59 protein-coding genes, 3 tRNA genes and 2 rRNA genes (2 of these 64 only partly in view) are annotated in these 55,025 nt (G+C 47.8%); 37 read left to right on the plus strand and 27 right to left on the minus strand.

What is annotated here, in order from left to right:
- Both ACV3PA_RS03930 and rrf read left to right on the plus strand, forming a co-directional pair.
- Nucleotides 1–2,699: ribosomal RNA gene (locus ACV3PA_RS03930) — 23S ribosomal RNA — on the plus strand; it begins 207 nt to the left of the window's first position.
- Nucleotides 2,700–2,745: 46 nt separating this feature from the next.
- Nucleotides 2,746–2,861 (plus strand): 5S ribosomal RNA (gene rrf, locus ACV3PA_RS03935).
- Between the two features lie 102 nt (nt 2,862–2,963).
- Here rrf and ACV3PA_RS03940 read toward each other — a convergent pair.
- The gene (locus ACV3PA_RS03940) at nt 2,964–3,425 is read right to left on the minus strand and encodes an NUDIX hydrolase (protein ID WP_456125665.1); all 462 of its coding nucleotides are present in this window, start codon (nt 3,423–3,425) and stop codon (nt 2,964–2,966) included.
- 129 nt (nt 3,426–3,554) lie between these two features.
- Here ACV3PA_RS03940 and ACV3PA_RS03945 point away from each other — a divergent pair.
- From ACV3PA_RS03945 to ACV3PA_RS03975, 7 genes are all read left to right on the plus strand, one after another.
- Nucleotides 3,555–3,631: transfer RNA gene (locus tag ACV3PA_RS03945), tRNA-Met, on the plus strand.
- 34 nt (nt 3,632–3,665) lie between these two features.
- A tRNA-Met gene (locus tag ACV3PA_RS03950) sits at nt 3,666–3,742 on the plus strand.
- A gap of 119 nt (nt 3,743–3,861) precedes the next feature.
- On the plus strand, nt 3,862–4,311 hold the full coding sequence (gene tsaE, locus ACV3PA_RS03955) for a tRNA (adenosine(37)-N6)-threonylcarbamoyltransferase complex ATPase subunit type 1 TsaE (RefSeq protein WP_053454485.1): 450 nt from the start codon (nt 3,862–3,864) through the stop codon (nt 4,309–4,311).
- On the plus strand, nt 4,308–4,961 hold the full coding sequence (gene tsaB / locus ACV3PA_RS03960) for a tRNA (adenosine(37)-N6)-threonylcarbamoyltransferase complex dimerization subunit type 1 TsaB (protein WP_456125666.1): 654 nt from the start codon (nt 4,308–4,310) through the stop codon (nt 4,959–4,961). The genes tsaE and tsaB overlap by 4 nt, the downstream gene beginning before the upstream one ends.
- Entirely contained in the window at nt 4,954–5,409 is a 456-nt protein-coding gene (gene rimI / locus ACV3PA_RS03965) for a ribosomal protein S18-alanine N-acetyltransferase (protein WP_456125667.1), read from the plus strand. Before tsaB ends, rimI begins: the two co-directional genes overlap by 8 nt.
- Complete coding sequence (tsaD, locus tag ACV3PA_RS03970; RefSeq protein WP_456125668.1) at nt 5,406–6,413, plus strand: tRNA (adenosine(37)-N6)-threonylcarbamoyltransferase complex transferase subunit TsaD; 1,008 nt, start codon at nt 5,406–5,408, stop codon at nt 6,411–6,413. Before rimI ends, tsaD begins: the two co-directional genes overlap by 4 nt.
- A gap of 28 nt (nt 6,414–6,441) precedes the next feature.
- Nucleotides 6,442–7,011, plus strand: a complete 570-nt coding sequence (locus ACV3PA_RS03975) for a hypothetical protein (RefSeq protein ID WP_238238078.1) — start codon at nt 6,442–6,444, stop codon at nt 7,009–7,011.
- Between the two features lie 46 nt (nt 7,012–7,057).
- On the opposite strand, the gene ACV3PA_RS03980 is transcribed toward ACV3PA_RS03975, so the two are convergent.
- From ACV3PA_RS03980 to ACV3PA_RS03990, 3 genes are all read right to left on the minus strand, one after another.
- Nucleotides 7,058–7,717, minus strand: coding sequence for a haloacid dehalogenase type II (locus ACV3PA_RS03980; protein ID WP_053454480.1), 660 nt, complete (start codon nt 7,715–7,717; stop codon nt 7,058–7,060).
- Nucleotides 7,718–7,785: 68 nt separating this feature from the next.
- Entirely contained in the window at nt 7,786–8,241 is a 456-nt protein-coding gene (locus tag ACV3PA_RS03985) for a flavodoxin (RefSeq protein WP_053454479.1), read from the minus strand.
- Nucleotides 8,242–8,346: 105 nt separating this feature from the next.
- Nucleotides 8,347–8,667, minus strand: coding sequence for a winged helix-turn-helix transcriptional regulator (locus ACV3PA_RS03990; RefSeq protein WP_023469609.1), 321 nt, complete (start codon nt 8,665–8,667; stop codon nt 8,347–8,349).
- Between the two features lie 183 nt (nt 8,668–8,850).
- Between ACV3PA_RS03990 and ACV3PA_RS03995 the strand changes: the two genes are divergently transcribed.
- Nucleotides 8,851–9,249, plus strand: coding sequence for a DoxX family protein (locus ACV3PA_RS03995; RefSeq protein WP_456125669.1), 399 nt, complete (start codon nt 8,851–8,853; stop codon nt 9,247–9,249).
- A gap of 20 nt (nt 9,250–9,269) precedes the next feature.
- The gene (locus ACV3PA_RS04000) at nt 9,270–9,863 is read left to right on the plus strand and encodes a flavin reductase family protein (protein WP_023469607.1); all 594 of its coding nucleotides are present in this window, start codon (nt 9,270–9,272) and stop codon (nt 9,861–9,863) included.
- A 146-nt stretch (nt 9,864–10,009) separates the two neighbouring features.
- Here ACV3PA_RS04000 and ACV3PA_RS04005 read toward each other — a convergent pair whose 3' ends face one another.
- Both ACV3PA_RS04005 and ACV3PA_RS04010 read right to left on the minus strand, forming a co-directional pair.
- Nucleotides 10,010–10,432 (minus strand): hypothetical protein, encoded by a 423-nt coding sequence (locus ACV3PA_RS04005; RefSeq protein ID WP_053454477.1) that lies wholly within the window; start codon nt 10,430–10,432, stop codon nt 10,010–10,012.
- Entirely contained in the window at nt 10,432–12,333 is a 1,902-nt protein-coding gene (locus tag ACV3PA_RS04010; protein ID WP_456125670.1) for an ATP-binding cassette domain-containing protein, read from the minus strand. Before ACV3PA_RS04010 ends, ACV3PA_RS04005 begins: the two co-directional genes overlap by 1 nt.
- Before the next feature lie 167 nt (nt 12,334–12,500).
- Between ACV3PA_RS04010 and ACV3PA_RS04015 the strand changes: the two genes are divergently transcribed.
- The 9 genes from ACV3PA_RS04015 to ACV3PA_RS04055 all read left to right on the plus strand — a co-directional run bounded on the left by ACV3PA_RS04015 (nt 12,501) and on the right by ACV3PA_RS04055 (nt 20,111).
- Nucleotides 12,501–13,160, plus strand: a complete 660-nt coding sequence (locus ACV3PA_RS04015; protein WP_023469604.1) for a redox-sensing transcriptional repressor Rex — start codon at nt 12,501–12,503, stop codon at nt 13,158–13,160.
- Nucleotides 13,160–13,357: a twin-arginine translocase TatA/TatE family subunit gene (locus ACV3PA_RS04020; RefSeq protein ID WP_029342825.1), complete on the plus strand. Its 198-nt coding sequence runs from the start codon at nt 13,160–13,162 to the stop codon at nt 13,355–13,357. Before ACV3PA_RS04015 ends, ACV3PA_RS04020 begins: the two co-directional genes overlap by 1 nt.
- A gap of 7 nt (nt 13,358–13,364) precedes the next feature.
- Nucleotides 13,365–14,144 (plus strand): twin-arginine translocase subunit TatC, encoded by a 780-nt coding sequence (gene tatC, locus ACV3PA_RS04025; protein WP_029342824.1) that lies wholly within the window; start codon nt 13,365–13,367, stop codon nt 14,142–14,144.
- Between the two features lie 103 nt (nt 14,145–14,247).
- Nucleotides 14,248–14,323 (plus strand) — tRNA-Ala (locus tag ACV3PA_RS04030).
- Nucleotides 14,324–14,544: 221 nt separating this feature from the next.
- Entirely contained in the window at nt 14,545–18,291 is a 3,747-nt protein-coding gene (locus ACV3PA_RS04035; protein WP_456125671.1) for a S8 family serine peptidase, read from the plus strand.
- Nucleotides 18,292–18,419: 128 nt separating this feature from the next.
- The gene (locus tag ACV3PA_RS04040) at nt 18,420–18,578 is read left to right on the plus strand and encodes a hypothetical protein (protein WP_200904908.1); all 159 of its coding nucleotides are present in this window, start codon (nt 18,420–18,422) and stop codon (nt 18,576–18,578) included.
- 120 nt (nt 18,579–18,698) lie between these two features.
- Complete coding sequence (locus tag ACV3PA_RS04045; RefSeq protein ID WP_456125672.1) at nt 18,699–19,151, plus strand: hypothetical protein; 453 nt, start codon at nt 18,699–18,701, stop codon at nt 19,149–19,151.
- Between the two features lie 13 nt (nt 19,152–19,164).
- Entirely contained in the window at nt 19,165–19,677 is a 513-nt protein-coding gene (locus ACV3PA_RS04050; RefSeq protein WP_456125673.1) for a hypothetical protein, read from the plus strand.
- Nucleotides 19,644–20,111: a hypothetical protein gene (locus ACV3PA_RS04055; RefSeq protein WP_456125674.1), complete on the plus strand. Its 468-nt coding sequence runs from the start codon at nt 19,644–19,646 to the stop codon at nt 20,109–20,111. Before ACV3PA_RS04050 ends, ACV3PA_RS04055 begins: the two co-directional genes overlap by 34 nt.
- Nucleotides 20,112–20,164: 53 nt before the next feature.
- Here ACV3PA_RS04055 and ACV3PA_RS04060 read toward each other — a convergent pair whose 3' ends face one another.
- The 4 genes from ACV3PA_RS04060 to ACV3PA_RS04075 form a co-directional block, all read right to left on the minus strand.
- Entirely contained in the window at nt 20,165–21,169 is a 1,005-nt protein-coding gene (locus ACV3PA_RS04060) for a FecCD family ABC transporter permease (protein WP_456125948.1), read from the minus strand.
- A complete protein-coding gene (locus ACV3PA_RS04065) occupies nt 21,169–22,170 on the minus strand; it encodes a FecCD family ABC transporter permease (protein ID WP_456125675.1) in 1,002 nt (333 codons plus the stop codon). The genes ACV3PA_RS04060 and ACV3PA_RS04065 overlap by 1 nt, the downstream gene beginning before the upstream one ends.
- Nucleotides 22,171–22,248: 78 nt before the next feature.
- A complete protein-coding gene (locus ACV3PA_RS04070; protein WP_456125676.1) occupies nt 22,249–23,160 on the minus strand; it encodes an iron-hydroxamate ABC transporter substrate-binding protein in 912 nt (303 codons plus the stop codon).
- A 3-nt stretch (nt 23,161–23,163) separates the two neighbouring features.
- Nucleotides 23,164–23,955, minus strand: a complete 792-nt coding sequence (locus ACV3PA_RS04075; protein WP_023469594.1) for an ABC transporter ATP-binding protein — start codon at nt 23,953–23,955, stop codon at nt 23,164–23,166.
- A gap of 183 nt (nt 23,956–24,138) precedes the next feature.
- Here ACV3PA_RS04075 and ACV3PA_RS04080 point away from each other — a divergent pair, with 183 nt between their 5' ends.
- The 4 genes from ACV3PA_RS04080 (at nt 24,139) to ACV3PA_RS04095 (ending at nt 27,458) form a co-directional block, all read left to right on the plus strand.
- Nucleotides 24,139–25,191, plus strand: coding sequence for an NAD(P)/FAD-dependent oxidoreductase (locus ACV3PA_RS04080; protein ID WP_053454469.1), 1,053 nt, complete (start codon nt 24,139–24,141; stop codon nt 25,189–25,191).
- Between the two features lie 185 nt (nt 25,192–25,376).
- Nucleotides 25,377–26,672: a cation:dicarboxylate symporter family transporter gene (locus tag ACV3PA_RS04085; protein ID WP_456125677.1), complete on the plus strand. Its 1,296-nt coding sequence runs from the start codon at nt 25,377–25,379 to the stop codon at nt 26,670–26,672.
- Between the two features lie 181 nt (nt 26,673–26,853).
- Entirely contained in the window at nt 26,854–27,141 is a 288-nt protein-coding gene (locus tag ACV3PA_RS04090) for a hypothetical protein (RefSeq protein ID WP_456125678.1), read from the plus strand.
- Nucleotides 27,142–27,161: 20 nt separating this feature from the next.
- Nucleotides 27,162–27,458: a DUF2089 family protein gene (locus tag ACV3PA_RS04095; protein WP_053454466.1), complete on the plus strand. Its 297-nt coding sequence runs from the start codon at nt 27,162–27,164 to the stop codon at nt 27,456–27,458.
- 41 nt (nt 27,459–27,499) lie between these two features.
- On the opposite strand, the gene ACV3PA_RS04100 is transcribed toward ACV3PA_RS04095, so the two are convergent.
- Both ACV3PA_RS04100 and ACV3PA_RS04105 read right to left on the minus strand, forming a co-directional pair.
- Nucleotides 27,500–27,733, minus strand: a complete 234-nt coding sequence (locus ACV3PA_RS04100; protein WP_053454465.1) for a DUF4305 domain-containing protein — start codon at nt 27,731–27,733, stop codon at nt 27,500–27,502.
- 21 nt (nt 27,734–27,754) lie between these two features.
- Nucleotides 27,755–28,447, minus strand: a complete 693-nt coding sequence (locus ACV3PA_RS04105) for a CPBP family intramembrane glutamic endopeptidase (RefSeq protein WP_053454464.1) — start codon at nt 28,445–28,447, stop codon at nt 27,755–27,757.
- Nucleotides 28,448–28,667: 220 nt separating this feature from the next.
- On the opposite strand from ACV3PA_RS04105, the gene groES reads away from it, so the two are divergent.
- From groES to ACV3PA_RS04125, 4 genes are all read left to right on the plus strand, one after another.
- The gene (groES, locus tag ACV3PA_RS04110; RefSeq protein ID WP_023469587.1) at nt 28,668–28,952 is read left to right on the plus strand and encodes a co-chaperone GroES; all 285 of its coding nucleotides are present in this window, start codon (nt 28,668–28,670) and stop codon (nt 28,950–28,952) included.
- Between the two features lie 32 nt (nt 28,953–28,984).
- On the plus strand, nt 28,985–30,625 hold the full coding sequence (gene groL, locus ACV3PA_RS04115; protein ID WP_029342811.1) for a chaperonin GroEL: 1,641 nt from the start codon (nt 28,985–28,987) through the stop codon (nt 30,623–30,625).
- Nucleotides 30,626–30,763: 138 nt separating this feature from the next.
- Nucleotides 30,764–31,384: a LysE/ArgO family amino acid transporter gene (locus tag ACV3PA_RS04120; RefSeq protein WP_456125679.1), complete on the plus strand. Its 621-nt coding sequence runs from the start codon at nt 30,764–30,766 to the stop codon at nt 31,382–31,384.
- A gap of 36 nt (nt 31,385–31,420) precedes the next feature.
- Nucleotides 31,421–32,359, plus strand: coding sequence for a HEAT repeat domain-containing protein (locus ACV3PA_RS04125; protein WP_053454462.1), 939 nt, complete (start codon nt 31,421–31,423; stop codon nt 32,357–32,359).
- Nucleotides 32,360–32,458: 99 nt separating this feature from the next.
- Here the strand turns inward: ACV3PA_RS04125 and ACV3PA_RS04130 are convergent, their stop codons facing one another.
- The gene (locus tag ACV3PA_RS04130) at nt 32,459–34,249 is read right to left on the minus strand and encodes an LTA synthase family protein (RefSeq protein WP_456125680.1); all 1,791 of its coding nucleotides are present in this window, start codon (nt 34,247–34,249) and stop codon (nt 32,459–32,461) included.
- Nucleotides 34,250–34,475: 226 nt separating this feature from the next.
- Between ACV3PA_RS04130 and wrbA the strand changes: the two genes are divergently transcribed.
- Entirely contained in the window at nt 34,476–35,078 is a 603-nt protein-coding gene (gene wrbA / locus ACV3PA_RS04135; RefSeq protein ID WP_456125681.1) for an NAD(P)H:quinone oxidoreductase, read from the plus strand.
- Nucleotides 35,079–35,139: 61 nt separating this feature from the next.
- On the opposite strand, the gene ACV3PA_RS04140 is transcribed toward wrbA, so the two are convergent.
- Both ACV3PA_RS04140 and ACV3PA_RS04145 read right to left on the minus strand, forming a co-directional pair.
- Nucleotides 35,140–37,572 carry a HAMP domain-containing sensor histidine kinase gene (locus ACV3PA_RS04140; RefSeq protein ID WP_456125682.1) on the minus strand — a complete coding sequence of 811 codons (2,433 nt, stop codon included), beginning with the start codon at nt 37,570–37,572 and terminating at the stop codon, nt 35,140–35,142.
- Nucleotides 37,573–37,776: 204 nt separating this feature from the next.
- Complete coding sequence (locus ACV3PA_RS04145; protein ID WP_456125949.1) at nt 37,777–38,790, minus strand: zinc-binding alcohol dehydrogenase family protein; 1,014 nt, start codon at nt 38,788–38,790, stop codon at nt 37,777–37,779.
- Between the two features lie 187 nt (nt 38,791–38,977).
- Between ACV3PA_RS04145 and ACV3PA_RS04150 the strand changes: the two genes are divergently transcribed.
- Nucleotides 38,978–39,418 (plus strand): hypothetical protein, encoded by a 441-nt coding sequence (locus tag ACV3PA_RS04150; protein ID WP_053454458.1) that lies wholly within the window; start codon nt 38,978–38,980, stop codon nt 39,416–39,418.
- A gap of 59 nt (nt 39,419–39,477) precedes the next feature.
- Here ACV3PA_RS04150 and ACV3PA_RS04155 read toward each other — a convergent pair whose 3' ends face one another.
- The 4 genes from ACV3PA_RS04155 to ACV3PA_RS04170 form a co-directional block, all read right to left on the minus strand.
- Nucleotides 39,478–39,984, minus strand: coding sequence for a PCYCGC motif-containing (lipo)protein (locus ACV3PA_RS04155; protein WP_053454457.1), 507 nt, complete (start codon nt 39,982–39,984; stop codon nt 39,478–39,480).
- 113 nt (nt 39,985–40,097) lie between these two features.
- Nucleotides 40,098–41,015: a metal ABC transporter substrate-binding protein gene (locus ACV3PA_RS04160; RefSeq protein WP_456125683.1), complete on the minus strand. Its 918-nt coding sequence runs from the start codon at nt 41,013–41,015 to the stop codon at nt 40,098–40,100.
- The gene (locus ACV3PA_RS04165; RefSeq protein WP_053454455.1) at nt 41,012–41,857 is read right to left on the minus strand and encodes a metal ABC transporter permease; all 846 of its coding nucleotides are present in this window, start codon (nt 41,855–41,857) and stop codon (nt 41,012–41,014) included. Before ACV3PA_RS04165 ends, ACV3PA_RS04160 begins: the two co-directional genes overlap by 4 nt.
- Entirely contained in the window at nt 41,854–42,591 is a 738-nt protein-coding gene (locus ACV3PA_RS04170) for a metal ABC transporter ATP-binding protein (protein WP_456125684.1), read from the minus strand. Before ACV3PA_RS04170 ends, ACV3PA_RS04165 begins: the two co-directional genes overlap by 4 nt.
- 228 nt (nt 42,592–42,819) lie before the next feature.
- On the opposite strand from ACV3PA_RS04170, the gene mgtE reads away from it, so the two are divergent.
- Nucleotides 42,820–44,172, plus strand: coding sequence for a magnesium transporter (gene mgtE, locus ACV3PA_RS04175; protein ID WP_456125685.1), 1,353 nt, complete (start codon nt 42,820–42,822; stop codon nt 44,170–44,172).
- Between the two features lie 55 nt (nt 44,173–44,227).
- On the opposite strand, the gene ACV3PA_RS04180 is transcribed toward mgtE, so the two are convergent.
- From ACV3PA_RS04180 to ACV3PA_RS04195, 4 genes are all read right to left on the minus strand, one after another.
- A complete protein-coding gene (locus ACV3PA_RS04180; protein WP_053454452.1) occupies nt 44,228–44,878 on the minus strand; it encodes a hypothetical protein in 651 nt (216 codons plus the stop codon).
- A 14-nt stretch (nt 44,879–44,892) separates the two neighbouring features.
- On the minus strand, nt 44,893–45,222 hold the full coding sequence (locus ACV3PA_RS04185; protein WP_456125686.1) for a potassium channel family protein: 330 nt from the start codon (nt 45,220–45,222) through the stop codon (nt 44,893–44,895).
- Between the two features lie 12 nt (nt 45,223–45,234).
- Nucleotides 45,235–46,800 carry a GGDEF domain-containing protein gene (locus tag ACV3PA_RS04190; protein WP_456125687.1) on the minus strand — a complete coding sequence of 522 codons (1,566 nt, stop codon included), beginning with the start codon at nt 46,798–46,800 and terminating at the stop codon, nt 45,235–45,237.
- Nucleotides 46,801–46,894: 94 nt separating this feature from the next.
- Entirely contained in the window at nt 46,895–47,728 is an 834-nt protein-coding gene (locus ACV3PA_RS04195) for an SDR family oxidoreductase (protein ID WP_053454449.1), read from the minus strand.
- Between the two features lie 124 nt (nt 47,729–47,852).
- Between ACV3PA_RS04195 and ACV3PA_RS04200 the strand changes: the two genes are divergently transcribed.
- The 4 genes from ACV3PA_RS04200 (at nt 47,853) to ACV3PA_RS04215 (ending at nt 50,520) form a co-directional block, all read left to right on the plus strand.
- The gene (locus ACV3PA_RS04200) at nt 47,853–48,608 is read left to right on the plus strand and encodes a DeoR/GlpR family DNA-binding transcription regulator (protein ID WP_456125688.1); all 756 of its coding nucleotides are present in this window, start codon (nt 47,853–47,855) and stop codon (nt 48,606–48,608) included.
- Nucleotides 48,605–49,654 carry a Gfo/Idh/MocA family oxidoreductase gene (locus ACV3PA_RS04205; RefSeq protein WP_053454447.1) on the plus strand — a complete coding sequence of 350 codons (1,050 nt, stop codon included), beginning with the start codon at nt 48,605–48,607 and terminating at the stop codon, nt 49,652–49,654. Before ACV3PA_RS04200 ends, ACV3PA_RS04205 begins: the two co-directional genes overlap by 4 nt.
- A complete protein-coding gene (locus ACV3PA_RS04210) occupies nt 49,642–50,112 on the plus strand; it encodes a heme-degrading domain-containing protein (protein WP_053454446.1) in 471 nt (156 codons plus the stop codon). Before ACV3PA_RS04205 ends, ACV3PA_RS04210 begins: the two co-directional genes overlap by 13 nt.
- 231 nt (nt 50,113–50,343) lie before the next feature.
- Entirely contained in the window at nt 50,344–50,520 is a 177-nt protein-coding gene (locus ACV3PA_RS04215; RefSeq protein ID WP_200904906.1) for a DUF6440 family protein, read from the plus strand.
- Nucleotides 50,521–50,865: 345 nt separating this feature from the next.
- Here the strand turns inward: ACV3PA_RS04215 and ACV3PA_RS04220 are convergent, their stop codons facing one another.
- The 4 genes from ACV3PA_RS04220 to ACV3PA_RS04235 form a co-directional block, all read right to left on the minus strand.
- Nucleotides 50,866–51,345, minus strand: a complete 480-nt coding sequence (locus ACV3PA_RS04220; RefSeq protein WP_053454445.1) for a DMT family transporter — start codon at nt 51,343–51,345, stop codon at nt 50,866–50,868.
- Between the two features lie 12 nt (nt 51,346–51,357).
- Nucleotides 51,358–51,786, minus strand: coding sequence for a DMT family transporter (locus ACV3PA_RS04225; RefSeq protein ID WP_053454444.1), 429 nt, complete (start codon nt 51,784–51,786; stop codon nt 51,358–51,360).
- 65 nt (nt 51,787–51,851) lie between these two features.
- A complete protein-coding gene (locus tag ACV3PA_RS04230; RefSeq protein ID WP_053454443.1) occupies nt 51,852–52,169 on the minus strand; it encodes an ArsR/SmtB family transcription factor in 318 nt (105 codons plus the stop codon).
- Between the two features lie 45 nt (nt 52,170–52,214).
- A complete protein-coding gene (locus ACV3PA_RS04235; RefSeq protein WP_053454442.1) occupies nt 52,215–52,658 on the minus strand; it encodes a GNAT family N-acetyltransferase in 444 nt (147 codons plus the stop codon).
- A 170-nt stretch (nt 52,659–52,828) separates the two neighbouring features.
- On the opposite strand from ACV3PA_RS04235, the gene rpoE reads away from it, so the two are divergent.
- Both rpoE and ACV3PA_RS04245 read left to right on the plus strand, forming a co-directional pair.
- The gene (gene rpoE, locus ACV3PA_RS04240) at nt 52,829–53,356 is read left to right on the plus strand and encodes a DNA-directed RNA polymerase subunit delta (RefSeq protein WP_053454441.1); all 528 of its coding nucleotides are present in this window, start codon (nt 52,829–52,831) and stop codon (nt 53,354–53,356) included.
- 281 nt (nt 53,357–53,637) lie between these two features.
- Nucleotides 53,638–55,025 carry the 5' portion of a CTP synthase gene (locus ACV3PA_RS04245; RefSeq protein WP_023469561.1) on the plus strand. It continues 208 nt past the right edge of the window, so only the first 1,388 of its 1,596 coding nucleotides appear in the window; the start codon lies at nt 53,638–53,640; the stop codon falls past the right edge of the window.

Here is a 55,025-nt window from a genome sequence, read left to right on the forward strand (position 1 = left end):
AGTACCCGGAGGAAGAGAAAGCAAATGCGATTCCCTGAGTAGCGGCGAGCGAAACGGGAACAGCCCAAACCGAAGAGCATGCTCTTCGGGGTTGTAGGACACTCTATACGGAGTCAAAAAGGAAGACAGTAGGTGAAGGACCTGGAAAGGTCCGCCGAAGAAGGTGACAGCCCTGTAGCTGAAACTGTTTTCCCTCCAGAGTGGATCCTGAGTACGGCGGGACACGTGAAACCCCGTCGGAATCCGGGAGGACCATCTCCCAAGGCTAAATACTCCCTAGTGACCGATAGTGAACCAGTACCGTGAGGGAAAGGTGAAAAGCACCCCGGAAGGGGAGTGAAATAGATCCTGAAACCGTATGCCTACAAGTAGTCAGAGCCCGTTAATGGGTGATGGCGTGCCTTTTGTAGAATGAACCGGCGAGTTACGATAACGCGCGAGGTTAAGCCGATGAGGCGGAGCCGTAGCGAAAGCGAGTCTGAACAGGGCGTTCAGTGCGTTGTCGTAGACCCGAAACCAGGTGATCTACCCATGTCCAGGATGAAGGTCAGGTAACACTGACTGGAGGTCCGAACCCACGCACGTTGAAAAGTGCGGGGATGAGGTGTGGGTAGCGGTGAAATGCCAATCGAACCTGGAGATAGCTGGTTCTCCCCGAAATAGCTTTAGGGCTAGCCTCGAGGTTGAGAGTTCTGGAGGTAGAGCACTGATTGGACTAGGGGCCCCCACAGGGTTACCGAATTCAGTTAAACTCCGAATGCCAGCAACTTATACTCGGGAGTCAGACTGCGAGTGATAAGATCCGTAGTCAAGAGGGAAACAGCCCAGACCGCCAGCTAAGGTCCCAAAGTGTATGTTAAGTGGAAAAGGATGTGGCGCTGCCTAGACAGCTAGGATGTTGGCTTAGAAGCAGCCACCATTCAAAGAGTGCGTAATAGCTCACTAGTCGAGTGGCGCCGCGCCGAAAATGTAACGGGGCTAAACATACCACCGAAGCTGCGGATTCCGTAAGGAATGGTAGGGGAGCGTTCCAAACCGCTGTGAAGCTGTACCGGAAGGAGCAGTGGAGCGTTTGGAAGTGAGAATGCCGGTGTGAGTAGCGAAAAGAGGGGTGAGAATCCCCTCCGTCGAAAGCCCAAGGTTTCCTGAGGAAGGCTCGTCCGCTCAGGGTTAGTCTGGACCTAAGCCGAGGCCGAAAGGCGTAGGCGATGGATAACAGGTTGATATTCCTGTACCGCCGATCCACCGTTTGAACAATGGGGGGACGCAGGAGGATAGTGACGCATGCGGATGGAAGTGCATGTGCAAGTTTCAAGACCGTCTGATTGGCAAATCCGTCAGGCATCAAAGTCAAGGAACGATGCGTAGGGACGTAGGTCACGATTTCACACTGCCAAGAAAAGCCTCTAGTGAGGGGGAAGGCGCCAGTACCGTAAACCGACACAGGTAGGCGAGATGAGAATTCTAAGACGCGCGGGATAACTCTCGTTAAGGAACTCGGCAAAATGGTCCCGTAACTTCGGGAGAAGGGACGCTCTACACATGTAGAGCCGCAGTGAATAGGCCCAAACGACTGTTTAGCAAAAACACAGGTCTCTGCTAAATCGCAAGATGACGTATAGGGGCTGACGCCTGCCCGGTGCTGGAAGGTTAAGGGGATGGGTTAGCGCAAGCGAAGCTTTGAACCGAAGCCCCAGTAAACGGCGGCCGTAACTATAACGGTCCTAAGGTAGCGAAATTCCTTGTCGGGTAAGTTCCGACCCGCACGAAAGGCGTAACGATTTGGGCACTGTCTCAACGAGAGACCCGGTGAAATCATAGTACCTGTGAAGATGCAGGTTACCCGCGACAGGACGGAAAGACCCCATGGAGCTTTACTACAGCCTGATATTGAGGCTTTGTGCATGATGTACAGGATAGGCGGGAGACGTCGAGCCCGGAGCGCCAGCTTCGGAGGAGTCACCCTTGGGATACCGCCCTTCATGCATAGAGTCTCTAACTCGCAGCCGTCATCCGGCTGGAGGACCGTGTCAGGCGGGTAGTTTGACTGGGGCGGTCGCCTCCTAAACAGTAACGGAGGCGCCCAAAGGTTCCCTCAGAATGGTTGGAAATCATTCGTAGAGCGCAAAGGCAGAAGGGAGCTTGACTGCGAGACCTACAAGTCGAGCAGGGACGAAAGTCGGGCTTAGTGATCCGGTGGTTCCGCATGGAAGGGCCATCGCTCAACGGATAAAAGCTACCCTGGGGATAACAGGCTGATCTCCCCCAAGAGTCCACATCGACGGGGAGGTTTGGCACCTCGATGTCGGCTCATCGCATCCTGGGGCTGGAGTAGGTCCCAAGGGTTGGGCTGTTCGCCCATTAAAGCGGTACGCGAGCTGGGTTCAGAACGTCGTGAGACAGTTCGGTCCCTATCCGTCGTGGGCGCAGGAAATTTGAGGAGAGCTGTCCTTAGTACGAGAGGACCGGGATGGACGCACCGCTGGTGTACCAGTTGTTCCGCCAGGAGCATCGCTGGGTAGCTACGTGCGGACGGGATAAATGCTGAAAGCATCTAAGCATGAAGCCCCCTCCAAGATGAGATTTCCCTTTGAGTAATCAAGAAAGACCCCTCAGAGACGATGAGGTAGATAGGTCACGGGTGGAAGCATGGCGACATGTGGAGCTGAGTGATACTAATCGGTCGAGGCCTTGTTCTAGCAGATGCTTGTTGATGACTTCAGTTTTGAGGGCGCGAGCCCGTCGTCTGGTGACGATAGCCAAGTGGTCACACCCGTTCCCATGCCGAACACGGAAGTTAAGCACTTGAACGCCGAAAGTAGTTGGGGGCTTCCCCCTGTGAGGATAGGACGTTGCCAGGCACTTGACTGATCTGCAGATTGCAGGTCAGTTTTTTGTTGCAGAAAAACTGGTCCATGGATGCTAATACAACATCCAGCCAGTTTTAAAATACGGAATCTACATTAAATTGTATCGATAAGACGAGGGATGACGTGTTTCAACAGTGCAGCGGCTCGTGCTTCAAGTGAGTCTGGTAGTTGATCGAGTGGAAAATAACGAAGGTCGAGACTCTCTCCGTCGGTCATTTGTAATGTACCGGATACTCCTTTCGCTTGAAAGAGATGGATTACACTATATGTTTGATCGCCATTCGGGTAACGGAAGAAGTAATCAGGACCAGAAAAGACATCTAGCAGTTGAACACTGCGAGCTTGAAGTCCGGTTTCTTCCTGCAGCTCACGTATTGCGACTTCTTCCAGTGTCTCACCGGGTTCCATCGAACCGCCAGGTAGTCCCCAACTGTGTGTATCCGAACGATATTGAAATAACAGTTCGTGTTGTTCGTTCATGACAAGTACGGTTGCTCCAACACTGATCAACGGTCGGTTTCCTACGATTTTTCGTAAATCTAATAAGTATCCCATCTGATCACTCCTTTCGTATCAGTATAGAAGAATATTCATTATGACAGTTAGTAAAAAGAAAAAAGACAAAAAGGCTTGCTAATTTAAAAGACGCATGTTATATTAATATCTGTCGAAACGTTATATCATCGCGGGGTGGAGCAGTCTGGTAGCTCGTTGGGCTCATAACCCAAAGGTCGTCGGTTCAAATCCGGCCCCCGCAACCAATTTTTAAATAATCAAATCCGAAACGTTTATCGTCGCGGGGTGGAGCAGTCTGGTAGCTCGTTGGGCTCATAACCCAAAGGTCGTCGGTTCAAATCCGGCCCCCGCAACCAATTTTAAACTTAACTTCAACTTTACTACGAAACGTTCAGCGTTTCGTATTTTTTTTTGCCTTTTTCGTCCGGTACAATAGAGAAGGACGAACAGTACGTATTAAAGGAGGAGACATCGTATGATAGAACTGGAAATGAACAGCTTGGAAGAAACGACTGCTTTAGCCCTTGAACTCGGACGACGTGCTGAAGCGGGAATGGTCATTACGCTTGATGGAGACTTAGGTGCTGGGAAAACGACATTCACCCAAAGTTTTGCAAAAGGATTAGGTGTGACACGTCATGTCAACAGTCCGACGTTTACGATCATGAAAGTCTATACAGGACGTCTTCCTCTTTATCATATGGATGTCTATCGCCTCGAAGGTTCAGGCGACGATATTGGACTAGAAGAGTATCTCAATGGTGAAGGCGTCGCTGTCGTCGAGTGGTCTGAGTTGATTGCGGACAGCCTTCCACCGGAACGGTTAGCAATCTCGATTACACGAACAGGTGACGATAGCCGTCGTTTTGAGCTGACACCGATTGGAGAACGATACATTACATTATGTGAGGGATTGAAATCATGAAAATCGTAGCTATTGATACATCGACGAAACAATTATCGGTCGCTCTTTCAGACGGGAAACAGATCGTAGCAGAAGCATCGTATGTTACGTCGTTAAATCACGCGACGAAACTGATGCCGTTACTTGAGCGCTTGATGGCGGAAGCAAAATGGACACCGGCTCGACTGACACGCGTCGTCGTTGCTGACGGTCCTGGTTCTTATACGGGATTACGAATTGGTGCGACAACAGCGAAGACGCTTGCCTATACACTCGGTATCGAACTGGTTGCGGTCTCGACACTTGAGTTGATGGCGGCTTCGACAGGTCATACTGGACGTGTTGCAGCGATTCAAGATGCACGACGCGGATCAGGTTTTGTCGGAGTATACGACGCTGGACAACGAATCGGTGAAGAACAACATGTCGAAATCGCCTCTTTTGTAAAGACGTTAACGCCAGATACGCTCGTTACGGGAGACGTCGATGCGTTTGAAGAACTTCTTCAACCATTCGAAAAGGCTGCTCCTGCGTTTCAAACACCGCGTGCTGGAGTGCTCGCTTTACTTGGTGCAACACGCCCGGCAGTAGAAGCACATGCGTTTGAGCCGCGGTACCTGCGCCTTGCTGAAGCCGAAGCGAAATGGATTGAGGCACAACGTCATGAGTAAAATCATTCGCCGAATGACCGTACATGATGCTGCAGGTGTCCATGCCGTCGAAATTGAATCGTTTGCGACACCCTGGACGCTTGATGCTTTTAAAGCAGAAATGACACAAAATCCGAATGCCTATTATGTCGTTGCCGATCAAGACGGCATCGTTGGATTTGCTGGTCTGTGGCATATCGCGGATGAAGGTCATATTACGAATATCGCCGTCAAGCAGTCACATCGCGGACAAGGACTCGGGGAAGATCTGCTAACGGCATTGATCGCAGTCGGTCGTGCACTCGGTTTACGGGCAATGACACTCGAAGTACGTGTCTCGAATACACCGGCGCGGACTTTATATGAAAAACTTGGATTCCAGTATGTTGGCGTTCGAAAACGATATTATCAAGATAACAATGAAGATGCTGCCATCTACTGGCTGGAGCTGGAGGGAGAAGACTTATGACACAACCATTGATTCTAGCAATTGAATCGAGCTGCGACGAAACAGCGGCTGCCGTCGTCCGTGGAGGAACGGATGTCTTATCAAACGTCGTTTCGTCTCAAATCGAAAGTCATAAACGTTTTGGTGGTGTCGTGCCTGAAGTCGCCTCACGCCATCACGTTGAGCGCATTACCTATGTTATTGATGATGCGTTGACGGAGGCAAACGTCACGATCGATGACATTGACGCGATTGCCGTTACGGAAGGACCAGGACTTGTCGGTGCATTACTCGTTGGCGTCAGTGCGGCAAAGACACTTGCTTTTGCGCATAATAAGCCGTTGATCGGTGTTCATCATATCGCAGGTCATATCTATGCCAATCGTCTCGTGCAAGAGCTCGAATTCCCGCTCGTCTGTTTGATTGCATCAGGTGGGCATACAGAACTGATTTACATGCCAGAAGACGGTGTATATGAAGTCATCGGCGAAACACGAGATGATGCAGCAGGGGAAGCCTATGATAAAGTCGCTCGGACGTTGAAATTACCGTATCCGGGTGGTCCACGAATTGACCAGTTAGCACAGACGGGGCAGGATACGTTCCACTTTCCACGCGTTTGGCTCGAGAAGGACTCGTATGACTTTAGCTTCAGCGGTTTGAAATCAGCGGTCATCAATGCCGTGCATAACGCTGAGCAACGGGGAGAAGTGATCATCTCGGAAGATTTAGCTGCGAGTTTCCAAGCGAGCGTCGTCGAAGTCCTCGTGACGAAGGCGATTCGTGCCGTGAAGGATAAAGGGGGACGCCAACTACTACTTGCCGGTGGTGTCGCCGCCAACAAAGGATTACGCCACGGTCTTGAAGCAGCATGTGCGAAGGAAGGAATCGATCTCGTCATTCCACCAATGCACCTGTGTGGAGACAATGCAGCGATGATCGGAGCAGCTGCGATTCATCCATATCGTGCGTTACGCTATTCGACACTTGCCATGAATGCAGAACCTGGGCTAGATTTAAAGTAAGGAATCCGAACAACTTGGGGGAAATGGAATGAAAAAAGTCATCATCGCATTGTTAGCGGTACTGGTCATCGTCGCAATCGGACTTCAGGTCCGAGAAATCGTCAACGCATACCAAGTCGCCTATAAGGAAGAACTCGTACCCGATAAGAAAGCGGTCGAGACGAACACGAAACAACGTCCACTTTACGAAATCGGACGAGCAGAAGGGGAAAAGACCCGGATTCAAAAGTTGTACGCTTTTGATCAGACAGTCAATGGGAAGCTCAGTAACGTCGTCATCGTCGATCGGAAGTATGGTTTAACGAACAAGGCGAGTGATGATTATTTCATGATTGCTTCTGGAACACCGGTGACGGACCAAGAAAAGAAGTCATTCGAACCGATGATTCAAAAGATGGATGCAGAACAAGTTCAAGCAGAGGTAATCTCGAAGCACGAGGTGACGGCTGTTGAAAACAATAAAGAGCGGACCTTAACGTTATTTAAGGTTTTCTATAAAGATACGGATCAAAACGAATACCTCTTCTTCATCGAAAAAGAGGGCGGATTGAAACTCGATCTATTCAAGAAGGGCTACTCGCGTCTTTCGAATTATTAATCCATGAAAACAGCGGATTCCTAAACAGGAGTCCGCTGTTGTTCGTTCATTGCCATTCGGTGATGCCGGTCAAATCGTCATAGATGCGATCCGGATCGAGGTTCAATTCCTCGACGGGAAGTCCATTTCGGTTAATCCATGCCGTTTTGAAACCGAAACTCTTCGCCCCTGTGATGTCCCAACCGTTCGAGGACATGAATAAGACCTCTTCTCGTTTCAGACCGAGTGTGTTTAAGGCGTGCATATAGGAAGCAGGTGCCGGCTTGTATTGTTTAATGTCATCGACACTGACGAGATGTTCGAACCGGTCGGCTAAGCCAGACTGTTCAATCAGTGGATCGAGCATATCGTGCGAACCATTCGAGAAGACGACGAGGCGCTTATCCGCCATCGTCTCGAGAACGGAGCTGACTTCTGGGTAGACATCAAGTGTCAGGTACGTTTCCATGAGAGTCGTGATCTGCTCCTCCGTCACATGGAGTTTCAGTTCGAGTAATGCGTAGCGGAGAGCGTCTTGCGTCACTTGACTGAACGGCACATATTGTCCGTTCAATTGCCGGAGGAAAGAGTACTCTAGTTGTTTCTCCCGCCAGCGTTTACTGATGGCCTCTCCGTGTCCCGGATACAGCTCTTCTGCTTGTTCTTTGACGGAATGGACATCGAATAACGTACCGTAGACGTCAAAGACGAGTGCTTGAATCGTCATAAAACATTCATCTCACTTTCATAAAGTCTGTTTTAAGGATTCCCTTACGTAGTAAATTCAAACGATATTTATGAAAGGACGTGCTGTAAAAAACGATGAAATGTCTGCGTAAATGCACGACAAGCCGCTTGTTTTTCCGGGGTATTCGGATCAAACTCAATCTTTAAGCCATCCGTGGCGATAGTCGCCCCGGCTTCTTTTAGTGCTTCTTCGATCAAGTCAACAGCTGCGCAGTACTTTGGATAATCAAGATCCCCCGAGCCAAAAGCAGCAGCCGGTATCCCGTTTAAAGACTGCTCCCGTAGCTCCTCGACGAAATCTTCTGCTTCATATGGCAAATCACCGTCTCCCCATGTATATGAGCCGAGCAGCAGACCATCAAAACGCGATAAGTCCTCCCCGACGAATTGATCTAGTTCTGTAATCGTCACGTTGACCTCATGTTGCTCAAGCTCACTCTTTATAATCGAGACGATATCTTCCGTATTACCGGACATGCTGACGAATCCAATCGCGATATGCATGCATCTTCCTCCTTTCGTTATACTTCTTCACTTTAATTGATAATGATTATCAATGTCAAAGGTCATATAAAAAAGCACCTCCCGAAGAAGATGCTTTTCTATACATTAGTCTTGTAGTTCGGCCCATTCTTCAATGGAACGAATGACCGGTTCGAGTTGGCGTCCTTTGTCGGTCAAACTGTATTGAATCTTAATCGGACGATCGGGAATGACAGTCCGGATGACGATGCCTTCCGCTTCGAGCTCCTTCATACGTTCCGTGAGCATACGACCTGATAATTCGGGAATGGCATCTTGAATCTCATTGAAACGGCATGTCTTCGTCAACAAGTGACGTAAAATCAGACCTGTCCATTTCTTACCTAAGATTTCAAAGGCATGTTCGACTTTGGGACAAAGAGCCGGTTGGATTGCGACTTCTTCCATCAGCACTCATCCTTTCTATAGTTGTAGTATACCCGCTTCTGTTAAAAAAATCGAATCATTTTACTTAATGTAACAAAAAGAACTAAAACAAATCTATTTACTTTTAGTAAGTGATAAGATATAGTCTGTTTATTGAGTTACTTAAAGTAACTAAAAAACATTAGGTAAAAGGAGAAGATAGCAATGATGGATACAGGACTTTTAATTATTCGTTTAATCATCGGTTTAACATTCGCTGCACACGGTACACAAAAATTATTTGGTTGGTTCGGTGGACATGGCATCGCTGGAACAGGCGGTTGGTTCGAATCAATCGGCATGAAGCCAGGAAAAGCACTCGCAATTACAGCGGGTCTTGCTGAATTGATCGGTGGTTTGTTGTTCGCAGGTGGTGCTTTTCTGTGGATCGCTGCCATCCTCATCATCGGTTCGATGCTTGTCGCAATTGTTAAAGTACACGGTACGAATGGTTACTGGGTGACGCAGAACGGGTACGAATACAACATGGCATTGATCGTCATCGCCCTTGGCGTAGCGATGATCGGTGCTGGAGACTATTCACTCGCTGCACTCATCGGGTGAGGAAAAAAGGTGGGTCATTCATGAAGTTTGAAGCATCAACGCTTAGCGCAAAAGACAACTATAAATTATTGATTGGCAGTATTATTCCACGTCCGATTGCTTTCGTGACGACGCAAGGGGAAGACGGGACGGTCAATGCCGCACCATTTTCCTTCTTTACCGTCGCATCGAGCAGTCCACCACAACTCGTAATCGCCGTACAACGGACGGATCAAGGACAGAAAGATACGGCCCGTAACATTTTGGCGAAACAAAGCTACGTCATCCACATCGTCAGCGAAGAGATCGTCGATGCGGTCAATGAAACAGCTGCACCACTGGCTTACGGTGAAAGTGAGCTGAAGCGGACGGATTTAACACTCGTTGATAGCGACGCGATCGAAGTACCAGGAATCGCGGAAGCAAAAATTCGGTTCGAGATGCGCTTGACGCAACACGTCGAGCTAGAAGGTGCCGATCTTTTGATTGGTGAAGTACTGCGCTATCACGTCGCGGATGAACTCGTCGAGTCGTTCCGGATCGATGCGGCAGGATTAAAAGCTGTCGCGCGTTTAGCAGGGAACGATTATGCGACGATCGGGAAGACGTTTACGATTGCCCGACCGACAAAATGATAGAAGCATGAATACCTGATACATTGTACGACCCATCTTGAAGACGAAGGTTTCGATTCCAACAAAAAGGAGTTGAGATACCGGTTTATCTCCCGGAATCTCAACTCCTTTTTCTCATATCGTTCATCTAATTAGTTGGTCGGACTTCAAGGTTGCGGATCGATTTCATTTGAAGAAGTCTCTAGTCCGTGGCGTTTACTGTATTGGTAGCCATCGAGCAAATAAAAGACAATGGCCAGTGCCCAAATGCCGACACAGCTGATCAAGAAAGCGATGATCGGTGAGACACTCCCATAATACGATAAGATCAACGGATCATTAAGTTCAACGAATAGCTGTGTCGTCAGGAGCGTACAACAAAGTCCGGAGAGCAGACTGACGAGAAGACCGCTCCATGTCTGGATGACGAGTCCGATCATGCAGGAAATCAAGAGGAACAAAGGAAGTGCAGCATTAAAGGCATCTGGTCGGATAAAGACGGACACATAATCTGCATACAAAGGGACGAAATAAAGAACACCGGATAGTAATCCTAAAATGAGATTGATGAAAAAGCTTTTCGTTCGCATCAGTGTTGATTCTCCCATCGTTCCATCAATTCGAGCAAATCGATATCAATCTGATCACGTTCTGCTGAAAGCGCCGTCGCTTTCGGAATATCATTGAAGACTTCCGGCTCGCACAGCAACTGTTCAATTTCCGCCGAACGTTGTTCAAGCTGCTCGATGTCTTGTTCAATTTGTTCGATTTGCTGACGGCGTTTCTTTTCTTCCTTTTGTGCTTCTTTATCGATCGTCTTCGATGCTATGACTTTTGCCGCTTTTGCTTCCTCGGCTTCGAGGCGAGCGATTTCTTCTTGTTCCGCCTTCTTCTCCGTGTAGTACGAATAATCGCCGAGGTACTCTGTCACACCAGCCTCACTCATCTCGATAACGCGTGTCGCGATCCGGTCGATGAAGTAACGGTCGTGGGAGACGAATAGTAGCGTCCCTTCATAGTCGACGAGTGCATTTTCAAGAACCATCTTCGAATCAAGATCCAAGTGGTTCGTCGGCTCATCGAGGACGAGGACGTTCGTCTTGCGTAATTTCAGTTTTGCGAGCGCGAGACGTCCACGTTCTCCACCTGATAACTCATGGACGATTTTGAAGACGTCGTCACCGCTAAACAAGAATTGTCCAAGGACAGAACGAACTTCTTGTTCGCGCATCAGTGGCCATTCGTTCCAAATCTCATCGATGACACGATTTCGGTCATTGAGTTCTGCTTGCTCTTGATCGTAATATCCGATCGAGACGCCGGTTCCGAAACGGAAATCACCGAAGAGGGGACGTAAGCGACCGACGAGGACTTTTAAGAGCGTCGACTTCCCGATTCCGTTCGGACCAACGAGTGCGAGCGATTCGCCACGTTGCAAACGGAACGTGATATCTTTTGAGACAGCTTCTTCATAACCAATCGCCAGTTGATTGACTTGCAGGACGTCGTTACCGCTTTGTTTTTCAATCGGGAAGGAGAGGACCGTACTACGCTCATCCCCATCCGGTCGATCGAGCCGATCAACTTTCTCGAGTCGTTTTCGAACGCTTTGCGCACGTTTTGTCGTCGTCGCCCTGGCGATATTTCGTTGAATGAAGTCCTGCATCTTCGCGAGCTCTTCTTGTTGCTGTTCGAACTGTTTCATTTCTTGATCGTACAATGCCGCTTTTTGTTCCAAGTACTTCGTATAGTTCCCCGTGAACTTACGACAGACATTGCGGGAGAGCTCATAGACGACATTGACGACTTGGTCGAGGAAGTACCGGTCGTGCGAGACGATCAGGACGGCACCACGATAACCACCGAGATAACTTTCGAGCCAAGCAAGCGTATCGATATCGAGGTGATTGGTCGGCTCATCGAGAATGAGGAGTTCTGGTGCTTGCAAGAGCATCTTCGCTAAAGCGAGCCGTGTCCGTTGACCACCAGATAACGTCTGGATCCGGCGTGAGTAATCGTCGGGATAAAAGCGCATTCCGTGCAAGACAGAGCGAATATTCGCTTCGAACTGATAACCACCAGCTTCTGAGAAGTCGTGCTGTGCTTGATCGTACGTCTTCAAGAGACGATCGTAAGCGACAGGGTCGTTCAAGATATGTTCCATCCCCATTTCGATTTCCATCCGGCGTAGTGTCCGTTCTTGTTCTTGTAAATGTTCAAAGACGGTCAGCATCTCGTTCCAAATCGATTCATTCGATTCAAGACCACTGTCTTGCGCGAGATAACCGATTTTGACGTCCTTGCCCTTCATGATGTCGCCCGAGTCGTGACTCAGTTCGCCAGCGATGATTTTGAGCAAGGTCGATTTTCCGGCACCGTTTCGCCCGACAAGCGCAATTCGGTCACGTTCTTGTACTTCTAGTTTGATATTTTCTAAAATCGGCTCGACGCCGAATGATTTCGAGAGTTGGTTGACTTGTAAGAGTATCATTTCCATCCATCCTTCCACCCTTTAGTCTATCACGAACAAAAGCACGAGGTCGTGCGGAATATATTATTTGTGACTCTATGTGAAGTGGTTTACAATCAAGAAGAGTAGAAAGCTTTTTGCAAAGATTTGGGTGCCACGTTGGATGTGGCCGAAGGGGGAACTGCAGGATGAATGGACCAGACACAAAAATTCCACAAGCGACAGCAAAACGGTTGCCGCTATATTATCGCTTCATCCAAAGTTTATACAATTCAGGTAAGCTCCGCGTCTCTTCTGCTGAGTTAAGCGAGGCGGTGAAGGTTGATTCAGCAACGATTCGTCGCGATTTTTCCTACTTTGGGGCACTAGGGAAAAAGGGGTATGGATATAACGTTCAACATCTCTTAACGTTTTTCCGGAAAACCTTGAATCAAGATGAGGTGACGAATGTTGCCTTAATCGGGGTCGGTCATCTCGGAACAGCGTTTGCAAATTATAACTTTTTAAAGAATAATAGTACTCGGATAGTCGTTGCGTTTGATGCGGACGAAGAGAAGGTCGGAACAACGACGCATGACGTTCCAATCTATCATGTTTCGGACATGAAAGAACAAATCGAAGCGAATCAGGTCGATGTTGCCATCTTGACGGTTCCATCGCAGTTCGCACAGTCAGTAGCGGATGAGTTAGTCGAGTATGGTGTGACAGGTATTCTGAACTTTACGCCTGCACGGTTGAACGTGCCAGCGAGCGTCCGGGTCCATCACATCGATTTATCGATCGAGTTGCAGTCGTTAGTTTATTTCATGAAGCATTATTCGCAATCAGCTGAAGGAGTGAAATCATAATGGAAAACCTTATCCCGCTCACATTAGGTATCGGACCTGCGAGCATCGGATTAATCGCAGTCGTCGCGTTGATCATCTTCGGACCGAAGAAGTTACCAGAATTCGGACGTGCTGCTGGTCAGACATTGAAAGAGTTCAAGAATGCCACGAACGGTATCATGGACGACGATAAAAAGGACGAACCGAAAGAGAAGTGATTGAATCATGACGGTTGATCAAGAGCAAAGCATGACGTCGCACCTTGACGAACTCCGGAAACGGATCGTCTGGTCGCTTATCATCGTCGTCGTCCTGTTCGCTGTCGCATTTCCGCTCGTCCGACCGCTCGTTCGTTTTCTACAAGCGGACTTAAAAGAGCTCGGCATCGGTTTGAATGCCTTCAACGTCGCCGATCCTTTAATGTTGTATTTGAATCTAGCGTTCATCATCGCGTTGATTTTAGCGTCACCGTTCTGGATGTATCAACTCTGGGCATTCGTCCGACCAGGACTTTATGACAAGGAGCAAAAAGCGACACTGACGTATATTCCAGTCATCTTCTTTCTGTTTTTGGCTGGCGTAGCCTTCTCGTATTTCTGGTTGCTGCCCTTCTTGCTTGAAGTCTCAACGGATCTCGGGAAAGAGTTAGGGATCGAACAAGTCATCGGGGTTGAAAACTACTTCAGTTTCTTGATCCGGCTGACAATGCCATTCGGTCTTCTTTTCCAATTGCCGGTCGTGACAATGTTCCTGACACGTCTTGGTCTCGTGACGCCATATTTCATGCGAAAGAATCGGAAATATGCGTATTTTGCGCTGTTCGTCGTTGCAGCATTGATTGCACCGCCGGACGTGACGTCACACTTGATGATCTCGGTTCCATTGTTCGTTCTCTATGAGATCAGCATCTTGATTTCTGCGCGAACGTACAAAAAGGTCTTGATCCTCGAGCAACAGGCAGAGCTTGAACGACAGGCGGATTTGATGCGTGAACTGAATAAATGAATCGTGAATTCCTCCGACGATTTTGGGAGGAATTCTTTTTTATGAAAGCGTTATTTTTATATTGATAAAGCAGTTAGTGATGCGTATACTAAAGATAATTCATGGGGGCTTAGCTCAGCTGGGAGAGCGTTTGGCTGGCAGCCAAAAGGTCGTCGGTTCGATCCCGATAGTCTCCACCAAATTCGTACACTTCAAACTCTTGAGGATTCAAGAGTTTTTTTGTTGCTCTCGAAATATGGAAATGAAATATAACATGACAATAAAAACAAATAATTATATAAAACAGACAAAACTGAATTGTTTATTTCCATCTATTTCATTAAACTAAATATACAGAATTTTCGTTTAACTGTTTTGTGAGTAGTACTATTATGGTTTTTCAGAAAAGGGGAAAAGAAGCATGAAGAAGAAGATTGCGCTTATGGCAGCCGTCTTGATGACGTCTTCCAACTTAGTCAGTGCTCAAGGAGCACTGTCTTCGCAAGACAAGGCAAGCGGTCAAAAACCTCAAGCCCTCTCACTAAAGAAAACAGGACAGGAGAAGGTGTATAAGCAGTCCGATAAGGTTCGTGTCGTCATCGAGATGGAGCAGAAGCCAGCCATTCAAATCGCACAGGCACAAAACAAGCGGTATAGCACATTGAGCAATGCCGAAAAAGAGTCGATTAAGGATCGTCTTGTTACCGTTCAGAAGTCAGTCAAGTCTGCCATCGCGAAACAAGCGATTCCGGTGACGTATAAAGAAAGCTTCACGACTGTTTTGAATGGATTTAGTGGAGAAGTAAAGTTCGGGGATATTCAAGATATTAAAAAGTTAGACGGGGTCAAGGATGTACATATTGCGCACGAATATGCGCGCCCGAAAGTCGATAAAGGCGCAAAACCAGACATGTTATACAGCAAAGATATGGTTAATGCAAAGGAAACATGGCAGGACTACGGCTTCAAAGGGGAAGGGACGATCGTAGCTGTCATCGATACGGGGATTGATCCGTCGCATAAAGATATGGTCTTGAGCCCGGAGACGAATGTGGATTTGACATCTTCTAAAGTCGAAAGTGCCAAAGAAACAAAAGGACTAAAGGGAAAGTATTTTACGGAAAAAGTACCGTACGGCTATAACTACGCTGATCACGATAGTGAAATCCGTGATTTAGGGGCAGGCGCATCGATGCATGGGATGCACGTTGCGGGTACGGTCGGAGCAAACGGGGATGAAGCAAACGGTGGTATCAAGGGGGTTGCTCCTGAGACACAATTGCTAGCAATGAAGGTATTCGGAAACGACCCAGGAATGCCATCTACATTTAGCGATATCTACATCAAAGCAATCGATGATGCGATTGCCCTCGGTGCGGATGTCATCAACATGAGTCTCGGATCGACGGCATCGTTCGTCAATGCGGATGATCCGGAACAACGCGCAATCGTCAACGCGATGAACAACGGGATTTTATGCGCGATCTCTGCCGGGAACTCGGCATTTACAGGACATGGTGCAGGCAATCCGTATACAGCGAATCCTGACATCGGTGTCGTAGGATCTCCAGGGCTGATCAGCCAAGCGTTACAAGTCGCATCGCTAGAGAATACGAAATTGACGCTTGAAGGCATGGCACTGACGATCGACGGACAGGATGCTGGTTACTTGGCGTATCAAAAGCAGGACTCGCCGAATCCGATTAAGGTGTTCAACAAGGAGAAGCAAGACGTCATCTATGTCGGTGATGGTCAAGCATCGAACTACGAAGGAAAAGATGTCAAAGGCAAAGTCGTCTTTGTCGTGCGTAATGGCAGCTTTAACTACGGTATGATCCAAGCAGAAGCGGAGAAGCAAGGGGCAGCTGGGGTCATCGTTCGTGGACGAGTTGATCACGGGGATTATGTCAGTATGGCACTCAACAATCCGACGATTCCGATGGTGACGCTCAGTATCGCGGACGGGAACGATCTTGAAGCAAAAGCAAAAGCAGGGAAAGCGATTGCTGTGACGTTCGATGGAAAAGCAGTCTCAGCAGATAACCCAGTAGCGGGCGAGATGTCTGATTTCACATCATGGGGTGTGACACCGAACCTTGATTTCAAGCCAGAAATCACGGCACCAGGTGGGAAAATCTACTCGACACTTAACGATAACGAGTATGGTGTCATGAGTGGTACTTCGATGGCAGCACCGCACGTCGCAGGAGGAACAGCACTCGTCATGCAGCGAATCGCAAAAGACTTTAAGGTCAATGGCGCGACACGCGTGAAATTAGCGAAGAATATTCTCATGAACACATCACGTCCACAGCTTGATAAAGGGCAATATAACGCTGAAGCAAAAACAGGTAGTTTCTATTCGCCACGTCGCGAAGGTGCTGGTTTAATGGATCTTCATGCTGCGATGAAAACACCAGTCGTCGTCACGGAAACGAAATCAGGTGAAGGAAAGGCTGCACTCAAAGAAGTCGGTGAGAAATTCACGTTTACGCTTGATTTGAAAAACTACAGTAGCGAAAAAGTGACGTATCAATTAGCCGGTACGGTTCAATCGGATCTTGGTGCAGAAGGAACGAACTTCCTTGAAGCAAACGGTATTTTCAAGAAAAATTCAGTGGATGCAGTCGATCCGAATAAAGGAACATTCCCAATCTCATTCGCGGTCGGTTCGAAAAAAGCAAGTTCTGTCTCCATCAATCCTAAGAGCTCAACGAAAGTAAGCGTATCGGTCGATTTGAAAGATACAGTCGATTGGGCAAACGGTCTTCCACTTGAGCAAGTCTTTGAAAATGGGTACTTCGTTGAAGGTTTCGTTCGCTTGATCGATACGAAGAGTAAAAATCCAGAATTGACGGTTCCATACGTCGGATTCAAAGGAAAATGGGATCAAGCACCGATCATCGATGCGCCGCGTTATGACGAAGAGAAAACATTCTACGGATTAACCGGACTAGCGACAGAAGTAAAAGATGATTTCGAGTTCCTCGGAACGAATACAGCAGGAAAAGTCGTTGAAAACAAGGTCGCGTTCTCGCCGAACAATGATGGTAGTGTGGATGAAGCGTTCCCAGTTCTCTCGTTCCTGCGTAATGCAAGAAAAGTCGAGTATTCGATTCTTGATCGTAATAAAGCAACACTTCGTAAATTAGATCTACAAACAGACGTCGTGAAGAACTATTATGATAGCGGTTCGGAAGATGGATTCACACCAGTCACAAGTGCGGCTTGGGATGGAACAGTCAATGGAAAACCAGTAAAAGATGGGCTTTACTATTACCAAGTCAAATCAGTCATCGATTATCCGAATGCGAAGTGGCAGTCGAATCTCTTCCCAGTCTATATCGATACGAAAAAACCAGCAGCAACGGTTCAATGGGATACTGCAAAAGAAACACTTTCATGGACAGCGGGCGATCAAGGAACCGGTGTAGCGTCGTATGACATTCTCGTCGATGGAACAAGTGTCTTAAAACAGCCGCTTGCACCAACAGAAAAAGTATATGAACTCAAAGGTCTCTCGAAGTCTGCGAAGATTGATTTCGTCGTGAAGGATTATGCTGGAAATACAGTGACGAAGTCCGTGAACACGACAGGAATCGATAAAGCAGTACCGACTGTCCAAATTGATACACCAGTTGCACTCGGTCTTTCGACATCTAAAGTGGTTAATATTGCCGGTCATGTATCAGATGAGTCAGGCATCAAATCATTCAAGATTAACGGAAAAACGGTTCAGCTCCGTTTTGACGCAGCAAAACAGCAGTATGTGTTCAGCCACGATGTGACCTATACGAAAGATGGTGTCAAATCGTTTAAGGTTGAAGCCTATGATGGAAAAGGAAATCGCTTAGTATTTAGCCGCCAAGTCATTCTGGATTCGACATTACCGACATTAAAAGTGACAGCACCAAAAACAGTATCAGCCAAAACAAAGACAGCATCCCTTAAAATTGTTCTCCAAGATAACTATGATGAGATTCGATTTGATATGAATGATAATGCCGTATATCGTCATACATTCAAGGAACCATATCAGATGAGAGCCTTTAAAAAGACGATCACGAAAAAAGTGACGCTCAAAAAAGGTAAAAACACGTACAACTTGAAACTGAAGGATCTCGGTGGACACGTTGTTACGAAAACAGTCGTCATTACGAAAAAATAAGTAACTGAAGATAAAGTCAGATGGGTATCCGTCTGGCTTTTCTTTGTGTAACGAAGCGCTTTGACGGGTTTATCAGACGAGCGGAGGGGGAATTTTAAAAACAGAAACAAGTCAGAGGGGGAACAACCATGAATCCGTTTACGACCTTAATCGCCTTCATCGTAGGGTGTCTCGTCTTATATCTTGGTATCCGTGATCGAAACGGCTGGTTAATTGGCGTCGCGATGATACCGCTCGCGATTGTTGCCTATAGCGTCATCTATCTGATCATCCAGGTCAGTGCGTAGTCTCTAATGAAAGATGTCTTGCCCGAAGCGGCAGGACGTCTTTTTTTTTCGAAAATCGCACTACAGTTGAAACCAATGCAGTAAAATGTAAGTATATGACAGTATAGGGGGCGGGAGATCATGGAACACGTACATACACAAAGGGAAGCATTAGCGACGTTGTACGAAGAGATGCACCAGAAGACGAAGACCGGCATGTGGATCATGCTTGCGGCATTTCTAGCACTTAGCAACACACTGGAGAAACCAGTCTACGCCATGATCGTTCCATTACTGTACTTTGGCTATGACATGTTCGTACAACGCAAGCGGTTCGCGCTTGTAGCAGAGTATACCTCACAGGCTTCAGCAAGACGGCTCTATCAGGTGCATGTGTTAATCGGTATCTTACAATATGGGGCGCTCGCCGGGTTAATCGTTTGGGCAGTCGATCGACCGAATACATCCTTCTTGATCGGACTGATCATCGTTGTCATCCCGTTCTACTGGATTTGTCGAAAAACGCTAGAGTTCGTCTCACGAAAAATCGATCCAACATATGTGACGGAAAAAGAAATTAATCAAGCCCGTTAGAGGAGATGATTTTATGCAAACGGCTCGTGAAGAACGTCTACAAAAACTAGCCCTCGCGTACCGGGACGTCGAGTGGCTGGGAGTACGCTGGTACTGGAACGTATTTATGTTCGTGACGGTTGGTATCTTGATTGAGTGGAGCAATATTGGAGCTTTGATTCTATTGATTCCCGCTGTCTTTCTCGGATCAGATTTTCGTTATCAATTAAAAAAACGAAAAATTTTAGAAGGTTATATCTCATCAAAAGCACAGATTCGCCGGCAATTTCTACTTCGGATCGGTAGTCACGTCTTGCTGTATACCGTATTGACGATCGTCATCATTCAGACGATCGATAGACCATTCTGGCAGATGTTTGTGGCAATCTTTACGATTTTAACACCGCTTTACTTGATCAGTGAATGGATCATCCGACGCGACGGAAAACGTGATCCAGATTATATCAGTGACGTTGAAGTTGCCCGCCTCGTCAGACAGAAAGGAACTTCACAATGGAACACTTATTCGAGCGACAAGCACGTCTGAATTTATTGGTACGTCCTGTGCGTGTCATCGCTTATTTCTTTTTGATTCCTGGATTGATTTTTGCGGTACCTGCTTGGTTTATACCGGAAAGTTCATCCGTCTTTCTCCCAGTCATGTTCTTTTTTCTCTGCGCGACGGCAGTCGCTCGGGAAATCGTTCGGCTACGACTCATGAAGTCGTATTTAACACCATCTATCTATCAACAGACTGTTCAAAAGGTCGCCCGTCTGACAATCATCGGTTATGTCGTGGCATGGCTGATCGCCGTCGTCATGCTGTCGATTCCAAGTGCCCCTGGGTATTTATTCGTCGTCTTCCTTTTTTGGATTGGTGGAGTCAGTCTTGGCGTCACTCGACTGAACCGGTTAGCCAAACAAATCGATCCGGCGTACGTCACGATGGGGGAAATCGAACGCGCGTGGTGGAAACGGTAAAGCAAAAAATCCGCATCAATCAGCGAAAGACGCTGTTTGATGCGGATTTTTGATTATTTTTTTAACAAAAGATAGATGAAGTACGGTGCGCCGATCAAGGCGACGACGATACCCGCTGGTACGCCATCCGGTCCAGCGATGTTGCGTCCGATCGTATCAGCGAATGCAAGCAACCAGCCACCGAGCAACAGGGCAATTGGCAGGAAAAATTGATGTCGTGGTCCAACAAGGGCGCGGGCGATGTGTGGCGCCATCAGACCGATGAAGGAAATCCCACCTGTCACGGAGACAGCAGCAGCAGCGAGCGCGACGGCCGTCAACAGGAGCTGGATCCGTTCCTTTTCAATCGCGACCCCGACACCGATCGCGACCGGTTCATTCAAGGCAAGCAGATTGAGCTTATTCGCCTTATAGAACGTCAGCGGAATCAAGACGAGTAACCACGGTAAGAGCGAATAGACGAAAATCCAGTCCGTGCCCCAGATGTTACCGGCAAGCCACTTGGCGATGAAGTCGACCTTTTCCCGACGCGTCGATGAAATCAAGATGACCATGATGCCGGATAACGCCATCGAGAAGCCGACACCGGTCAAAATCAAGCGGATCGGTTGGAGTCCTTGGACACGGTCGTACGAGAACAGATAGATCGCTGTTGCGGTTACGAGTGCGCCGAGAAAGGCAGCAATCGGTAACAGGTAAATGAATGATCCGACATCGGTCGGGAAGTACAGGAAGAACAAGGCGACGGCGACGCCAGCACCCGTGTTGATACCGATGATACCCGGGTCAGCCAGTTCATTTCGGGTGATTCCTTGTAAGATCGCACCCGATAAGGCGAGCGCCATCCCGGCCAAGACGGTGATGAGCAAGCGTGGCAGACGGAGCGAATAGAGGACGAATTCCTCTTTGAACGACCCGTTTCCAAGTAACGTCGGGAGCAGACGATCATACGATAGCGATGCGGGTCCAAGACCGATGCTGACGATGAGTGTGGCAATCAATAGTGCCAGTAACGTCCAAAACGTCAGTTGCTGGCGACGTCGTAAGCGAGATTCCATCATGAGAAAGCACGCCCTCCTTTCCGAACAATCAAGAGGAAGAACGGTAGTCCGAGCATCGAGACGATTGCGATGACCGGAGTCTCATAGGGCGCATATAATGTCCGTCCGATCGTATCAGCAAGCAACATGAATGTCGCACCGAAGATCGCGGTCATCGGCAGGATGAACCGATAGTCCGTCCCGACGATTGCGCGGACGATATGCGGAATCATCAGCCCGATGAACGCCATATTGCCGACGAGTGCTACGGCAGCACCCGCAAGCAGGATGACGACGACGTAAAGTACCGCCTTGATGCGCTGGATATTCTGTCCGAGTCCGAGCGCGACTTCTTCCGATAGACTAAGAATCGTCAATTGTCGTGAGAAGATGAACGCAATCACGATTCCAATCGCAATGACCGGAGCGATGACTTGGAGTTGTCCCCAGGTCGAACCGACGAGTCCGCCAGACGTCCATTGGGAGACGTCTTGAGCAATCTTGAAATAGATCCCAACCCCTTCGGCAATTGCATATAGAAAAGCGGAGATAGCGGAACCAGCAAGTACGATCCGGAGCGGCGAGAAACCACCTTTTTTTGAAGCCCCGATTCCGAAGACAAGTGCTGCTCCAAGAGCTGCTCCGACGAAACACGCAAGCATGATGCCGAAGTAGTCAATCTTCGGGAACAGGACGATGACGAGCGCGAGTGCCGCGTTCGCACCTGCTGTCAGACCAAGCAAACCGGGATCAGCAAGGGGATTCCGTGTCATCGCCTGCATGATGGCACCAGAGACACCAAGTGCTGCCCCTACGAGGATGGCTGCCAGTTCGCGAGGTAAACGGATTTCTTGGACGATTTTTGCTTTTTCATTTAACGGTCCGAACGTCAAGGCATTCCAGACTTCGCGTATTGTCGTATCGGCAGCGCCAAACGTCATCGCGATCCAGAACATCCCTAAAAAGAGGACGAGACCGATTGTGATTTTAATGCCGAACGGAATTCGACCAGCTGACATGAATGTCGCCTCCATTTCTGATTCAGGGAGTAAGCCGCAAAAAAAGGGAGGGATCCCGCAGGTTCCCTCCCTTATTCATTATGCGCCAAGGAAACTTTTCTTGAAGAACTCGAGTTGACGTTCTAGCGTGAGAGGATCGTTGAAGTAGAACTCCTTCGAATCGACTTCGAAGACACGATCGTTTTTGACAGCTGGAATGTTTTTGAACGTATCCGTTTTTGTAAATGAGTTGTCTGCTTCCGCACTCTTGCTGAAGACGAGGTAGTCACCTGCGTATTCAGGAAGGACTTCTGGTGACAACGCGTAGTATCCGTCTTTTAATGCCATCTTCGTAACTTTATCTGGCATTTTCAACTTCATCTCTTGATAAAGAATCTCTGTTCCACGACCCCAGTTGTTGCCGAAGACGTAAAGTTGTTTATCGAAGCTTTCGATGACAGACACGGTTGTATCTTCACCGATTTTTGCTTTGATGTCTTTACCGGCAGCAGCAGCGCGTGTTTTGAAGTCTTTGACCCAGTCACGTGCTTCTTGTTCTTTGTTGAGCAATTTACCGATTTCGATATGTTGCGTCAAGTAGTCGACTTTTCCGTATGTGTACGTGACCGTCGGCGCAATCTTTTTGATTTTATCGAGGTTTTTCGTTGTCGAGTAGCCGATGATCAAGTCTGGCTCGAGTTCGATGATTTTTTCAACGTTCTCTTCCGAAACTTCCGTTACATCTTTGAGCTTGTCGAACTTCGGATTCGCTTTTGACCACGAATCGACACCAACGACAGGTACGTCGAGTGCCATGACGTTGCCGGCGAACCCTGCGAGGACAACGACACGTTTTGGATTAGCCGGAACTTTGATGTCACCGTTCTCCGACTTGTACGTGATTGTCTCGTTTTTCGAACCAGATGCTGCATCGTCCTTCTTCTCTGTATTGCCACACGCTGCGATGACGAGTGTGAGAATGAGTAAAACCGGTAAAAGTAGTTTCTTCATGATTCAATCTCCCTTAATTAAGTTGTAGGTGATACACATCGGCTTGTTCGTCCGCGGATCGCGTCCGATTTCAGCGTCGATATGGAATACTTCTTGTAAGACATCTTTTGCGATGACTTCCTCGCACGTCCCGGCTTTGACGACTTCGCCGTTTTTCATGGCGATGATGTAGTCGGCGAAGCGTGCCGCTTGATTCAAATCATGTAAGACCATGACGATCGTCCGTCCTTCGGTCCGGTTGAGATGCTCGAGTAGCTCGAGCACCTCGAGTTGGTGGGCGAGGTCGAGGTAAGTCGTCGGCTCATCGAGGAAGATGATGTCCGTCTCTTGGGCAAGTGCCATCGCAATCCAGACCCGTTGACGTTGACCACCCGACAACGCGTCGACCGGACGATGTTTGAACGCCATCGTATCCGTTGCTTCGAGTGCCCAATCGATGATCTCGTAATCGTGTTTCGTCAAGCGTCCGAATCCTTTTTGATAAGGGAAACGACCGTATGAGACGAGCTCTGCGACCGTTAGACCACTTGCACTTTCCGGAGTTTGTGGCAGAATAGCCATTTTCCGAGCAAGCAGCTTCGTGCTTTCCTTCGCGATATCGAGACCATCGAGCAACGCACGTCCCGATTGATGGGGAATAATCCGTGTCATCGCTTTCAGCAAAGTCGATTTACCGCATCCATTCGCACCGATGATCGTCGTAATCTGACGATCGGGAATCTGGACGGATAAGTCTTTGACGATGGGACGATCACCGTAGCCGATATTGATTTCTTCTGTTGCTAGACGTACCATGAGCGACGACTCCTTCGTTTTCTCTCCGTTTTCACTGATAATGATTATCACTATCGTCTCACTAACCATACCAGTCCCATAAAAACGCTGTCAACATTTTTTCTTGTGTTCAAGAGATGTTCACGTTATCATGAGGGAGTGAGAATGATAATCAATAACAATCGAGGATGAGGAGTGAGTGAGATGAGGGAACAAGAGTTGTTCGACGTAACGATCATCGGTGGAGGACCAGCAGGGTTATATTCGACGTTCTATAGTGGTCTTCGGGGTATGAAGACGAAATTGATCGAGTATCAAGCAGAACTCGGAGGAAAACTGCACGTCTATCCGGAAAAGATGATCTGGGACGTCGGTGGACAACCGCCGATCACCGGTGAAAAACTCATGGCTCAACTCGTCGAACAAGGATTGACGTTCCAACCAACTGTTCAATTGAATGAAAAGATCATCTCGATTGCAAAAGACGTCTTCGGAAACTTCGTCTTAGAAGCCGAATCGGGTCGGATTCATTATTCGAAGACGGTCATCGTCGCAGTCGGTGGGGGAATCCTCAATCCACAAAAATTAAAAGTCGAGGGCGCGGAACGCTTTGAAGTCTCGAACTTGAACTATACCGTTAAATCGATTGAACGCTTTAAAGGAAAGACAGTCATCGTATCAGGTGGTGGGAACTCGGCGATTGACTGGGCGAACGAGCTCGAACCGGTCGCAAAAAAAGTCTACGTCACGTATCGCCGAGATTGTTTTTCAGGGCACGAGGCGCAAGTCGACCAGCTCGTCAAAAGCTCAGCTGTTTGCCTCTTGAACACGACGATTCACAAGTTGATCGCAAGTCCCGATCATCAACGGATCGCGTCGGTTGAATTGATCGACTGTCAAACGGATGAAATCGTTGAGATTCCGATTGATGAAGTCATCATCAATCATGGGTATGAACAGGATGCGGCCTTGCTTGACGCCTGTGATCTAGATATCGCACGGGCTGATGATTTTTACATCGCTGGAAATGCGGCGAGTGAATCGAGTGTACCGGGTTTGTATGCAGCAGGAGATATTCTTTCGCACGACGGGAAAGTCCATTTGATCTCGGGTGCCTTCCAAGATGCGGCAAACGCCGTCAACCGAGCGAAACGTTTCATCGAACCGGAAGCACCAAAAGTAGCGATGGTCTCGTCACACAATGAAGTCTTTAAAAAACGCAACCGCGCGTTGATTGAGGAACGCGTCAATCAATAATATTGAATAATGTTAAAACGTCCAAAATGCTTGGAAACAAGCGGATTTTGGATGTTTTTTTGTATATATTTCGTTTTTGTACTATAACAGGAGGATTTGACAATGTGCTGTATTTAAGACAAAATTCTAGTTATGTTCCACTACATGTAGGATACAAGTAAGACGGATGTATAAGGAGGAAGAGTATGACAACTACGAAACGTAAGCCAATTGGCCTTGCCTGGCAGATTTTAATCGGCTTGATTCTCGGGATCACAGTCGGTGGTGTATTTTATGGGAATCCCCATGTCGCGGAGTGGCTCAAGCCAATCGGTGACATCTTCATCCGGATGATGAAAATGATTGTCGTCCCAATCGTCTTCACGACGATCGTCCTCGGTGTCTCATCGGTCGGTAGCCCGAAAAGTCTCGGGCGTCTCGGTGTTAAGACGCTCGGTTACTTCACGATCGTGACGATGATTGCCATCTTCACGGGATTATTTGCAGCAAATCTGATTGAACCGGGTGCTGGTATCAATATGTCGACACTCGATAAAACGGATATCTCATCGTATGTCGCAACAGAAGAAACGACAAAAGACGAAGGACTCGTCGAAAAAATTGTCAACATCGTGCCGACGAACATTCTCGATGCGATGGTCCGCGGGGATATGCTTGCTATTATTTTCTTCTCAGTCTTATTCGGACTCGGTGTCGGTTTTGCAGGAGAGAAGGGTCAACCGGTCATTCGTTTCTTTGAAGGTGTCGCAGCGGCGATGTTCAATCTCGTTAACATCGTTATGAAGTTCGCACCGATCGGTGTCTTTGCCTTAATCGGTGTGACAGTCTCGACGTTTGGGATTGACTCGCTTGGTTCGTTATTTAAGCTTATCGCGACATTATATGTCACTGCTCTTCTCTTTATGGTCATCGTCTTCGGTGGCATCATGAAGTGGGTTGGTGTTCGGGTATCGGACTTCGTCCGAGTTTTCAAAGATGAATTGCTACTGACGTATTCGACAGCCTCTTCAGAAACAGTTCTTCCACGAATCATGGAAAAATTGGAGAAGATGGGCGTTCCGAAATCAATCGTCAGCTTCGTCGTACCGACGGGTTATTCGTTTAATCTCGATGGATCAGCACTCTATCAAGCGCTCGCAGCTTTGTTCATCGCGCAGATGTACGGCATTGATCTTTCGATTGGGACTCAAATCACACTCGTCTTCGTCTTGATGCTGACATCAAAAGGGATGGCTGCCGTTCCAGGCGTCTCATTCGTCGTGTTACTTGCAACACTCGGTACGGTCGGTATCCCGGCAGAAGGACTTGCTTTCATCGCGGGGATTGACCGAATCATGGATATGATGCGCTCGGTCGTCAACGTGACAGGAAACACGCTTGCTTCACTCGTCATCGCGAAGTGGGAAGGTGTCCTGGACGAAGACCAACTCGAGACGTTCATGTCGACAGAAGGTAAAAAAGACGACGTTCGCAGTGCGTGATCGTCGTAAACAAAAAGAAGGACTGATTCGTCAGTCCTTCTTTTTTTCGTCCCTGAAAATAGATTAAAGTAGATTGTTTTTAAATAAAACCTCTTATTTTTGATTATATTTAAAAATATGTTGAATATTATTAATAAAAAAGTTAATATTATTTATATAACCATAGGGGAGAGGCGATAGGATGCAAATGGTAGGAATCGTCATTGGTATTGTCACGGTCTGTATCGTACAATTTTACTTAGCGAGACGTGGAAGACTCTTTAGTCTCATCATTCCAGCCATCATCATCGGTCTCGGAATTTACTGGTATTACGGAACAGGACCACACACATCGGATCGAGAATCAGTGATTCGGATGGGGACGTTTGCCGGCATATGTTTGATGATCTCAATGGCTGAGATGGGTATTGATACGCGCCGCAAACAATTGAAGCGTGAGAAAGAGCGGATGGAGATTCAAGATTTGTAAGAGAGAAGTGAGGGAACACGATGGAACGACAAGACGTACCTGCTTGGGTACTGGCACTTGAACAGGAGCATCTCGAGTTCATCCGGAAGTTCGTCTTAAGCTCCGGTTCATTGAAGGACATGGCAAGCGCCTATCAAGTGTCTTATCCGACCGTCCGAGCGAAGTTGAACCAGTTGATCGAGCGAATTGATTCGGTGCAACAGGAAGATGTCGAATTCGTCAATATGATTAAGAATTTGGTCCTTGATGAGCGGTTAAGTCTCGATGTGGCAAAAACGATCATCGATTCTTACCGCAAAGGACAAGCGAAGGAATAAACCAAAAAACGAGATTTCCGTGTGACGGAAATCTCGTTTTTTTATTGTTTGTCGTTCTTTTTGTCTTGTTCCTTCTTGATCATCTTCTTTGCTGCTGAGCGGAAGCGGAAAATCAGGTAGAGACGATAGAAGTCGATTGCGGCGAACAACGTCAGGAGGATCGTCCAGAAGTTGAAGACCGTTCCTGCCTCGACTGAGTTGTTGTAGGCGAGGAACATAAAGAGAACACCGAAGATGGCATAGAACACTGCCATGAAGTTCGAGCTTTGACGCATGAAAACACGACCTTTCGTAAATTAAGACATCGCGTAGATGGCGAGTACGACGATTCCGTTGTTAAAGACATGAATGGCGATTGGAGCAAGGATCCGGCGCGTCTTGACGAAGACGAGCGAGAAGACGAAACTCATCGCGACATAGATCAAAAACTTGTTATCTTGGTGGATCAGGGCGAATAAGCCACCCGTCAGGATGAAGCTAAAGAAGAAGCCGAGCTTCGATGAAAGATTGCCGAACATGATGTGCCGGAACAAGAACTCTTCCATGATGGGTCCTAGCAAGACGACCATGACTTGTAAGAGTGGGATGACTTGGATTGCTTGGATGATCTGATCCGTATTTTGTGATTTCGCGACATTCTCAATTCCACCTGCCATCCAGGCATCGATTAAGTTGACGCTGATCAAGAGTGCATACAGGAGCGCAATCCCGATCCCGATCCATTTTAAGGTATCCATCGGATCGGTTTGACGTCCTTCTGCCTTCCACTTTTGCCAATCAGGGCGTAAGCAGTAGTAGGAGACGATGACGGCAACCGTGAAGCCGATCGCAAGCCACCAACCGGCGACGTCAGCAATGATGTTCTTCGGCAGGAAATACTGGAACGAACCCGGAACCAATTGGACGATCAGATAGATGATGATCGGAATGACGTGACGCTTTTGCCATTTCTCCGCCATCAGGAAAGGCAGACTGATTGGATTTTTCATCGTACAGGACACAACTCCTTTGTAATGAAGGTACTGTCCCGATTGTAACAAACAAACGGTCCGGGCGCACGATTGACGATGATTCAAAGGTGTCGATTTCGGGAAAACGGATAAAGGTTCAGGCTTGAATTCAGGAGAGAAAGCGTATAAGATAAAAATATGTTAGCACTCAACGAAAGTGAGTGCTAAAAAACAGTCATTTTCAAGGAGGATGTTTCGCATGTTAAAACCACTTGGTGATCGCATCGTGATCGAAGTCGTTAAAAAAGAAGAAACAACACTCGGAGGAATCGTTCTTCCTGGGTCAGCGAAAGAAAAACCACAAGAGGGTAAAGTTGTCGCTGTCGGTACAGGCCGTGTGACAGAGCAAGGCGTACGTGTACCACTTGAAGTGAGTGTCGGAGATCACGTCATCTATGCACAATATGCCGGTTCGGAAGTCAAAGTCGACGGCAATGAATACTTAATTTTACGCGAAAGCGATATTTTGGCAGTAGCCGAGTAATTCAGTCAATCATCTAAAGGGGGATTTCAGTCATGGCAAAAGAGATTTTATTCAGTGAAGAAGCACGTCGGGCAATGCTCCGCGGGGTCGACGCATTAGCGGATGCAGTCAAAGTCACGATCGGACCAAAAGGACGCAACGTCGTCCTCGAGCGGAAGTTCGGTTCACCACTTATCACGAATGATGGTGTGACGATCGCGAAAGAAATCGAACTCGAAGATCACTTCGAGAACATGGGTGCAAAACTCGTCGCAGAAGTTGCCTCAAAAACGAATGAGATTGCAGGGGATGGTACGACAACAGCGACAGTCCTCGCACAAGCGATGATTCGGGAAGGTCTCAAAAACGTCACAGCGGGCGCAAACCCGATGGTCATCCGTAAAGGAATCGAAAAAGCGGTCCGTCGTGCTGTCGAAGAGTTGCATACAATCGCTAAACCGATTGAAGGTAAAGAAGCGATTGCACAAGTCGCAGCCATCTCAGCAGCAGACGAAGAAGTCGGTCAATTGATCGCAGAAGCGATGGAACGTGTTGGTCAAGATGGTGTCATCACGATCGAAGAATCACGTGGCTTCACGACAGAACTCGACGTCGTCGAAGGGATGCAGTTCGACCGTGGTTACGCGTCACCATACATGATCACGGATTCAGATAAGATGGAAGCGGTCCTTGAGAACCCTTATATCCTCGTCACGGACAAAAAGATCTCGAACATCCAAGAGATTCTTCCGGTGCTTGAGCAAGTCGTTCAACAAAACAAACCACTCTTGATCATCGCGGAAGACGTCGAAGGTGAAGCACTCGCAACACTCGTCGTCAACAAACTCCGTGGTACATTCAACGCGGTAGCAGTCAAAGCACCAGGCTTTGGTGATCGTCGGAAAGCGATGCTTGAGGATATCTCGATCGTCACAGGCGCAGAGTTGATCACAGAAGACCTCGGTCTTGATCTGAAGGAAACACAAATCACGCAACTCGGTCGCGCCTCAAAAGTCGTCGTTTCAAAAGACAACACGACGATCGTCGAAGGACACGGACACGGGGATTCGATCGAAGCACGCGTCGGTACGATCCGTGCGCAAATCGAAGAGACGACAAGTGACTTCGATCGTGAGAAATTACAAGAGCGTCTTGCGAAACTCGCAGGTGGCGTAGCAGTCGTCAAAGTCGGGGCAGCAACGGAGACAGAGCTCAAAGAACGTAAGCTCCGGATTGAAGATGCACTCAACGCGACACGTGCAGCGGTCGAAGAAGGTATCGTCGCAGGTGGGGGAACAGCTCTCATTCATGTCACGAAAGCTGTCGAATCGATTCTGTCGGTTTCAACAGGCGACGAAGCGACAGGTGTCAACATCGTTCTTCGTGCACTTGAAGCACCACTTCGTCAAATCGCGGAAAACGCGGGTCAAGAAGGTTCGGTCATCGTTGAGCGTCTCAAGCACGAAGCACCAGGAATGGGCTACAATGCGGCAACAGACGAGTATGTCGACATGATCGAGACAGGAATCGTCGACCCAGCGAAAGTAACGCGTTCAGCACTTCAAAACGCAGCATCAGTTTCAGCGATGTTCTTAACAACGGAAGCAGTCATCGCCGATAAACCAGAACCAGCTGGATCTGCTCCTGCAATGCCTGATATGGGCGGTATGGGTGGAATGGGCGGAATGATGTAAGCTATTTTCGTCTTAAGTACCGAATCCTAGTAAATAGGGTTCGGTACTTTTTGTTTGCAATAGTATACTTAATATTTGGAAGAATTACATACAGCGTATTCCTCACATTTAAGAATAAGAAGAGAGGTCGACAATTAAGTGAATGAAATTTTAAAAGGCATAGTAACGTCAGGTACGCTCATCGTCGCAATCGGTGCCCAAAACGCGTTTGTTCTTAAACAGGGTTTACTGAAAAATAATATTTTCTGGGTAGCGCTAGTATGTTTCTTATGTGATGTGTTGTTGATGTGTACAGGTGTACTAGGCGTCGGTACTGTTATTAAGAATAATACGTTTGCAAATGTTGGTCTTGCGATTATCGGAGGACTATTTTTACTCTTATACGGATTCAAATCTTTCCGTAGTGCATTTTCGTCATCACATACAATTGATATTTCAACAAATCCTAAAGTCATCCCCATTCACAAAACGATCTTACTCACATTAGCAATTACACTTTTAAATCCACATGTGTATTTAGATACAGTCGTCGTGATAGGTGGAATAGCTGGAACTTTGACATTTGATCAAAAAGTTAATTTCTTGATCGGAGCACTGATTGCCTCATTTGTCTGGTTTTTCAGTTTAGGATACGGAGCGAGATGGTTAATTCCTATCTTTAAAAAACCAAAAGCTTGGAAAATATTAGATTTTGGAATAGGATGTTTGATGTTTTGGCTATCGTATCAGTTGATTCGGTTTGCTTTAGAAAAAAGTTGAAAAGATATTTAACGGAATAAGGAGCAACTGAAAAATATGAAGGATGATGAGATTCTAAATGTAGTTGAACAAATGTCTGAAGAAGAGTACCTCTACAATGAAGAATTGAAGTGCTATACGAACGAAGGCTCACCATCTGACTTAGCGTATGAAAGAGTGAGTCAATTGAAGGGTGCGAATATGCTTCCAATATTGAACACTTTACTCGACAAAGTAAAACAAGCAGAAAAAAAACAACATCTTTATTTTATGATTGGAACGATTGGTGTGAATTCAAGAGATATTCGTGCAGGTATGTTATTACTTGAGAAACTAGAGCAGGAGACAAAGCCAATATTTCTCGAAAGCATTTTAGAAGAACTAGCAAAACAACAATACATCTATGATGCAGAACAAATTGTAAAATACGTAGACGATTCTCGGTCGTCTGTTCGAGAGGCTGCGATTCAAGCATTACGAGTGTGTCGAGGTGAAGTAGCAGAGGATGCATTAATTCGTTTGATTACGACATCAAATAACTCTTTTGATGTCGTGAGTGCTAATTTTGTTTTAGCAACGATTGGAACAGAACGAGCCGTTCCTTATTTGATTCCTTTGTTAGATCATTCTCGAGGCGACGTTAGGCATTCGGCTCTAGCTGCACTGAGTGAACTTGGAAATGGATTAGATCTTTCGATATTTTTGCATGGACTAAAAGATCGATCCAGCAATGTGAGAGAGTATGCGTTGGTCGCAATTGAGCGACATGGTAATGAAGTAGCGATTGAACCGGTAATCAAACGTTTACAAACATTGTTGAAGCAAACGCGACAAATACAAACGGATGAAGTCCTGATCGCTCTTCGATTTTTATATCGCTATCAGCATTCCTGTCAGACGATTCCTAAACTATTTCATTGGATCATTCAAACAAAAAGAGGGGTCTTGTTTGACGAAGAATGGCAATGGCTCGAAGATCATTTTACTTGCTACTGATGGATTCGTAAAAGTAACGCAACGAATAAACAAGCCTGACTAATCATGAGACATGAACGAAGTCAGGCTTGTTTATTATGAAAATTAGACACGATGTGATTAATTCAGTTCGTTCTCTTCGATGATCTTATCCGACAGTTTTAACTGTTTACTCACATCTTTGACCTGATTCCGACAGAACTTCATCTCGACCTTTTTCTCAGTCTGTACATCATAACAAGTGCCTTCGCCTGATGCTTTCGTCAAATCCGCTTCATAGTAATAGTCTTTATAGCGGAACGAACCATCACGGAAACCTGTCAGATTCGGCTTGTCGTCGATGAGGGATTGTCCCATCATATAGGACGTTTTGAGATTCAACAGATCAATGATCGTAGGTGCGATATCAATTTGTCCGCCATTCTCTTTCATGACCCGACCGGTTTGCTGGTCGGGTTTTTTGATGAAGAGTGGGATGCGTCGTTCGAGTTCGAAAGCTGCTACTGGAGACGAGACATCTGCTTTTTTGCGCATCTCACTGCCTTCATTGACGAGTCCACTATCGTGATCGCCATAAAAGATGACGAGGGACTGATCCCAAAGATCGCGTTGTTTCAACTCGTCGATCATCTTTCCGATACCAGTATCGACGTAATGAACGGTTTGGTAATACCGTTTCAGCATCGGATCCTCATAGCCGGACAGATCAAGCTTCTGGTCTTCCTTGTCGATCTCATACGGCGTATGACTCGTCAACGCGACTAAAAACGAGAAGAACGGTTCTTGCAGCGTCTTCATGTGATCAATCGATTCGAGGAAGAATTGTTGATCGTTTAGCGCCATCCCGATTTTCTTCTCTTTTGAATAATCCTTTTGACTGAAGAAGTGCTTAAAACCGATGTTCTTGTAGACATCGTCACGATTCCAGAAGCCTTTTTCATAGGCATGCATCGCGGCCGTATCGTATCCGTTTTTCTCAAGCAATGCAGGAAGTGGCTCGAATTCATTCGTTGGATATTGCGTATAGACAGAGCCTGATTTTAATGGATAAAGTGAGGTGTTCGTAATGAACTCGGCGTCCGAAGTTCGTCCTTCATGCGTCTGGTGGTAGAGCGACGAAAAGTAGAGCGATTCCTTCTTCAACTGATTCAGGTTCGGCGTTACTTCCTCGCCATTGATGGTCTGGTCGATGACAGAAGCCTGGAACGACTCAAGCTGCACCAAAATGATATTCGGCGTCTGCTTCGCACCGGTCGGATTCGTCTTCTCCTTTTGATTGATGCGCTGTTGTTCCTGTGCCGTTAGTCCGTCGCTCGGTCGTCCGGTCACACCTTTGAACACATCCCACCCGTGGTATCCCCAGAAACCAAACAGGTAGTAGTCACGCATATCGGAGATTGTTGCCGTTGGTTGACGATCTTCCGTTAGCGTCCGGTACGTCAGCAGTGAAGCAGACAAGACGATGCCACTAATTGCGAGTAGCCCAGCCGTCCGGCGTCGTGTTTGCTTCGTCGTCACTTCTGGTCGTTTGCGGAAGACAAAGAGTAGTAGTACGAAAATCAAACTATCAGCGAACAAGAGGAAATCTTGCGGTACGATCAAGGCGGTAAAGCCGCTGCTGACGTCACTCATCTGCGTCATCTGTGAGAGGAGCGAGACGGAGAGGAAGTCCTCGAAGTAACGGTAGTACCACATGTCGGAAGCAAGCAAGAAACTATGAGCGAGCAGCAAACCGAGCCAGACCCAGCGGCGTTTATTCCACGGAATCAGTAACGTCCAGCTCGACAGGATCAGTATCCCGGCCAGGTTCATGAGTGTTAAATGGAGCGAAAGATCGGTCTTTGTAAAGTAACTAAACAGCATGAACTTCAGCATGCCGAGTAACAGATAAAGGGTGTAGCGAATCGCCATGGTCAGTACTCCTTACGTGTGTCGTCACACGTTCTTTACCCTGAACGCCTGATGACGGAACGTTCGGATGTGGACAGTCATGTTTGCTCGTTCCATGATTTAGTCGAAGAATTGGTCTACATTTCCTCTTGAATTCAAACAATTAGCGTTAATTTGCGTGGAAAGCGGGAATAGAAAGCGTGTACGTCCATCGTCCGTCACTGTCTTTTAAAAAAGGAGCGAAGTCATGTCAAACGTGAAACTAGCGGTCATTTATTACAGCGCAACCGGAACGAACCATCAACTTGCCTCATGGGCAAAAGAAGCGGGAGAAGCAGCAGGTGCAGAAGTCCGTCTTGCGAAAATCAAGGAGACAGCCCCAGCAGAAGCCATCGCTTCGAACCCATTGTGGCAAAAACATGCGGATGCCACACGTGATATCGAAGAAGCGACACCGGATCTACTCGACTGGGCAGATGCGATCATCTTTAGTGTTCCGACACGTTACGGTCATGTCCCAGGACAATTCCAACAGTTCCTCGACACGACAGGCGGACTTTGGGCACAAGGCAAACTCGTCAATAAAGTCGTCAGTGCGATGTCGTCGGCACAGAACCCGCATGGTGGTCAAGAAGCGACGGTTCTCGCGGTCTATACGACGATGTTCCACTGGGGCGCTATCGTTGCGGCGCCAGGTTATTCGGATCCTGTCTTGTTCGCAGCAGGCGGAAATCCATACGGTACATCGGTCACGGTCGACCAAGAAGGCAACATGGTCGAATCGGTCGAACCGGCTGTGCGCCATCAAGCGAAACGGACGGTGGAAGTCGCGAGCCGTCTCAACTCATAAAATTACCTAACTCAAAAAGCGCCGGAATGCTGATTCGCATTCTGGCGCTTTTTCGTATGCATCATGTATGTTGTGTTAATGGAAGTTCAACCGTGAACGTCGAGCCTTGTCCTTCTATTGATTCGACATGGATTTCCCCATCATGTCCACGCGCAATTTCGCGACAAATCGAGAGTCCAAGTCCGGTACCACCGATTTGGCGAGTATCCGAGTTGTCGACACGATAGAATTTTTGGAACAGGTTACTCATTGCTGAAGCCGGGATACCGATTCCATTGTCTTGAATCGCAACTGTGACACGAGTCTCTTGTTGCGTCAGCTGAATCTGGATCGTTCCACCAGCTGGTGAATATTTGATTGCATTGTTGATCAGGTTACTGAACAGTTGGCGAATCTTCTTCGCATCTCCTTCGACGATCAACGGTTCGACATTCCGTGAAATCTGAATCACGTGGGACGAAGATGATAGGCTATGCAACTGTTTCAAATCACGAATCATCGCAACGATATCAAATGGTGCCATTTCGTATTCCTGACGGTTCGCTTCCATCCGTTGCAAGTCGAGGAAGTCGTTGATCAACAGCGATAAACGTTCTGTTTCCGAGTGGACCGCTTCTAAATACGTCTTTTGACGTTTCGGTGGCAAATCGCGCTGAATCATCAGCTCGGTAAAGCCATAGATCGACGAGAGCGGTGTCCGGAGTTCGTGCGAAATCGTCGAGACGAGTTCGTTTTTGATCCGGTCGATCTCGACTTCATTTGTCACGTCCCGTAAGACGAGCAAAATGCCGCGGAACTGCCCGCCATAATGGATACTCTCTGAGTATGTCTTGATGAAGCGGCGCTCGTGATCAATCGAGAAGGTGATGCCTTCGCCGATTTCCCGCTGAACGAATGTCTTTTTCAAGTAACGTTCAAATTCCGGTAGTTGATCCACGCGATGTTTAAGTTGAACGACAGACGATGTGATGTTCATCAGTCCGTTCTCATCGATACTCTCATCAATTGGATGATCAAACAGATCAAGGAGCGGTCGGTTGATCAACTGAATGTCACCGTCTGGTTCGATATACACGATCGATTCACGAATCGAGTTCAGCAGTCGTGCCGTTTTCTCTCGTTCGCGTTCAATCTCGTCAAACGTCCGCATCCGTAGGAGCGACAATGCCAGTTGGCGCGCGAAGGCTGCTAGTTCTTCTTGTTCGTAACGATCAAACGGAGCTTGACCACGAGATAAGAAGATATAGGCGATGATTTCGTTTTGACTCGGATCTAGGACCGGTGTGACGGCGCGTGCGACTTCGTGTTCGAATTGCGTATGCGGTCGTTTATCTTGTCGTGCTTCACGTAGTAACGGTTCGATCGTCGGCATCCAGTCGTCGATCGTCAGGTTCGTCTTCGGATAAAAGACGATATCGATTACTTTCGTACCATCCTTGAAAATCAAGGCGCCTTGCGTCGCATTCGTAATCTCGACCATCTTTTGGATGACGGCAGGATAAGCGCTGATGCTATCACGTGATGCGAGTGTTTCCGTCAATTGGTTCCGTAGACGCAAGTGAGATTCATTCCGTTGCGTCAGTTTCAAGGCATCTTCCAAATTGACGTTCGTCGACATCAATTGGTGTTTATTTTCGATCAAGGCTGTCGCCATTTGATGGAACGATTTACTCAATTCACCGATTTCATCAGCACGATTGAGTGGAATCAAAGGTAACGTATGCTCACCACTCGCAAGTAGTTTACTTTCCTTGCTGAGGAGATGAATTTGTCGCGTCGTCCGTTCGATGAACGGGCGGACGATCAACAAGATGACGAGGAACAGGACGAGTAGGTTGACGAGCCAGATCCACTCGGCATACTTCGTCTGCGTGACGAGTTGCTCTTTCGCACCGATTTCTTTCGCGCGGAGACTGCTCCGATAGCTTGTGAACGTACTCTCCATCGTGTTGACGCTTTTACGCATCGTCTCACTGTTCGAGGCATTCATCTTGAACTTCCGATTTGGGTCTCTTGGTACTGCTGGCATCATCGCTTTCAGACTTGGCATCTGCAGAAAGCGTTCGTCAATCTTTCCTTCTTGTTTTGCCTGGACGTATTTAATCAAGCTTGGCATGACGAAATTCGTGTAAGAGTTGTAGAGCGACCGAATATCCGACGCATAGACTTCATCAGCTTTGTACAGACGATTTTTCTCGAACCAAGCGGTCTGTTGTTCAAGTGACACTTTTTTCTCATCGATGACGTCAAGTACCGCGTCATCTCCAAAGACGATATAACCGCGCATTTCGTACTGAAGTGATTGCCAATCGTCCCAAAGTTTCGTCGCCCGGTCTTCGCGCACACTAATCGCATCTAGTTCTTGTTTTGCCTGTGCGACCTGATGATTTGTATAAAAATAGGCGGCGATGGATGAGATGGATAGGGCAATGAGAATCAGATAAAACGACGACATGATCTGTCGACTGATTTTTTGGTTGAACCATTTTTTCATATAGATTATCGATGCCCCTTTATATATTAGAGTCAATCCGAATTAGATGTATTTCTTTAGAATATTTTGTTACCGTAATCGTACATTTTTTAGACGGATAAATATAGTCATAATGTCAAAATTATCTTCAAAGTAAGAGATTCATGTTCACAAAGAACGACAAAAAACAGGACGAGAGCATCGTCCCATCCTGCTTTAATTCATTTAATGATGTTCAACGACAATTTTCCCGATCGTTTTTCCACTCTCGACGAGACGATGTGCTTCTTTTAGATTTTCGGCGTTCATGCCGATCAATGTCTGAGTTACCGTCGTCTCGAGCGTGTGTTCTTCAATCCAAGCTGCGACTTGCGTTAGGATTTCATGTTGACGAATCATGTCATCTGTCTCAAACAGCGGACGGGTGAACATGAACTCCCAAGCAAACGTTGCACTCTTTTGTTGCAGCGCACTCAAATCGAGTTTTTGATCTGTCTCGACGATGCTGCAGATTTTCCCTTGCGGTGCAATCACATCGACCATCGTCTCGAAATGTTGGTCTGTCGCATTCAAGCAGAAAATGTAGTCGACATATTGATAACCGAGTGCTTCTAGCTGCGGACGGAATGCCTCGTGGTGATTGATCGTATGATGTGCACCATGTTCTTTCGCCCAGTCGATCGTCTCGTCACGCGACGCCGTTCCGATGACTGTCAGTCCAGCGTGATTCGCGAGTTGCGTCGCGATCGAACCAACACCGCCAGCTGCTCCGATGATGAGGATCGTTTTCTCGAGATTCGATTTAGCATCAAACGTCAATCCGAGACGATCAGTCAATGCTTCGTAGGCGGTTAGTGTCGTCAAAGGCAGAGCGGCGGCTTCACTAAAGGTCAACCGTTCCGGTTTTTTAGCGACGATTCGTTCATCGACGAGTTGGAAATCACTGTTTGAGCCAGGACGTTGAATCGCACCGGCGTAATAAACTTCATCACCAACTTGGAAGAGGGAAGCATCATCACCGACCTCAACGACGACTCCTGATGCGTCATACCCGATGACCTTCGGGGCATCTTCATCTTTCCCGTGGGCACGAACTTTTGTGTCGACTGGGTTGACGGAGACGGCTTTGATCTCAACTAATAGATCGTATCCTGTTGCTTCCGGACGTGGCAGTTCCAAATCAATCAGACTCTCTTGTTCTGTTAACGGTAAGTGTCGGTGGAAACCAACAGCGGACATGTTCGACATCGACAATCATCCTTTCTGTATGTGAATCGGTTCTCTCCATCTGTTCCACGCTCGCTTCGTCTTAAAACCAGTTGCGAAACTTTGAAAATGGATTCCCCTTCTGTCATCAACGTAAGAATCATGGATATATATGGTAGCATATGAGAGTAGCTATCACTTTTAGAAGGAGCGATTTTGTATGTATGACGTCATCTCTTTACCGGCAGGACCGACTCAAGTGACCATTGAACGTTACCTCGTCCATGCGCATCCGCACCCACGTCCGTATCGACCCGCGCGTTTGATTGCCTTACGTCAAAGCGGTGGCGTCATGCATCGGCTGTACCGAACGGAACGGGAAATCGTGCTCTCTGTGCACGAAGCACTCGCACCTCAAGTCCAGCGGCTCTCCTTCTCGCAACAAGAACGTGTTCTAGCGTATATCGAGGAACGGCGAGCGAGCTTCGGTTTTGATGAGGCAGAGGAATATAAATTCTACTTACTCGAAGTGGCGTATGAACTCCGTCATCTTCCACGAACGGATCGACCGATTCGAGCACATACGTATTATCAACTCGATGAGTTATTGTCGGGTCGACCGTTCGTCTTACGCGCTCGAAGTCAAGAACGCGCAAAATAAGACAGAAAAAAGCAGTCCGCCTTTTCTTGCGTTCATCGCGAGAAAGGGCGGACTGTTTGTTAAAGTGTTGGCGTCGGCTTGACACCAGTCTTTGCATAAGCTTGATCGATTGCGGTTCGAATTTCTTTGACGGAACTGCCTTTTTGATAGGCAACGATTGACTGTGCCGCGATATCAAGGCACGTACCACACGTAATGCCGTGTGTCGTCCAAGTTGTTGACGTAGCAGTCTGCTCTTCGATGAAACAATCATAGTTGCTCGTATGACCAGCAGATTCACCGCAACCACAATAACATGGCATCTTCTTCAACAAATCGGGATATTTAGCGACGGAGTGATAAATCGTTTGAATCGATTGATCCTGCTCATCGAGAAAAGCGGGTAACGTGTCCGGTCCTGCTGTTTTCTCGAGTTGATCACCAGCACCATGACTCGCGTGATCGGTGTGGTCTGCGTGTTGTGTTTCTTTCGTTTTCGGCGCATCGGTTTGCTCAGCTGTTCCGCACGCGGCAAGGAGCAGGCTGAGGCTGAGTGGAAGTGCGAAACGATACAGTCGTGTCTGCATAGGAAGCCTCTCTTTCATCGTCTTGCTTTCATTATAAGGAAAGCTGCACCTAGAAAGCTTGACGATCATTATAAGGAAAGCTGCACCTAGAAAGCTTGACGATTTGTTGACGCTTATTTTGCGAGTGCTGTTGTGATCGTCTCGATATTTGCTTGCATCATGCTGTAGTACGTGTCGCCGTCCTTACCAGGTGCACCGAGTGAGTCAGTGAAGAGAGTACCACCAATCGGGACACCCGTCTCACGGGAGACGGTTTCCATGCTCCGCCGGTCGACACTCGTTTCAACAAATAAGACAGGGATATCTTGATCCTTGATCGTGTCGACGATTCGGCGAACTTGTGCCGGAGTCCCTTGGTTATCTGAGTTGATTTCCCAAATGTAGTCGGCTTTGACGTCATAGGCAGTTCCAAAGTATTTGAAGGCTCCTTCGCTCGTGACGAGATGGCGTTCTGCTTTCGGGATGGAAGCAAATTGTTTTTTCGCTTCCTGATCAAGCGTCTGCAGTTTCTTGATATAAGCATCGGTATTTTTCTCGTAGTCCGCTTTGTGCTTCGGATCTTCCTTGACTAATGCCTGTTTGACGTTTTCGACGTACCGGATGCCGTTACTCACATCGAGCCACGCGTGTGGGTCAGTTTCTGATTCCTTGCCTTTCGTCGTCAAGTACTTCGGTTCAACGCCTTGGCTTAAACGATAGACCGGTGCGTCAGACGCGTCTTTGCCGGTCGTTGCCCGCAGTTTATCGAACCAAGCACCACCGGCTTCGAGATTCAAACCATTATAGAAAACGACATCCGCATCTGCCATCGCTTGTACGTCTGCCGGGAGTGGATCATATTCATGCGGATTTGCTCCAATTTTGACCATGCTGTGGACGTCGACATGTTCACCCCCGACTTCGCGCGCGAGGTCAGCAAGGATCGAATACGTCGCAACGACTTTCAGCTTGCCATTATCTTCTGCTGGCGTCGAACAGGCAGCGAGTAAGACGGTGCTGAGGAGAACGAATAGCAATAGTTTTTGTTTCATACAGTAGACTCCTTTCGTTTCCGGTGACGCATCAGACCGTGACGTGGTGAGAAGACGAAAACGAGTGCGAACAGCGTCGTCGCGACAAGGACGATTGAAGCACCGGAAGATAAGTTATACGTAAAGCTGAAATACAGCCCGACGATAGCGGACAATGTTCCGAAGCCAGCCGCGAGGAACAGCATCCGCGAGAGGCGGTTCGTCAGTAAATACGCGGTCGCCGCTGGTGTGATGAGCATCGCAACGACGAGGATGATACCGACCGTTTGAAGGGAAGCGACCGTGACGAGCGTCAAGAGCGTCATCAGTCCATAATGGATCCAGCGTGTCGACAGACCATAAGCTTGCGCCATCGTTGGATCAAACGAGCTGATCAACAACTCTTTGTAGAACAAGAAAACTCCACCAAGGACGACAAGTCCGATGACGACGGTCATCCACATATCACTCGGTCGGACCGCGAGGACATTCCCGAACAAGATATGATAGAGGTCGCTACTGCTGCGCAGGAACGAAATCAGGATGATTCCAAGGGCAAAGGCGGACGTGAATAGGATACCGATTGCCGTATCGTTCTTGATGCGGCTGTTTTGACTGACGAAGCCAATTCCAAGTGCCGTCACGAGTCCTGTAACGACAGCGCCGATCAAGAAGTTGATTCCGAGTAGATAAGAAATCGCAACGCCAGGCAAAACGGCGTGCGAGATCGCGTCGCCCATCAACGACATGCCGCGGAGGATGATGAAACAGCCGATGACACCACAAATGATGCCGACCATGACGGCCGTAATCATCGCTTTTTGTAAGAAGTCATAGTGAAGTAATGCCTCGATGAATGTCATCCTTGTCCCTCCTTCCGTCGTTCAAATAGTGGTAAGCCGTACGCGGGTTCGAGCCATTCTGGCGTCAAGATATCAGACGGGGGACCGACAGCGATCAGTTGTTTGTTCAACAACATCAAGGTATCAAAATAATCCTCCGCTTTATGCAAGTCATGGTGGACGACGATGATTGTCCGTCCTTCAGCGCGAAGAGTCCGTAAGAGTTCGATGATCATCTGCTCACTGGCGATATCGATGCCAACGAACGGTTCGTCAAGAAGTAGGAGCTCTGCTTCTTGAGCCAGAGCACGCGCGAGAAAGACTCGTTGTTGTTGTCCACCTGACAGCTCACCGATTTGTCGCTCGGCATGGTCGACCATCCCGACGCGGGCAAGGCACTCCATGGCGAAGGTCTTTTGTGCCTTTGATGGTCGTTTGAAGAGTCCGAGTTTCGGATAACATCCCATTAGAACGACATCTTGTACACGGACAGGAAAGTCCCAATCGATGGCACTTCGTTGTGGAACGTAAGCAACACGCGACCGAACCGTTTCAAGTGGTTGGGCGAGCACACGTAACTGCTCGATTCGAGCTGGGATTAAACCAAGGACGGCTTTTAAGAATGTTGATTTACCAGCGCCGTTCGGTCCGATGATGCCAATCAGCGAAGCGACTGGAAGGCGGACGGATACCCCGTCGAGTGCATGCGTATCAAAATAGGATACCGTGAGGCGTTCAACATCAAGGGCGTACATGAATGATCACTCCTTTAATTTGTGGTATATAGAAGAAAAGTTTCCTTGGGGCAAAAAATAGTGTAAAAATTTTAATCTCCATGTCGATGGAGAAAGATTCGGTCTACTAATAATGTTTCCTTAAGGCAAACTTTAAAGCCATAGGAAACAGATGTCAACTGTTTTTCGATATCGATCGCGAATCAACTCGTGCTAAGATGAAAAGGCAGAATGCAGGGGGTGAGGAGTTTGCGTCAGACAGCAGAACAACAATGGAAGTGGCTATTGCTCGATGCGCTCGCGAAGGCAAAACGCGAACAGGCACAGCAAGTCATCGAAGAAGTTTATCCGTACGATATCGCGCAAGTGTACGAAGAATTAGGAGAAGACGATCAGGCACGACTCCTCGATTATCTTGATCACGAACGGTTAGCGGATGTGCTCGAGGAACTCGAAGGGGAGCAACGCCTAGCCGTCTTACGTCGCTTAGATGTCGAACGCGCCGGACACGTTCTTGATTTAATGGAGAACGATGATGTCGCGGATTTACTTGAGGAACTCGGACCAGAAGAGACTGACCAGTTGCTTGGTAGCATGCGAACGGACGAGGCGCTGATTGTCCGTAATCTCTTGACGTATCCACCGGAAACGGCCGGACGCTTGATGACGAATCGATTCATTTGGGTCGGTGAGGACTTCACGGTCGGCGAGACGGTCGAGAAGATGCGTGACTACATCGAATACTCAGAGACAATCAACTACGTCTACGTCGTCAATCAACTCAGTGAACTCGTCGGTGTCATCTCATATCGGGATGTCATCTTAGCTGAAAATACGGAACGAATCAGTGACGTCATGGAGACGAAGGTGATTCGCGTCGCAGCGGAGACCGATCAGGAAGAAGTCGCGCAATTATTCGAACGTTATGACCTCGTCTCGTTACCAGTCGTCGAAGGGGATGTTCTCGTCGGACTAATTACGGTTGATGACGCGCTTGACGTCTTACGGGAGGAAGCGAACGAAGACATCGAGAAACTCTCGGCTTCCGGTAAATCGATCGATTTCGAGACGAAGCCGTGGATTGCGGCAACGCGGCGCTTACCGTGGCTCGTCCTGCTACTCTTCATCGGCCTCGTCTCCGGATCAATCATCAGTCAGTTCGAAGAGACGCTCTCAAAAGTCGTTGCGCTCGCGTTTTTCATGCCGATGATTGCCGGAATGACCGGGAATACCGGCACCCAATCACTGGCGGTCGTCGTCCGTGGGTTAATCACACGTGAAGTCGATAAACGGGTCGCAACACGGTTGATCCTGCGGGAACTCTGGGTTGGTCTGATCATTGGTGTCATTTGTGGTATCTTGATTGCAATCATTGCCTACGTCTGGCAAGGTAGTGCCGTTTTAGGTCTTGTCGTCGGAAGTTCGCTCGTCATTACGTTGATTTTCGGAACGTTAGCTGGAACGATCATTCCGCTCATCTTACATCGCTTAAAGATTGACCCAGCGATTGCATCCGGACCACTCATCACGACCTTGAACGATATCCTGTCGCTCCTTGTCTACTTCGGAATTGCGACAGCGTTCATTAGTCGCTTGATGTAAAAAAAACCGAACCGATTCGCCTTCGCTAAGAAGAAGGAAATCGGTTCGGTTTTTTTCATGCGTGATCATTTGTCGTGCGAATCCAGACGGCGAGTGGACCGACGTCGTCAAAGCCAGCTTCGAGCGCTGTGATCAAATGATCGCCATACTCATACCCGACAAGCGGTTGACCGGGGAAGTGTGCTGAACTCAAGCGCGCAATGTCATCCCACAATCGTTCGTCAAGATAATCAGAACTGACGTATGTTAAACCAGTCGTTACTTGATTCGAATAAGCGATGCAACTCGCTTGTTGGGCTTCGGAATAGAAGAACCGAACGTCGGGGTGTTGCCAGAGGGTATCTGGTAATTCAGCTGTCGCTTGGATGGCTTGAAAGCGTGCGAACTGTACCGGATCCGTCACGACGGACCAATCGACAGGAAGGGCGCGGCGATCAAGTATGGCAGGACGTGTCATCCATTCTGCTGTGAACAGATGACTGAGGCCGGCACTCGAGAAATCATAGCTCGCTGTGCAGTCCTTGATGCTGTAGATATCCGTAGCACCAATCCGCTGATGAGGCATCCGGACCATCAGTTCCGGATAATAGCTTGGTACGCTGCCTTGAGCAAGCCAGGTCGCCTCGGTTTCCGTCACCTGACAGCCCGCTAACTCACAGACGAGGCGACACCAGTCAAAATTATTTTGGATGGCAGCTTGGCGCATAAGTCGTTTCCCCCTTATTCATCCTCCGGTTGTTTAATCAGAACGTAAGATAACGTGGCGATCAGTGTTAAAAATAGTCCGCAACCAATCGTGATATACCCCATTGTAAAGACCTTACCGAGCGTCGTCGTCGGAACGAAAGTAGGATGCCCGACCGTACTCAGTGTTGTGATGCAAAAGTAAAGCGCATCAACGATTGAAAGATTTTCTTCGGTGCTGTAGAAAATCGTACCGGAGATGAGCGTCAATAGGCAAAGAATCAATAGTCCCCGGAAGTAAGACAGATGAAAGGCGCGGCGCAATCCCTTGAATAAGCGTGAAAAAATCGTCAGTACAGAAATCATGGAATCTCTCCTTTAGGATCGTTGCGTCGAGTCCATCGTATCATGAATGAAATAATCGTTTTTTCCGTCATGTTTGACACGGTACATCGCTTGGTCAGCATGTTGGATCAACGTATCAAGGTCGACACCATGAACCGGTGAGTAGCTGAGTCCGATGCTCGTCCGGATTTCAATGACTTCTTCAGCGAACCGGTAAGGATTGTCGTGCAAGTAGATCAAGAGGTCTGTAGCGTACGCATGCATCGCAGCAACGGTCGGATGACGATAGAGTAAGAAAAACTCATCTCCCCCAACTCGGGCAGCAAAACCATTTTGTTCCGCATGTTTTTCAAGAAGGCGAGCGATATGAATTAAAAAGGCATCACCGATCTGATGGCCGTACGTGTCGTTGATTGCTTTGAAACCATCGAGATCGACGACGATGATCGCTACGTGATCAAGCTCGAGTAACTCTTGCGCCGCTCGTTCGTAAAAGCTCCGGCGATTGGCGATTTTCGTTAACGGATCATGATAGGCGAAAAAACGAATCGTCTGCTCCGCTTCCTTAAAGGACTGGATATCACGAATCAACAGCATCCCGTGCAGTTCCTGTTCGATGAAGACGAAATCAGCGTCCATGACGACGTAGCGTTCTTGCTGTTGTGCCGTCAAAATCTTCGTCTCGAATTCGTTGAATTTACGTTGCGATAAAAAATGCGTCATGTAGTGTAACGTCCAATCCGCTTGTTTTTTCTCCGGTAAGTAGGTCGAAAACGTACACGCCGTCAGCTCATCTGTCTCGAACAGGCGATGGGCAGCAGGGTTGGCACTCTCGATTCGTCCTTCCCGGTCGAGTAAGAGGATGGCAGAAGGATTCAAGTTGTAAAGCGTCGCGAAGCGCTTTTGATAGGAAGCGAGATAATCAAATCGACGCATCGCGATCGCGAGTGCTCCTGCCCAGAATAAACCACCATACATATAAGCATACGGTGGCATGATGCCATAGAACGACCAGTAGCCGAAGATGACATCCCACGCAAGGACGAGAACGGCGACACTCAGCAAGACGTTGATGATGCCGCGACGGGCATCCTTCAACTGAGTCCGAGCGTACACGAGCAGACCGATGACGAGAAGATGGAAGACGTTTCCGACCGTCATCGTCACTAAATACTGTGTGTTGAAGGCGGGATAGATGAACTGTCCGACTTGCGTGAATTGTTGACTGTTGATGATGTTCGTCTGAAATAGATATGTCGCCAGTACGATCCCCATCGGTAAATAAAAGAGCCACGGATAGAGGAGTCGTGGCATCCGTTTCCACAAGTTCGAGATGCGAAAGATAAAGTGAAGCGACGTACTAAAGACGATCAGACCAGCATTACCGAACCAGTAGGTCACGAACGCTGGACTCGACTCGATTGGGGAGGCGTTTCGGAAAAATTCACCGAGGAATAACATCCCGTATGCGAATGTGAATAAGCTGAGCAGTCGATGTTGTGGGCGTGATGGGTTGCGTAAAAAAATATCGACCGACATGTAAAACATGATGAAGGTCGGAATCAGATAAACGATCGTAAAAAGAAATAAAGATGGCATAGCGTTCCGTCCTTCTGCTTGAGATTTAGGTAGATAGTCTCAGTATAGTAGGCGTACCTTCGTTAGACGGAACGAAATTTTAAAAGAAGGGGAATCAATCGAGATTTAATGTCAGACGCCGTATTTTAGCGACCCCCTCGAGTCCTGATGGATCATGACGGGTTTTATGCGCGACGAAGTGTTCATCGGCTTCTGTCGTTCGAATGCGTAAAGGACGGTCATCACCATGGACGACCTCGAAGATTACTTCAGCTAGAGCTTCTGCCGATTGGCGATTGGCATGACGTGTTCGGTACGTCTGCAAATAAGCACTGATGATCGGTTTGAAGTCGTCTTCGTGTAAGCCACCTGTCTGTTCGAGTTGATCGAGAACATTCGCCGTAAAGTTCGTTTCGACAGCAGCTGGTTCGATCAAGGTGACGTCGATATTGAAGTACGGTTTGTAGTAGGTGGCAAGACTTTCAAACAGCCCTTCAATCGCAAATTTACTGGCACAATACAGTTCGTTCATTGGTTGACCGACGAGCCCACTGACGCTTGATGTCGCGAGTAAGTGACTACCTTCCGGTGCTTGTTTGAGTAGGGGAAGGCAAGCTTCAATCGTTCGGATGACACCGAAGACATTCGTTTCGAACAAGCGATTGATTTCATAACTCGTCGCTTGTCCCAGTGCACGCAATAAACCCTGACCAGCATTGCAGAACACGACGTCAAGATGATCGACTTCCTGTTCAATTTGACGGACTGCTGCTTTAACGCTTGTTTCATCGGTCACATCGAGCGGTAAGAAGATGAGCGTCGGTAACGATACAGTCATCTCGTCCGGACTCCGGACTCCCGCGTAGACGAACCAACCGGCTTCTGCAAACCGACGCGCCGTCGCAAGACCGATACCGGAAGAGGCGCCAGTGATCAACATCGTTTGCATACAGATTCCTCCGTTCTAAAAATAGTTGTTATTATTATTTACCCGAATTCAGTAGAACTATTTGCGTTAAAATTGCGTATTGTAATGAAAAAACTTAAAATAAAGAAAAAGGAGGCATGGATCGATGGGGCAAATGGAACGATTGCAACAGATGCGGGAATGGATCAAGACGAGTCCGGAAATTTCGCTCGACCAGCTAATGCAGGAATATCAGATTTCACGAGATACTGCACGGCGTGATGTCATTTTGCTCGAACAAGAAGGGGAAATCATCCGTGTCAAAAACGGATTGGTCCGTGCTGGTGGAACGCTTGCCTACGAACAGCGGACAGAAAAACCGGAAAAACGACGGATCGGACAGCGCGCGACACGGCACGTCCACGCAAACGATCGATTGTTGCTTGACGCGGCAACGACGGTATCTGAGATGGCTCGGGCACTTCCACCGTATCCGCTACAAGTCATCACGAACTCACTCGATATCGCAGACTATGTCGGAGCTCGAACGGATATTGAACTGTACGTTACAGGTGGACGTTTTGATCGGCATGCACGCAGTCTGAGCGGGATCAAGACGGCAGACGATATCTTGAATTATCAAGTCGACAGTGTCTTTCTCGGAGCGTGTGGATTAACGGAGGAAGGACTTTTTGCAGAACAGCTCGAAGAAGCGGTCGTAAAGAAAGCGATGATTCGAAGTGCGACCCGTGTCATCGTCCTCGCAGACCATACCAAATTCAATAAGCGTTTTTTGCATAAGGTCTGTGACTGGGAGCAAATCGATGTGCTCGTCACGGATCAGGCACCAGACGCATCATGGAAGGAACGACTACACCACTACAACGTCGAACTCGACGTGACAGAGGAGGAAAAAGGATGAACCCGATTCAAACGACACTCGTCGGCTTCGGCTTTTCAGCGGTGACGTTCCATGTCCCGTTCTTACAAGCGTTACCAGCATTTGAAGTGACACAGGTCGTCTCGAGCCGACCAGAACAAGTAGCGCGACATTTCAGTAAAGCGACGGTCGTCGCAACACTCGCTGAGGCGTTGCAAGACAACAACACGGAACTCGTCATCATTACGACACCAACGGCACTGCATTTCGAAATGGCGAAACAAGCGATTGAGGCAAAGAAACACGTCTTACTCGAAAAGCCGGCGGTCGTAACAATCGCAGAAGCACTCGCGCTGCAAGATTTAGCGAAACAGCACGGTGTTCAAGTCGCGGTCTATCAGAATCGTCGCTTTGACGGTGACTTCCTGACACTCGAACAGCTGATGGAGATGAACGAGATTGGCGATTGGCAAGTCATCGAGTCACGCTTCGATCGCTATCGTCCGGTCGTTCGCGAACGATGGCGGGAACAAGAGGGTAGTGGTGCTGGCATCCTATTTGATCTCGGGTCACATCTGCTCGATCAAGCACTTGCCTTGTTCGGAGAACCGGATGCGTTGGTAGGAGATGTCTATCTACAACGCGACGGAGCGGTCGTCGATGACGGATTCCACGTCACGTTGCACTACGGAACACGTCGCGTCATTCTCCGTTCGACGTCCTTCATTCAAGGACCAACACCACGCTTCGAGTTCCATGCAACGCGTGGCAGTTACATCAAATACGGAATGGATCCGCAGGAAGGACGGCTTGCGAAAGGATATCCTGTTGATACGCAACTCGGAGAAGATGAAGTAGATTCCTATGGCTACCTCCAGATCGCGGATCAGCCTGTCGAGCGTCTCGCGACACTTCCAGGCAGTTATGCGACGTTTTACGAACAATTGGCGGAAGGACTTCGCAAAGGACAAGTGCCTGTCAATTTACGAGATGCTGAAAAAACAATGCGCTTGATTGAAGCGGTTCGCGTCAGTAGTGATGAAGGACGACGCCTCGTGCGAAAGGAATGGGACGAATGGAAGAGCTGAAGGTACTGCTGGCTGAAGAAGAAGAACTCGTCCTGACGTCACTGACGAATACGGAAGCGATCGGGATGGGGCACGAATTGATCGGTCGGGCGATGAAAGAGAATCTTTCGATTGCCGTTGAGATCAAACGAAACGGACAGCGCTTGTATTACGCGGCGCTCGACGGTACGGCACCCGATCAGGAAGAATGGATCCGCCGAAAATCGAACGTCGTCTTACGACATGGCTATAGTTCGCTCTACATGCGTCGTTATAATGAGAGTAAGCATCGCTCGTATCATACGATGTATGCTGTTTCTCCAGCCGATTATGCTGATGCAGGTGGGTCGTTTCCGATCCGGATTGAAGGAGTCGGTGTCGTCGGTACGATCACCGTTTCCGGTCTATCTCAGGAAGCCGATCATCGCCTCGCGACGGAAGCATTGCGTTTACTTAAAAGACAACAGTTGGAGCAGTGAAGTACTGGACTTGATAAGACGTCCTCACGATTTCCTACCCGCTTTTATCAGGCTTGTTTGTCTCTGACAGCACGATGAATCATGCGTTTTCCTGTAGGAGTCGTGTGGGAATGTGAGGACTGTACTAGGTAGATAGGCAACACCTTGGTAAAAAAAGCGTTAAACCTATCCTTATACAGTAAGTTGTGATTTTGCATGGAAATCGGAAAGAACGAGGGGTCATAGAAAATAATGAGCAAACGATTCATACTTAAATCAAAACAACACCTAAGTGGTGGTATTATCAAAATTGTTGTAGATACTGAAACAGGTGTAAATTATTTAATGACAAGTGGGCTTGGGTTAAACGGAATGACACCGCTACTAGACAAGGAAGGTAAGGTCGTTATTGATAAGCCGGTTGACTGAATAAAAAGTACACTTTCTATTTGTCTCGAATTGCTTTCCTATGACAAGTATCGCACTTATAGAGTCTTAGCTATTTCGTTTTTCACGTTCATCAAATAATTGTTCTACACTAAAAAATCCGAAATACCGAAGTGCATCTACTTCAGTATTTCGGATTTTTCTGTTTTGTTCGAATGAATTTTAAGAAATAGTAGGACTCACGTTGTTCACGCGACTTCTACAGGAAAAAGCGCATGATCTTGCGCTGTCAGAGACAAACAAGACCCGACTCGAATGTCCGTGACAGTCGAGACGGGCTTGTGTCTCGCCTGAGAAAAGCGCGTGAACGAATCGTGAGAACGATCGTCACGATGCCATCGAATCAGAAGAAGCCGATACGTCTTTACGTGTGTTCCCGCGGTAAACGAAGTAAAGGGCGGCTAACATGACAAGCAAACCAAGTAGACGTTTTCCGTCGAGTGGCACGACGACGCCACCGAACGCACCGATGTGATCGATGACCATCCCCGCCGCGAGTTGACCGATGACGGTCGCAATACTAGCTGCCGTGACACCGATTTGAGGAACAGCAAGAATCGTCAGGAATAGATAACTGACACCAAATAGGACGGCACTTAGTTGCCACCGAGGTGCTTCAAGTAAAAGTAAGACGTTTCCTTGTCCGAAGAAGAGGATGGCTAAAGCGAGAATCAGCATCCCCGTGAAGAAGGTTAGAAACGTACTTTCAAGGGCACCTGCCTTTTGGCTAAAGGCACCGTTGATGGACGACTGTGCGCTAAGCATCACGCCACCGAGTAATGTAAAACCAAGTAATAGAATATTCACAAGCGAACCTCCTTAAAAGATAAGAAATAGGGCAACGACCATCAAACCGGAAGCCATCAGCTTGTCGCGATTGATTGGGCGTTTTGGACTACCGAGCCATCCAAAATGTTCGATGACCATACTAGCGACCATCTGACCGAGAATAACGCTGATCATGGCGAGACCGACACCGACGAGCGGGATACTGATGATCAGGATCGTCAAGTAGATGCTACCGAGTAGACCGCCAAGCAAGGTCCATTTCGGAGCACGGAATGTATAGCCGAGTGAGCCTTTTCCAAAGAAGAGAACGATCAATCCGATGATGATCGTACCGGCGAAGAAATTATAAAAGCTACTTTCGAGTTTTCCGACGAAGTTGCCCAGCTCACCATAGATGGCCCCTTCGACACTGAGTGCGATACCGGCGAGTAATGCCAGTACGTAATAAATGATTTTCAACACAATTCATCCTTTCATGAATCTAAATATCGAGAAATGTCGATATGTAAGGCGAGGAGAACGGATCACAGTTCTCCCTTGAGGTACGTTGCGAGCTCTTGGATTTTTTCTTCATTTCGCCGGTAATACGTCCATTTGCCGTGACGTTCGGATTCGAGCAATCCGACTTTTTGCAACATCGCAAGATACTGGGAGACGGTCGATTGGGACAAGTTTGCCTTCTCCTGGATATCTCCGACACAAATGCCTCCCTTTTCCGACAAGTTCGTCGCGAGATGGGCCGTCGGCTTATTGAAATGAGTCTCGGGATCTTTGAGCCAGCGTAAAATATCAAGTCGTACCTCGTTCGATAATGCCTTGAACAGATCCACTTGGTTTGTCATACGCTTAAACTAATCGATGATTCTCGATATGTCAATCCAAGACACTTACGGTTGAACGAATGCATGCTTCAGAAGTCGATGTGTCACCTTGGTTGCCGTATAAGGCTCAAAGCCGAATCGTTCATAAAACATACTAGCGTCATCCGTATAAAGCCAGAGCTCGGAGTACGTCAACAGTGCTTCTGGGATGATTTTCTCAAGCAGATGCGTACCGACACCGTGACCGCGCATTTCCGGTAAGACATAGACATGACGAATCCGACCAACGTCGTCTGTACCGGTTTGTTTCATATAACCACCGCACGCGATGACGTGCCCAGAGAGGGATAAGACGACAAACAACGCTTCCCCGTCTTCTCGAAACGTCTCATTCCGGCGTTCGCGTAACATCCGTTCGATGAAGGGATAGCCTTCTTGTGTACTTTTTGATAAGATCGGTAACCAGTTGAAGTCATCAAAATTATTTACCCGTTCGATTGTCATCTCCATCTGTCATTCCTCCTTCTTCTCCCTTGCATATTCCTTTTTCGAGAGCGGAAAAAACACGATTTGAGAATCAATGCGAGCTTTTTTTAAATAGAGACTGGATTTTTAAAAGCCGTTTTGCGTATAATGAGAAGTAATGGATTAAACGCAAATGAAAGGAAGTGGCCGTCACAATGAGCCTCAGCCGTTTAAGTAAAGAAGAGATTACTGATCTTTCGCTGATCGAATTCGTCAACGAAATGTTGCAAGAAGCTGGCGAACAGCCAATCACGTTCGATGACATCACGTCAGAAATCGAAAAGTATCATACGTTTACAGATGAAGAAGACAAGTTCGAAAAACTTGCTCAACTCTATACAGACATGAACATCGACGGAAACTTCGTCAACGTCGGAGCAAATCGTTGGTCACTCCGCGCTTGGTATCCGTTCGATAAGTCGGATGAGGATCTCGTCATCGAAGCACGTCAACGTGGAGAACTCGATGAGTTTGAAGAAGAGTTCAACTACGATGCAGAAGAAGATGAGTTCGAGACGATCGAAGATGATCTCGATACATTCGCGAAGACAGCGGACTATGATTCAGCTGACGACAGCGAAGACGACGATACGTTCAAAAAAGTCGCAGCGATCGACGATCTTGATGACGATCTTGACGAAGAAGATTTAGAAGACTTCGAAGAAGAAGAAGAGGAAGTCTAAGCACGATCAACCACAACTGTACAGCTGCTATTTCCCTATAGAAATGGCAGTTTTTTCGTTGACGGCTGACGAACGAGCACGAAAATTTTTCTCTGAAAAATTAGGCTTGACGAAGTTTTCGGAATGACGTAAGTTAGTCATGGGCTTCTTTAAGCAACGTGCTTATTTCAGCAAAAGTGTCTCCTATTCCAATGGGGGCACTTTTGCTTTTTTGTTTTTACCACCTCTGTTTTTGTTTGTTTTTGTTGAGTTGTGAATTAGGGAAGGGAGCAATATTTATCATGACAAAGTATATTTTCGTAACAGGTGGCGTCGTGTCGTCACTCGGTAAAGGGATCACCGCTGCATCGCTCGCTCGTCTCTTAAAAAACCGTGGTCTTAACGTCACGATCCAAAAATTTGACCCATACATCAACATCGACCCAGGTACGATGAGCCCGTATCAACACGGGGAAGTATTCGTCACGGATGACGGCGCAGAGACGGACCTTGACCTTGGTCACTACGAGCGCTTCATCGACATCAACTTGAGCCAGAACGCAAACGTCACGTCTGGACGCATCTACTCGACGATCCTCAAGAAGGAACGCCGTGGAGACTACAACGGTGGAACGGTCCAAGTCATTCCACACATCACGAACGAAATCAAAGACCGTGTCTTCCGTGCCGGAAAAGAAACGGGCGCTGACGTTGTCATCACTGAGATTGGTGGAACAGTAGGGGATATCGAATCGCTTCCGTTCATCGAAGCCATTCGCCAGGTGAAAAACGATATCGGAAAAGAAAACGTCATGTATGTTCACTGTACGCTCGTTCCGTATCTTGCGGCTGCAGGTGAGCTCAAGACGAAACCGACACAACACAGTGTCAAAGAACTCCGTAGCTACGGAATTCAGCCAGATATCATCGTCTTACGTGCGGAACACCCAGTCCCACAAGAGATGAAAGATAAAATCGCACTCTTCTGTGATACACGTCCGGAAGCAGTCATCGAAGCACAAGATGCATCAACACTTTACGAAGTACCACTCAACTTGCAACGTCAAGGCATGGACCAACTCGTCTGTGACTACTTCAAGTTTGATACACCAGCTGCTGATATGACAGCTTGGAAACAACTCGTTCACACAGTCACGCATCTCGAGAAGACGACGAAAATCGCACTCGTCGGGAAATACGTTGAATTGCGTGACGCGTATATCTCAGTTGCAGAAGCATTAAAACACGCTGGGTTTGCTTTCAACAGTGACATCGAAATCGACTGGATCAATGCAGAAGACGTGACGCGTGAAAACGTCAACGAATTGCTTGGTTCAGCAGATGGGATCCTCGTTCCTGGTGGATTCGGTGAACGCGGAATCGAAGGGAAAATCGAAGCGACACGTTTCGCACGTGAAAACAACGTACCGTTCTTCGGGATCTGTCTCGGTATGCAGCTCGCGACAGTCGAATTCGCTCGTAACGTCCTCAACCTTGAAGGCGCACACTCAGCAGAAATCGACCCAGCGACACCATACCCGATCATCGACTTGTTGCCAGAACAAAAAGACATCGAGGACCTCGGTGGTACGCTCCGTCTCGGACTTTACCCATGTAAACTCGAAGACGGAACGAAAGCGCGTGCCGCTTATTCAAGCGAGCTTGTCTACGAACGTCACCGTCACCGTTA

The organism is Exiguobacterium sp. EA-TM-5, from assembly GCF_053878415.1.

What these genes read in the sequence shown, in the direction of transcription:
- ACV3PA_RS03940 (WP_456125665.1), bottom strand. Translation starts at nt 3,425, where the DNA reads ATGGGATACTTATTAGATTTACGAAAAATCGTAGGAAACCGACCGTTG.
- tsaE (WP_053454485.1), top strand. Translation starts at nt 3,862, where the DNA reads ATGATAGAACTGGAAATGAACAGCTTGGAAGAAACGACTGCTTTAGCC.
- tsaB (WP_456125666.1), top strand. Translation starts at nt 4,308, where the DNA reads ATGAAAATCGTAGCTATTGATACATCGACGAAACAATTATCGGTCGCT.
- rimI (WP_456125667.1), top strand. Translation starts at nt 4,954, where the DNA reads ATGAGTAAAATCATTCGCCGAATGACCGTACATGATGCTGCAGGTGTC.
- tsaD (WP_456125668.1), top strand. Translation starts at nt 5,406, where the DNA reads ATGACACAACCATTGATTCTAGCAATTGAATCGAGCTGCGACGAAACA.
- ACV3PA_RS03975 (WP_238238078.1), top strand. Translation starts at nt 6,442, where the DNA reads ATGAAAAAAGTCATCATCGCATTGTTAGCGGTACTGGTCATCGTCGCA.
- ACV3PA_RS03980 (WP_053454480.1), bottom strand. Translation starts at nt 7,717, where the DNA reads ATGACGATTCAAGCACTCGTCTTTGACGTCTACGGTACGTTATTCGAT.
- ACV3PA_RS03985 (WP_053454479.1), bottom strand. Translation starts at nt 8,241, where the DNA reads ATGCATATCGCGATTGGATTCGTCAGCATGTCCGGTAATACGGAAGAT.
- ACV3PA_RS03990 (WP_023469609.1), bottom strand. Translation starts at nt 8,667, where the DNA reads ATGGAAGAAGTCGCAATCCAACCGGCTCTTTGTCCCAAAGTCGAACAT.
- ACV3PA_RS03995 (WP_456125669.1), top strand. Translation starts at nt 8,851, where the DNA reads ATGATGGATACAGGACTTTTAATTATTCGTTTAATCATCGGTTTAACA.
- ACV3PA_RS04000 (WP_023469607.1), top strand. Translation starts at nt 9,270, where the DNA reads ATGAAGTTTGAAGCATCAACGCTTAGCGCAAAAGACAACTATAAATTA.
- ACV3PA_RS04005 (WP_053454477.1), bottom strand. Translation starts at nt 10,432, where the DNA reads ATGCGAACGAAAAGCTTTTTCATCAATCTCATTTTAGGATTACTATCC.
- ACV3PA_RS04010 (WP_456125670.1), bottom strand. Translation starts at nt 12,333, where the DNA reads ATGATACTCTTACAAGTCAACCAACTCTCGAAATCATTCGGCGTCGAG.
- ACV3PA_RS04015 (WP_023469604.1), top strand. Translation starts at nt 12,501, where the DNA reads ATGAATGGACCAGACACAAAAATTCCACAAGCGACAGCAAAACGGTTG.
- ACV3PA_RS04020 (WP_029342825.1), top strand. Translation starts at nt 13,160, where the DNA reads ATGGAAAACCTTATCCCGCTCACATTAGGTATCGGACCTGCGAGCATC.
- tatC (WP_029342824.1), top strand. Translation starts at nt 13,365, where the DNA reads ATGACGGTTGATCAAGAGCAAAGCATGACGTCGCACCTTGACGAACTC.
- ACV3PA_RS04035 (WP_456125671.1), top strand. Translation starts at nt 14,545, where the DNA reads ATGAAGAAGAAGATTGCGCTTATGGCAGCCGTCTTGATGACGTCTTCC.
- ACV3PA_RS04040 (WP_200904908.1), top strand. Translation starts at nt 18,420, where the DNA reads ATGAATCCGTTTACGACCTTAATCGCCTTCATCGTAGGGTGTCTCGTC.
- ACV3PA_RS04045 (WP_456125672.1), top strand. Translation starts at nt 18,699, where the DNA reads ATGGAACACGTACATACACAAAGGGAAGCATTAGCGACGTTGTACGAA.
- ACV3PA_RS04050 (WP_456125673.1), top strand. Translation starts at nt 19,165, where the DNA reads ATGCAAACGGCTCGTGAAGAACGTCTACAAAAACTAGCCCTCGCGTAC.
- ACV3PA_RS04055 (WP_456125674.1), top strand. Translation starts at nt 19,644, where the DNA reads ATGGAACACTTATTCGAGCGACAAGCACGTCTGAATTTATTGGTACGT.
- ACV3PA_RS04060 (WP_456125948.1), bottom strand. Translation starts at nt 21,169, where the DNA reads ATGGAATCTCGCTTACGACGTCGCCAGCAACTGACGTTTTGGACGTTA.
- ACV3PA_RS04065 (WP_456125675.1), bottom strand. Translation starts at nt 22,170, where the DNA reads ATGTCAGCTGGTCGAATTCCGTTCGGCATTAAAATCACAATCGGTCTC.
- ACV3PA_RS04070 (WP_456125676.1), bottom strand. Translation starts at nt 23,160, where the DNA reads ATGAAGAAACTACTTTTACCGGTTTTACTCATTCTCACACTCGTCATC.
- ACV3PA_RS04075 (WP_023469594.1), bottom strand. Translation starts at nt 23,955, where the DNA reads ATGGTACGTCTAGCAACAGAAGAAATCAATATCGGCTACGGTGATCGT.
- ACV3PA_RS04080 (WP_053454469.1), top strand. Translation starts at nt 24,139, where the DNA reads ATGAGGGAACAAGAGTTGTTCGACGTAACGATCATCGGTGGAGGACCA.
- ACV3PA_RS04085 (WP_456125677.1), top strand. Translation starts at nt 25,377, where the DNA reads ATGACAACTACGAAACGTAAGCCAATTGGCCTTGCCTGGCAGATTTTA.
- ACV3PA_RS04090 (WP_456125678.1), top strand. Translation starts at nt 26,854, where the DNA reads ATGCAAATGGTAGGAATCGTCATTGGTATTGTCACGGTCTGTATCGTA.
- ACV3PA_RS04095 (WP_053454466.1), top strand. Translation starts at nt 27,162, where the DNA reads ATGGAACGACAAGACGTACCTGCTTGGGTACTGGCACTTGAACAGGAG.
- ACV3PA_RS04100 (WP_053454465.1), bottom strand. Translation starts at nt 27,733, where the DNA reads ATGCGTCAAAGCTCGAACTTCATGGCAGTGTTCTATGCCATCTTCGGT.
- ACV3PA_RS04105 (WP_053454464.1), bottom strand. Translation starts at nt 28,447, where the DNA reads ATGAAAAATCCAATCAGTCTGCCTTTCCTGATGGCGGAGAAATGGCAA.
- groES (WP_023469587.1), top strand. Translation starts at nt 28,668, where the DNA reads ATGTTAAAACCACTTGGTGATCGCATCGTGATCGAAGTCGTTAAAAAA.
- groL (WP_029342811.1), top strand. Translation starts at nt 28,985, where the DNA reads ATGGCAAAAGAGATTTTATTCAGTGAAGAAGCACGTCGGGCAATGCTC.
- ACV3PA_RS04125 (WP_053454462.1), top strand. Translation starts at nt 31,421, where the DNA reads ATGAAGGATGATGAGATTCTAAATGTAGTTGAACAAATGTCTGAAGAA.
- ACV3PA_RS04130 (WP_456125680.1), bottom strand. Translation starts at nt 34,249, where the DNA reads ATGGCGATTCGCTACACCCTTTATCTGTTACTCGGCATGCTGAAGTTC.
- wrbA (WP_456125681.1), top strand. Translation starts at nt 34,476, where the DNA reads ATGTCAAACGTGAAACTAGCGGTCATTTATTACAGCGCAACCGGAACG.
- ACV3PA_RS04140 (WP_456125682.1), bottom strand. Translation starts at nt 37,572, where the DNA reads ATGAAAAAATGGTTCAACCAAAAAATCAGTCGACAGATCATGTCGTCG.
- ACV3PA_RS04145 (WP_456125949.1), bottom strand. Translation starts at nt 38,790, where the DNA reads ATGTCCGCTGTTGGTTTCCACCGACACTTACCGTTAACAGAACAAGAG.
- ACV3PA_RS04150 (WP_053454458.1), top strand. Translation starts at nt 38,978, where the DNA reads ATGTATGACGTCATCTCTTTACCGGCAGGACCGACTCAAGTGACCATT.
- ACV3PA_RS04155 (WP_053454457.1), bottom strand. Translation starts at nt 39,984, where the DNA reads ATGCAGACACGACTGTATCGTTTCGCACTTCCACTCAGCCTCAGCCTG.
- ACV3PA_RS04160 (WP_456125683.1), bottom strand. Translation starts at nt 41,015, where the DNA reads ATGAAACAAAAACTATTGCTATTCGTTCTCCTCAGCACCGTCTTACTC.
- ACV3PA_RS04165 (WP_053454455.1), bottom strand. Translation starts at nt 41,857, where the DNA reads ATGACATTCATCGAGGCATTACTTCACTATGACTTCTTACAAAAAGCG.
- ACV3PA_RS04170 (WP_456125684.1), bottom strand. Translation starts at nt 42,591, where the DNA reads ATGTACGCCCTTGATGTTGAACGCCTCACGGTATCCTATTTTGATACG.
- ACV3PA_RS04180 (WP_053454452.1), bottom strand. Translation starts at nt 44,878, where the DNA reads ATGCGCCAAGCTGCCATCCAAAATAATTTTGACTGGTGTCGCCTCGTC.
- ACV3PA_RS04185 (WP_456125686.1), bottom strand. Translation starts at nt 45,222, where the DNA reads ATGATTTCTGTACTGACGATTTTTTCACGCTTATTCAAGGGATTGCGC.
- ACV3PA_RS04190 (WP_456125687.1), bottom strand. Translation starts at nt 46,800, where the DNA reads ATGCCATCTTTATTTCTTTTTACGATCGTTTATCTGATTCCGACCTTC.
- ACV3PA_RS04195 (WP_053454449.1), bottom strand. Translation starts at nt 47,728, where the DNA reads ATGCAAACGATGTTGATCACTGGCGCCTCTTCCGGTATCGGTCTTGCG.
- ACV3PA_RS04200 (WP_456125688.1), top strand. Translation starts at nt 47,853, where the DNA reads ATGGGGCAAATGGAACGATTGCAACAGATGCGGGAATGGATCAAGACG.
- ACV3PA_RS04205 (WP_053454447.1), top strand. Translation starts at nt 48,605, where the DNA reads ATGAACCCGATTCAAACGACACTCGTCGGCTTCGGCTTTTCAGCGGTG.
- ACV3PA_RS04210 (WP_053454446.1), top strand. Translation starts at nt 49,642, where the DNA reads ATGGAAGAGCTGAAGGTACTGCTGGCTGAAGAAGAAGAACTCGTCCTG.
- ACV3PA_RS04215 (WP_200904906.1), top strand. Translation starts at nt 50,344, where the DNA reads ATGAGCAAACGATTCATACTTAAATCAAAACAACACCTAAGTGGTGGT.
- ACV3PA_RS04230 (WP_053454443.1), bottom strand. Translation starts at nt 52,169, where the DNA reads ATGACAAACCAAGTGGATCTGTTCAAGGCATTATCGAACGAGGTACGA.
- ACV3PA_RS04235 (WP_053454442.1), bottom strand. Translation starts at nt 52,658, where the DNA reads ATGGAGATGACAATCGAACGGGTAAATAATTTTGATGACTTCAACTGG.
- rpoE (WP_053454441.1), top strand. Translation starts at nt 52,829, where the DNA reads ATGAGCCTCAGCCGTTTAAGTAAAGAAGAGATTACTGATCTTTCGCTG.